Genomic DNA, 55,150 nt, shown 5'->3' with positions numbered 1-55,150 from the left:
GACACCCCATGCTGGTCGCGCGGAATTCGCTGGGCCGCGCGGGGCAAGCTGCTACAATCGCCGCTCTGTCATTGGGGAGTAGCCATCCTTTGTCCCCACAAAGGAGCTAGCGTCAACAGACTTGGTGGTTCAGCGCTGCGTAGCAGCCGCTAGAACGCCATGGCGCTAGTAGCGGTATCCATGCACGTCGGCAAGCCCGCCGCATGGACCAGCCAGGCGAGACCTTTGGCCGCGTTGCGTTCACCCCAGCCGGGCGAGCCGCGACGTCGCGCCAATTGGTTTCTGCTCGTCCGGCTCGCCTATATGTTTCTCACCCTGTTCCTGTTTTTCCTGTCAGCGGCAGTGATCTATTTCGCCTGCGAGTTCTTCGTGAACGGCGTCGAATGGGTCGGCCATCGCTTTCAGCTGGGGGCCACCGCCACCGGCACCGTGCTCGCCGCGTTCGGCACCGCCTTGCCGGAAAGCGCCGTCACTTTCATGGCCGTGGTCTTCGGCGAAACTCCCGAGCAAAAAGACATAGGCGTCGGCGCTGCCATGGGCGGGCCGCTGGTGCTGGCGACGCTGGCCTATGCGGTGGTCGGCCTGGCCCTGTGGCGCGCCCGCCGCGGGCGCGCCACGCAGGCGGACTGTATCAACGCGGACCAGCGCCGGCTGGCCCGCGACCAGGCCTGGTTCATGGGCATCTTCGTTTTCAAGGTGGGCCTGGGCCTGCTGGCCTTTGCCTGGAAGCCCTGGCTGGGCATCCTGTTCCTGGCCACCTACGGCCTCTACGTCAAGCGTGAGCTCAGTCGCGATGAAGCGAGCCTGGATGCCGAAGAACTGGAACCGCTGAAGCTGCGCCCGCGCGATGCAGATCCCGCCATGTCCTGGGCAGTCGCCCAGACGATCCTGGCTCTGGTGGTCATCGCCGGGGCATCGCACGTGTTCGTGAACCAGATCGAACTGCTGGGCGTGGCCATGGGCGCATCGCCCCACGTCGCCGCCCTGTTGCTGGCGCCGGTGGCGACCGAGTTGCCGGAAATCATGAATGCGCTGATCTGGGTGCGCCAGGGCAAGGAACGGCTGGCTCTGGCCAATATCTCGGGCGCCATGATGATCCAGGCGACCATACCCAGCGCGCTGGGCATCTTCATGACGCCGTGGCTGCTGGACGCGCCCTTGCTGGCGGCCGGCCTGTTCACCATGCTGTCCATCGGTCTCCTGTGGCTGCGTTTCCGCCGCTCAGCCATGAGCGTGCCCGCTCTGTCCGCGGTGGGGGGGCTGTATGCCGTGTTCGCCGCTTATCTGGGCTGGCATTTCTACGTCTGACAGCGCTTTGCGCGTGGGGGCTTCGGCCCCTCGCCGGCTTTTGCCACATTCAGCCCAGTTCCGCGGCAAAAACCTTGTCCATAAGTGGAAACCCGCGTAAACTTTCGCCTGTTATCCATCCCAGGAGCAGTCTTCGTGAATACCGATTCCGGCGAAAGTAGTCGATCTTGCATCGACGTCGCTGTTTAACAGGTCCACGCAGAACTCCGTCTGCCGCAGCCTGTTGAACAGGTTGCGGTTGTATCCCAAGCTCCAGGCGCAAGCCCGGGCAATCGCGCAAGCCAGCGGCTTGCCGGGAACCTCCCCAACATAAACCGCCAGAACCGCCGCTAGCCGCAGCGTCAGCGTTCGCGCACGTTTTTCGTGCCTGTCCGCCGAGCGCCGCGCGGGTGCGCGCGTATTCGCGATCACGCTCCCCATTCTTGCAATGGAGGTCGTTATGCGTTTCTTCGACTTGTTCCTACGCCGCGCCGGCGTGGACCGCGCCACCGCCCTGGGCCGCCGCCGCGGCACTTCGCGCCTGACGGTCATTTGTCCGCGCGACGAGCTGGGCGCCTTGCGCAAGCAGATCTGCCTGGACTTCAACGCCGCCGGCCTGGACGTCTCGCAAGTGCAGATCGACCAGGGCCAGGACCCTGGCATGGCATCCGCCTGCATCACCGTCAATTGCCCGCCGGAGCTGCGTGGCGAACTGATGTCGCAGGCGCGCCGCCTGAGCGCCAATCCTGCCGTGCGCCACGTCCATTTCGGCGCCCAAGCCACGCAAGCCGCGCTGGCCTGAAGCCGCCTCATTTGTTCCACAGGAGAGATCATGCCTAGTGCCTTAGACCCCGAGCCTCGATTGCGCCCAGTGCGCGGCGCCGGCATGCCTGTCTGACCTGTCTACTCGCTGCGAGCCGACAGGCAGGATAGTCATCCTGGCCCGTACGGAGTCCGCAGCCAAGAATCCCCGGCCTGGCCCACGTCTTGTGCGCCCTTGCTGCCGGTATCGATTCCTCCGCTAGCTTCCCCTTCCGTTTTCCGCACCCGGCGCACTTCGATGCGATCCGGACACCGGCAACATTGCTCCGGTGCCTGCGCACGCCTGTACGCGGTGGATTGACGGCTTTCCGCGCGAAAGCCGCGGCCCGCTGCTGCCCGTGCGCAGACGCCGCAGGCAGGGTCGTCCGTGTCTCCAACAACTACACCTATAACCGGAGCACCCCGATGTTCAAATTCCTCAAATCCTTTTTTTCGTCCGCGGCTGGCCTGCGGCATAGCGCCAGGCACTTCCGCCGCTCGCCCATGCCCGAACGGGGCGCCGCGGCCGCCGCCGCGTCCTCGGACGCCGCCCGCCACGCCAACCGCCAGATGCTGGACCTGGCGCGCATGGACTTCGGCGCCTTGTTCGCCCTGTTCGGCAGCAGCCGCGGCGGGCTGTCCGAAGCCCAGGCCGGAACTGCGCGCGAACGCTACGGCGCCAACGAGGTCGACCACGAAAAACCGCTGCCCTGGTACTCCCATCTTTGGCTGTCCTACCGCAATCCATTCAATCTGCTCTTGACCGCGCTGGCGGCGCTTTCCTGGCTTACCGATGTGCGCATGGCCGAGCCGGACGACCAGTCATGGACGGCGGTTTTCATCATTGGCGCCATGGTGCTTATCTCCACCGTGTTGCGGTTCGCGCAGGAACAGCGCTCCAACCGCGCCGCCGAGGCGCTCAAGGCCATGGTGCAGAACACCGCCACCGTGCTGCGCAACGATCCCGCGGCGCAGGCCGAAGGCGAAGCCCGGCGCTTCTTTGGGGTGACCTTGCATGTCAGCGGCTCGCGCCAGGTCGAGGCGCCGCTGGCGGAGCTGGTGCCGGGCGACGTGGTGCTGCTGTCCGCGGGCGACATGATTCCCGCCGACTGCCGCATCCTGAGCGCCAAGGACCTGTTCGTCGCCCAGGCCGCGCTGACGGGCGAATCCCTGCCCGTCGAAAAATATGCCACGCAGCGCGCCGAGACCGCCAATGCGCTGGAACTGGAGAACATGGCGTTCATGGGCACCAACGTGGTCAGCGGCTCCGGCAGCGCCCTGGTGGTGGCGACCGGCTCGCGCAGCTACTTCGGCCAACTGGCCGGGCGCGTCACGCAGACCAGCCGTGCGCCGACCCAGTTCCAGCAAGGCATCAACCGGGTGAGCTGGGTGCTGATCCGCTTCATGCTGGTCATGGCGCCCATCGTCATGCTGATCAACGGCTTGACGAAGGGCGACTGGATGGAGGCGCTGTTGTTCGCGCTGGCCATTGCCGTGGGGCTGACGCCCGAAATGCTGCCCATGATCGTCACGGCCACGCTGGCCAAGGGCGCCATGCGCATGTCGCGTCGCAAGGTCGTGGTCAAGCGGCTGGATGCCATCCAGAACCTGGGCGCGATGAACGTGCTGTGCACCGACAAGACCGGCACCCTGACCCAGGACCGCATCGTGCTGGAACGCCACACCGACGTGTACGGCGCCAGCAGCGACGACGTGCTGGCCTACGCCTATCTCAACAGCTACTACCAGACCGGTTTGAAGAACCTGCTGGACGTGGCGGTGCTGCAGCATGCCGAGGTCGAGCGCAAGCTCGACCTGGCGGCGAAGTACCGCAAGGTCGACGAGATTCCCTTCGACTTTTCCCGGCGCCGCATGTCGGTGGTGGTGAACGAGACCGAGAATGGCCGTGAACACCACGAATTGATCTGCAAGGGCGCGCTGGAAGAAATGCTGGCGGCCTGCACCCGCCTGCGCGTGGGCCACGAAGAGCATCTGCTGACCGATGCCCGCCGGGCCGACATCCGCCGCGTGACAGCGGACTTGAACCGCGATGGCCTGCGCGTCATTGCGGTAGGCGTCAAGGAAATGCCGCCCACCCAGCAAACCTATGGCGTGGCCGACGAGTCCGACTTGGTGCTGGTCGGGTACATGGCCTTCCTGGATCCGCCGAAGGAATCCACGGCTCCCGCGCTCAAGGCGCTCAGGGACTCCGGTATCGAAGTCAAGGTCCTGACGGGCGACGTCGAGCTGGTGACCCAGAAGGTCTGCCGCGAGGTGGATTTCGAGGTGCGCAAGGTCTACCTGGGCGCCGAGATCGAGGCGATGGACGAGGCGCAACTGGCCGTGGCCGTGCGCGAGGCCAATGTGTTCGCGCGCCTGACGCCGGCCCACAAGGAGCGCATCGTGCACAGCCTGCGGGCCCAGGGCAACACCGTGGGCTTCATGGGCGACGGCATCAACGATGCGCCGGCCCTGCGCGCGGCGGACGTGGGCATTTCGGTGGATTCGGCGGTCGATATCTCGAAGGAGGCGGCCGACATCATCCTGCTGGAAAAGAGCCTGATGGTGCTGGAGGATGGCGTCATCGAAGGCCGCAAGACCTTCTGCAACATGCTCAAGTACCTGAAGATGACGGCCAGCTCGAACTTCGGCAACGTCTTCTCGGTCCTGGTGGCCAGCGCTTTTCTGCCGTTCCTGCCGATGCTGCCCATCCATCTGTTGGTGCAGAACTTGATGTACGACATTTCCCAGACGGCGATTCCGTTCGACAATGTCGACGAAGAGTTGCTGAAGCAGCCCCAGCAGTGGGATCCTGACGGCCTGGGCCGCTTCATGGTGTTTTTCGGTCCGATAAGCTCCATATTCGACATCGCCACCTATGCGCTCATGTGGTACGTTTTCCAGGCCAATACCCCGGAACACCAGACCCTGTTCCAATCGGGTTGGTTCGTCGAGGGCCTGTTGTCGCAGACGCTCATCGTCCATATGATCCGCACGCGCAAGATCCCGTTCCTGCAAAGCCGCGCCGCCTGGCCACTGATGGGCATGACCCTGATGGTGGTGGCGATGGGGCTGCTGCTGCCGTTCTCGCCGCTGGCCGAATACCTCCAACTGCAGGCGCTGCCTTGGAGCTACTTCCCCTGGCTGGTGGGCATCCTGTTGGCCTACTGCACGCTGACGCAGTTGTTGAAGGGTATCTGGGTCCGCCGTTACGGCTGGCAATGAGTAGATGAGACCCGCGGCGGGCGCATGTTCGCCGCGCACTCAGGAGAAACGCATGAGAATCGCTACTTTTGCCGCGCTGATGGCGGCCGGCCTGGTTCTTCCCCTGGCGGCGCGCGGCGCCGATACCGCGCAGGGGCTGACCTTGTACGGCGTGGTGGACGCGGGCGTGGCCGTCACGAACGTGTCGGGACAGGGCAGCCATAGCGGGCTGCTCAACGGCGGCTTGACCGACTCGCTGTGGGGCATACGGGGGGCGGAAGACATGGGCGGAGGCTGGAACGCCCGCTTCCAGCTGGAAAGCGGCTTCGATCCCTCGTCGGGCAAGCAGGCCGACGACGATCGCCTCTTCAACTACGCCGCCTGGGTAGGCCTGGCCCATGACAGCTATGGCGAATTGCGGCTGGGCCGCCAGCACACCATAGGCCAGGTCTACGGCAATTCCCTGGAAATCGCGTCCTGGAAGGAAATGGGCATGGGCGCCACCTTCAAGGCGTCCGACAACTATCAGTTCAGCAACCTGGTCAATTACTACACGCCGGTCTGGCAGGGTTTTCAAGCCGGCGTCGGCTATTCCTTCGACGCCGACGACCGCAACCGCTTCCGCACCGCCAACAACAACCGCGCGCTCAGCCTGGGGCTGAAATATGAGGACGGACCCTTGCTGGCGGTCGCCACCTGGGACCAGCTGCGCTTGGCCGATGCCCCGCCGGGCAGCAACGGACGGCCGCAGGCGGTGCAGCTAGGCGCTTCCTACGACTTCGAGGTGCTCAAGCTGTCCCTGGCCTGGTCGCGCCAGCGCAACGGCGATGTCGGGCTGGATGGCGGCGACCCGGACGGGCTGGGCATGGGCCTGGGACCGGCCGCCTTCGTGCGCGGCGGCACGGTCAACGCCTGGCTGGTCGGCGCCAGCGTGCCGGTGGGGCCAGGCACCGTGCTGCTGCAATGGTCGCTGGCGCGGCCGGATTGGCATTGGGACAACGGCATGACGGCGCGCAATGCGCAGGTGATGACTCTGGGGTACACATACGGCCTGTCGCCGCGCACGACGCTCTACGCCTTTGCCGGCTATGCGTCGAACTACACGCTGGATGACCAGTTCGACCCCGCCCATTCCCACACCACGCGCGTGGGCACGGGCATTTCACACCGTTTCTGAGCGCCGGGGCAGGGCGGGCCAGGGTCAACTACAATCGGCGGGTGCGGCGCATGGCGCCCGTCCTCGTACAGCCCCGACGTTTTCCGGATGGTTTGCATGGATAGTCTCGAATGGCTCATACCCTGGGAGTTCTCTCCCACGCTGGTGGCCTCCTTCCTGGTGGCCATCGTGCTGTTTGTGCGCGGCCAAAAAGTCCATCACGTGACCGCCGCCCGCCGCATCCTGTTCTGGACGGGCATGGTGCTGCTGTACCTGTCCATGCATACCCGGCTGGATTACTACGCCGAGCGCATGTTCTTCATCCACCGCATCCAGCATCTGGTGCTGCACCATCTGGGGCCGCTGCTGGTCATGGCGGCGTTCCCGGGGCAGGTGATGCGGGCGGGGCTGCCCATGAGCTGGCGCATCCGCCTGCGTGACTTCCTGCGCACCGGCGCCGGGCGCGCCACCGTGACGGTGCTGACCCACAAGATCTTCGTGCCGGCGCTCTTCGTCTTCCTGGTGATTGTCTGGCTGATCCCGTCGGTGCAGTTCTATTCCATGCTGGATTGGCGCCTGTATCGCCTGATGAACTGGTCGGTTGTGATCAGCGGCTTCATGTACTGGAACCTCATCCTGGACCGCAGGCCCGCGCCGCCGGCGGCCATGACGCCAGGCGGACGGGTCATTTCGCCCGTGCTGACGATGCTGCCGCAGATGGTGGCGGGGGCCATCATCGCCTTCACCGAAAGCGATATCTATCCGTTGTTCGAGCTGTGCGGCCGGGCCATCGCCATGTCGGCCCAGACCGACCAGACCATAGGCGGCCTGACCATGTGGATTCCGGCTGCGCTGGTCGAGGTGATCGGCCTGATGGTGGCCCTGGGAACCTTGATGCGCCTGTCGGCGAAGGGACGCCTGCGCAAGGCGGACCGCGATGCCCAGGCGCGGGCCAGGGCCAAGGCCCGCGCGGTGTCCGCCTAGGGGCGGGCCACCGCAGCCTTGCGGCTATTCCGGCAGCAGGCCGTGGTACTTCTTGCCCAGCGCCACGGTGGCCTGGAACATGCCGGCCTTGCTGCCGCAGTCGTAGCGCACGCCTTCATAGCGGTGCGCATACACGGCGCGCTCGCGCATCAGCGAGGCAATGCCGTCGGTCAGCTGGATCTCATTGCCGGCGCCCATCTTGGTCGAGCGCAGGTGGTCGAAAATCGCCGCTTCCAGCACGTAGCGGCCCACCACGGCGAGGGTCGACGGCGCGGCTTCGGGATCCGGCTTTTCCACGATATGGGTGACGCGTTCGGTGCGGCCGTTGGCGCTGGCGTCTCCCTGGCGGGTGGCCACGATGCCGTACTTGCGGGTGTCGGCGCGCGGCACGTCCTGCACGCCCAGCACGCTGGCGTTCTGAGCCACGGCCACCTCGATCAGTTGCTTCAGCGCCGGCTGGTCGGAGTCGATCAGGTCGTCGGCGAGCAGCACGGCAAAGGGTTCGTCGCCCACGGCGGGGGCGGCGGACAGCACCGCGTGTCCCAGCCCCAGCGGAGCCGATTGGCGGATATAGAGGCAATTCACATGCGCGGGTAGAATGCCCCGCACCATCGCCAGAAGCTCATGCTTGCCCTTGCTTTCCAGGTCCGATTCGAGTTCCGGCGCGGAGTCGAAGTGGTCTTCGATGGCGCGCTTATTGCGCCCCGTCACGAAAATGAGATCCGTGATTCCGGCGGCCACGGCTTCTTCCACGGCATATTGGATCAGCGGCTTGTCGACTACGGGCAGCATTTCCTTGGGCATCGCCTTGGTGGCGGGCAGGAAGCGCGTGCCCATGCCGGCGACAGGGAAAACGGCTTTACGGACAGGACGCATTGAGACCTCGTTGGGCTATCGATGAAACATTTTAAGCGCATCGTTATCATAGGCTTATGAACCGCAGGAAAATGCCATCCATTTGCTCGATTGCGAAACGGGGTGCAATCGTCGGGCTGTCCGTGGCCCTGACCGTGCCCGCCCTCCCCATTGCCGCCTGGGCGCAGCCCGTGGGCCTGCCCTCGATGGGGGTGGCGTCCGCGGCCGAACTGTCGCCCATGCTGGAGCGCAGCCTGGGCGAGGCCATCATGGCCCAGGGGCGGCGCGACCCGACCTACGTCGACGATTCCGAGCTCAGCCAGTACCTCACCACCATGGGACGCAAGCTGGCGGCGTTTGCGCCTGGCGCGGTCCCCGAAGTCGAGATGTTCGGCGTGCGCGACCCCGAGATCAACGCCTTCGCCATGCCGGGCGGCTTCATCGGCGTCAATACCGGCCTGATCGTGGCTTCCGCCAGCGAGTCCGAGCTGGCCGCGGTGCTGGCGCACGAAATCGGCCACGTCGTGCAGCGCCACATCGCCCGGGGCATGACCCAGCAAAATCAGAACAGCATGGTGATGCTGGCCAGTCTCGCCGGCGCGTTGCTGGCGGCCCTGGCCGGGGGCGGCGGCAATCTGGCGGTGGGCGTGGCGGCTTTCGGCCAGGCCGCGGCCATCAACCGTCAACTGGGCTTTTCCCGCGACGCTGAACGCGAGGCCGACCGTGCCGGGCTGCAGATGCTGACCAAGGCGGGTTACGACGCCGAAGGCATGGCGCAGATGTTCGGGCGCCTGATGAACGCTTCGCGCCTGAACGAAGGCGCCGGCGGCGGCTCATGGGCCAGTACCCACCCGCTCTCCATAGAACGCATGTCCGATGTGCAGAACCGGGTGCGCAACCAGTCTTCCGTGACGCGCCACGTGGATAGCGACGATTTCTGGTACATCCGCGCCAAGATGCGCGTGGTGCAGGGCCGCGACGCGGTCAGCCTGCGCACCGCTGGCCAGCAATTGCAGGACGAGGCCCAGGCGCTGTCCGGCGTGCGCCAGTCCGCCGCCTACTACGGCCTGGCGCTGCAGGCGTTCCAGCGCAACAATCTGGCGGAAGCCGAGCGCAACTGGAACCTGGCGTCGGCGGATGGCCGTAGTTCGGCCCAACTGGCCAAGCTCAGTGTGGACATCGCCCTGGCGCGCAAGGAGTACCCCCGGGCGCTGGAGCTGGCCCAGGCCGCCACCAAGCGCTGGCCCGGCCATCGGGCTCTGGGCATTGCCTATGCCCAGGCGCTGCAAAGCGTCGGCCGCCACGCGGAAGCGCAGGAGTACCTGCGGGCCAAGATCAAGCAGTGGGGCAGCGACGAGCCCAGTCTTTACCAGATGCTGGCGCAGAGCGAAGACCGCAATGGCAAGCCGGTGGCGGCGCGCCGCGACCAGGCGCGCTACTACGTCATGACCGGCGCATACGCAGCGGCGGAATCGCAGCTGCAGCAGGCGCGCAACATGTCCACCGACTTCTACGAGCAGTCGCAGATCGACGTGCAGATCAAGGAAGTCAAGGACAAGCTGGCCGAAGAACGCCAGTTGCTGGAACGCTTCAAGTCGGGCTGAGCGCCGGGCCGGGCGCCGGCGCGCCCTACTGGCCGGTTTCGAAGAAGCGTCCCAGCCGCTGCGGCAGCCAGTTCAGGTGAGCCGGGAAGCTGCCCGTCGGAAAACCGGCATGGCCGCCGTCCGTGGGCTGGTGCAGCAGGATGGCGGGCGAGCAGTCCGCTGGCGTGGGCAGCGAAGCCGCCGGCACGAACGGGTCGTTGCGGGCATTGAGCACCAGCGTCGGCACGGATATCTTCGGCAGCCAGGGCTTGCTGGACGCGCGCGTCCAGTAATCCAGCGCATTGCGGAATCCATGCATGGGCGCGGTGTAGGTGTCGTCGAACTCGCGCAGGTCGTGCGCATGGGCGATGCGCATGACGTCCACCGCGCCGGGATAGCGATGCGCCTTCTCCAGCACCTTGTGTTTGAGCGTCTTCAGGAAATGGGCGGTGTAGACCCGGCGGTTGAACACGCCGGTGGACAGCGTCTTGCCGCAAGCCACCAGGTCCAGAGGCACGGAGACGCCCGCGCAGGCCGTCAGCCAACTGGTGTCTTCCTGGTGTTCGCCCAGGTACTTGAGCAGCGCGTTGCCGCCCAGCGATACGCCGACCGCATGCCAGCGCGCATGCGGGATACGCTGGCGCACGGTTTCCAGCATGAAGCCGACCTCGGCCGAATCGCCGGAGTAGTAGGCGCGGGCCAGGCGGTTGGGTACGCCCGAGCAGCCGCGGAAATGCGCGATCGCCACGATCCAGCCGCGGGCGCGGAAATGGTGCGCGATGGATTGCGCATAGCGGCTGTTGCTGCCGCCTTCCAGGCCGTGGAACAGAATCAGGGCGGGGGTGTCGGGCGTATGCGGCAGGGACTTCCAGTCCGCCTCCGTCATCCACCTGGCTGCGGCGGTCTTGCCATTGGCGACCGGACGCTGGCCGCTGACGGGGGCGCCGTCGGCGGACTTGTGCGGGAACAGGCCCGGGCCGGTCCAGTCGAATTCGACGAAATCGGTATCGGGCGTGTCCACCCGTTCGCGCACGAACGCAATGCGGTGATACTGCGCGAACAGGGCGGCATAAACCGTCTGGCTGTCGCCTCCGGGCAACCAGGAGGGAACGGGGCAGGGCGTTGTATCAAGACGAGCAGCGGCCAACTAAAAATCCACCCGATTCAATGCAGCATGTCGGGTACGTCGTGCAAGTCGAGCACCCCGGCTTCCGTGGGCGCCGGCGAGGCATGGTGCATGACCATGCGCCAGCCGGTGGGCCCCTTGTGGTAGATATTGGTGGCATAGCAATTGGCGAATTGCGTGCCTTCCCGCGTCTGTACCGCCACCTGTTCCACCAGCACGTGCACCGCGCACATCATGCTCAGCATGACCAGCGGACGCAAAGGTCGCACGTGCAAGGGGCCGTTGGTCAGCACCTGCTGCCAGGAGTCGTGTACCGCCGAGTGGCCGACGATGCGCAGGCCTCCAGGGTGGATGCAGACGACTTCTTCGTCGTCCGCCCACACTTGCATCAGGCGAACGACGTCCGCCTGCTCGAGGGCTTCGTAGAACGCGTGCTCTGCTTCTTCGGGCGTGGCGAACATGGCTGCGGAAACGGGTGACGTTGTGGAGCGGGTAGCTCAGTGTCCGTGGCCGTGCAGGACGGTGCCGGGCTTAAGGCGGTATTCGGCGCCGCAATAGGCGCAGCTGGCCGAGCCGGTGTGGGCCACGTCCAGGAACACGCGCGGGTGCATGCTCCAGAGCGGCGCCTTGGGGCCCGGACAGAACACGGGCAGGTCGTCGGCGCCGACCTCGATGACTTCGTGGGGGTGGGGGACGGCGGCCGGAGCAGCTGCGGTCATGGATATTCCTGAAAAAAAACCGGTAAACGGCAGGTTGGGCAATGATGCGGCCTGGTCATGGACCGGGCCGCGCGAATCAGACTTTACTTAGCCAGTGATGGTACTTCGGGTTGCGGCCATTCACCACGTCAAAAAATGCTTTCTGCAGCTTCTCCGTGATCGGGCCGCGCCGGCCGGAGCCGATCTGGCGGTTGTCCACTTCGCGGATGGGCGTTACTTCAGCGGCCGTGCCCGTGAAGAACGCCTCGTCGGCGATATAGACGTCGTCGCGCGTCAGGCGCCTGGTCGCCACGCGCAGGCCCAGGTCGGCGGCCAGCGCATGGATGGTGGAGCGGGTAATGCCGGTCAGGGCGGAGGCGATCTCGGGTTCGCAGAGCACGCCGTCCTTGACGATGAAGAGGTTCTCGCCCGAGCCCTCGGCCACGAAGCCTTCGGTGTCCAGCAGCAGGGCTTCGTCGTAGCCGTCCTGCAGGGCCTCGGTATTGGCCAGGATCGAGTTGGCGTAGGTGGTGGCGACCTTGGCGCGCGGCATGGTGACGTTCACGTGCTGGCGCGCGAACGACGACACCTTGACGCGGATGCCCGCGGACAGCGCTTCTTCGCCCAGGTAGGCGCCCCAGGGCCAGGCGGCGATGGCCACGTGCACCCGGGCGCCCTTGGGCGACACGCCCATTTTTTCGGGGCCGTAGAACACCAGGGGGCGCAGGTAGCCGGCTTCCAGCTGGTTTTCGCGGACGACCGCCCGCTGCGCCTGGTTGATCGTGTCGCGATCGAAGGGCATGGGGATCTGGTAGATGTGCGCCGAATTGAACAGGCGGTTGGTATGGTCTTCGAGGCGGAAGATAGCCGTGCCGATCTCGGAGCGGTAGGCGCGCACGCCTTCGAATACCGACAGGCCGTAGTGCAGGGAGTGCGTCAGGACGTGCGTGGTCGCGTCTCGCCACGGTACGAGCTTGCCGTCATACCAGATGAAGCCGTCGCGGTCTGCCATCGACATGGTCTACTCCCAAGAGCCCAAGAATCTCGAGGCCCATATTGTATCAAGCAGCGAGGTTACAATACGCGCCTATTCGCGCCGCGGCGCGGCGCCCCCAGGCCCGCGCATCGTGATCCCGGCGGGCGAACGGGTTGTCGTGCGTTCCTTTTCCTTAGAGTTTCCATGTCGTCCTGTCCGAATCGCCAGGGGCCTGCCGTTGTCCTCTGAATCTGCGCTTCCTGAAACCGAAGACCCCGTCGCGGTCCGCCAGGAACGCGTCGCCGCCTTCCGCGCTGGCGTCCACGCCATCGTGCCCGCCCTGATCGCCACTGCCACCTGGGGACTGGTCACCGGGGTGGCCATGGTCAAGTCCGGCCTGACGGAGACCATGGCGCTGGCCATGACCCTGCTGCTGTACGCCGGGTCCGCCCAGCTGACTTCCCTGCCGCTTATCGCCACCGGCGCGCCGCTCTGGCTGATTTTCGCCGCCGGCTGCGTGGTGAACCTGCGCTTCCTCATTTTCGGCGCGGCGCTGCATCCCTATTTCCGACACCTGTCCTGGCCGAAGCGGCTGGGGCTGGGCTATTTCACGACCGACATGGGCTTCGTGCTGTTCATGCCGCGCTATGGTGATGCGGCCGTGCGCGGCACGCGCGAACAGCTCTGGTTCTTCCTGGGCGCGATCGCGCCGGGCTGGTTCGTCTGGCAGACGTCTTCCATCGTCGGCATCTACCTGGGCACCATGGTGCCCACGGGCTGGTCGCTGGACTTTGCCGCCGTGCTGGCGCTGCTGGCCATTACGGTCCCGCTGGCCAGCTCCAAACCCATGCTGATATCCATGCTGGCCGCCGGCGTGGTCGCCTGGACCGGACAGGTCCTGCCGCTGCGCCTCGGCCTGGCGGCCGCCGTCGTGGCGGGCGTGGCCGCAGGCATCTGGGCGGAACGCTACTTCAAGGCCCGCGCATGATTCTCTGGCCCGCCGAAATCTACGTCTATTCCGCCATCCTGCTGTTGGCGCTGTGCAGCGTGCTGACGCGCGCCGGCTTCATGCTGTTCGGGGACTACATCCCCTTGCCGGAAGGCGTGCGCCGCGCCTTGCGCTACGCGCCCGCCGCCGCCCTGACTGCCATCATCGTGCCTGACCTGCTGCCCTGGAAGGCTGGACTGGGACCGGTGTTCGACTACAAGCTGGTCGCGGGGGTGGTCGCCATCCTGGTCTTCCTGCGCACGCGCAGCGCGGTGCTGGTCATCATCGTGGGCATGCTGGCCCTGTGGGGCCTGCGCTGGCTGGCCGGCTGACGGTTCTTGTCGAAACCGTCCACCTGGTGGACGCTGCTGGTATGCCCGGCGGGCGCTTCCTGGCAGCCGCCGGAAGGCGTTTGCAATGCCTTTCGAACGCGGACCGAACCGTGTGGTAATGCGGCTGCGCTAAAATCATGTTATCCACAGCAATCCGGGCCTGGTACTGCCCTCATAAGTATCGAATCCAGAATGCGCCGCCTGGCCTGCAAGGCAGGATGCTGATTGCGCGTGTTCAGCTTGTTCCGATGCATATGTAGTGCAGTGCGCGTAGCACTCTCGTTTTGTTCTTTTTCACTGGTCCCGGTATCTGCCTAACCCTGATGACTGAATCCACTCAATCCGTAGCACCCGCCGCTGACGCACCCGCGCCGACGTTCACCGATTTCGGGCTGCATCCTCTGCTGCTGCAGTCCATCGCCGAAACCGGCTATACCATCCCCACGCCCATCCAGGCCCAGGCCATCCCCGTCGTGGTGGAAGGGCGCGACGTGATGGGCGCGGCCCAGACCGGCACCGGCAAGACTGCCGCCTTCACGCTGCCCATCCTGCACCGCCTCATGCCGCTGGCCAACACCAGCGCATCGCCCGCGCGCCATCCGGTGCGCGCGCTGATCCTGACGCCCACCCGCGAATTGGCCGACCAGGTCTACGAAAGCGTCAAGCGCTACAGCAAGCAGACGCCGCTGCGTTCGGCGGTGGTGTTCGGCGGCGTGGATATCGGTCCGCAGAAGGAAGCCCTGCGCCGCGGTTGCGAAGTGCTGGTGGCCACGCCCGGCCGCCTGCTCGACCACGTCGAGCAAAAGAACGTGAACCTGAGCCAGGTCGGCATCCTGGTGCTGGATGAAGCCGACCGCATGCTGGACATGGGCTTCCTGCCTGACCTGGAACGCATCATCCGCCTGCTGCCCGCGCAGCGTCAGGGCCTGCTGTTTTCCGCGACGTTCAGCAATGAAATCCGCAAGCTCGGCCGCTCGTACCTGAATCATCCGGTCGAAATCGAAGTCGCGGCGCGCAACGCCACGGCCAACACGATCACCCAGATCGCCTACAAAATGCCCAGCGACGCCAAGCGCGCGGCGGTCGTGCATCTGGTGAAGTCGCGCGGCCTGAACCAGGTCATCGTGTTCTCCAACACCAAGATCGGCACGGCGCGGCTGGCCCGCGACCTGGAACGCGATGGCGTCAAGGCCGAGTCGATTCACGGCGACAAGACGCAGGCGGACCGCATGAAGGCGCTGGAAGCCTTCAAGGCCGGCGAACTGGAAGTGCTGGTGGCCACCGACGTGGCCGCGCGCGGCCTGGACGTGGCCGGAGTTCCCTGCGTCATCAACTACGACCTGCCGTACAACGCCGAAGACTACGTGCACCGTATCGGCCGTACCGGCCGTGCCGGCGCCTCGGGCGAGGCCATCGCCTTGTTCACGCCCGACGAAGAGCGTTTCCTGCTCGACATCGAAAAACTCATCAAGCGCGAAGTGCCGCGCGGCACCCTCGACGTGCCGGCCGAACTGGTCGCGCGCAGCCACCGCCGCAGCGACGAGCACCGCGGTTCGTCCTCGCGCGAAGGCCGTGAAAGCCGTGAAGGCCGCGACAGCCGCGGTGATCGCGGCCGTTCGTCCGATCGCCGTTCTGGCTACTCGTCCGGCGCGTCGCGCCAGCCCGTGGACGATTTCTTCCTGAAGCCCTACGAGCCCTCGGCCGCGTCCGCCCAGGCCGAAGAGCCGGCGCCCAGGAGCAACGGTGCTGCCTCGGGGCCGAAGCGCCAGATCGCCGTCCTGCTGGGCGGCAGCCGCAAGCCCTGAACAGCGCTTGCATGAAAAAACCCGCAAGCCCTTGGGCCTTGCGGGTTTTTTTATGGCTGGCGCGCGCAGCGTGCCGGCAAGCCGGGGCTCAGGCGGCCAGCAGGCGCGGCAGGTCCGGCAATGCCGACGCGACGGCGGGACTGGTTTCATTCAGGCTTTCGAGCAGGCGTTCCAGGTGGCCGATGTGCGGCAGCATCGGGCCGTAGAACACCACCCGCTGGCCGATCTGCACCAGCAGCGTGGGGAAATTCTCCACGTCTTCGTCGCCCAGCAGTTCGGCGTGGTCTTCGATGTCGATCCAGGCGAAGACGTGCCGCGGCATGGCGTCGGCCAGCGCTTGCAGTTTTGGCTTGTATTGCTCGCAGGTATCGCACCAGGCCGCGCAGAAGCAGGCTACCAGCCAGGCGTCGGGCGATGAGCCGAGCCGCGCGCGCAGCGCGGCCAGGTCGGTATCGGGTACAAGTAGAGACATGTGGGCAGATCGAGGCGTGTTTGACTATCATACCCGGGATGTCTACCCCCTCATTCCTCGTCCATGACCGCTTTGCGCACTGATTCCGTCACGCCAGAAAACGGCCGATTTTCCGCAGCCGGCGCCGGCGCCGTCAGCGTGGGCCAGGCGTTCAAGCGCGCGCTGGTGTCCCAATGCCACCCCACCATGCTGTTCGCGGTGCTGCTGCCGTTCCTGATTGCGCTGGTGGGCTGCCTGCTGTTGCTGTACCTGTTCTGGACGCCGCTCAATGAATGGCTCGCGGCCGAAGCGGCACGCTGGGACTTCGTCAACCGGGCGGAGGACTGGATGCTGGCGATGGGGCTGTTCTCGCTCAAGGTCTACATGATTCCCGTGATCGCGGTGGCCATCCTGCTGCCGGTGTCGGGCATCCTGGGCCTGGCGATAGCCGCCGTCTTCGTGATGCCGCTGGTGCTGCGCCACGTCAGCCAGCGTGAATACGTGGGCGTCGCGCGACAGGGCAAGCACGCGACCGCGGTCAGCGTATGGAACGCGGTCTGGGTGTCCCTGGCCTTTGCCGCCGGCTGGCTGCTGACGCTGCCGCTGTGGCTGGTGCCGCCCATGGCCATCGTCTTGTCGATCTTCTGGTGGGCCTTCGCGTTTTCGCGCATGATGCGCGTGGACGCCATCGTCGAACATGCCAGCCCCGCCGAGCGCAAGCTCCTCCTGGAGCGCAACAACGGCGGCTTCTGGACCATAGGCCTGATTTGTTCGCTGCTGAACCTGTTGCCGCCAGCGTGGGTCATCCTGCCGGTGTTTTCGGCCCTGGTTTATGCCCATTACGGTCTGGAAGCGCTGAAGCGCTTGCGCGAGGACCGTGTCATCGACGTCTGACCGGCGTCACCCCTCTCAATTTCTGGAATCGGACATGGCCGCAGAATCCGCCGCCCGCCGCATCGGCCTCATCATCGTGGGGGACGAGATCCTCTCGGGCCGCCGTCAGGACAAGCATTTTTCCAAGGTCGTCGAGCTTCTGGGCGCGCGCGGCATGCAGCTGGGCTGGGCCGAAATCGTGCCTGACGACCGCGACACGCTCATCGCCACGTACAAGCGCAGCTTCGCCACCGGGGATGTGGTGTTTTCCTGTGGCGGCATCGGCGGCACGCCCGACGACCACACCCGCCAGGCCGCCGCGGCCGCGCTGGGCCTGCCGCTGGCGCTGCATCCCGAGGCCGAGCAGGCCATCGCCTTGCGCACGGCCGAGATGGCTGCCAAGGGGCAGGGCACCGCCGACATGAGCGCGCCGGAAAACCAGCAGCGCCTGCAGATGGGCGTGTTTCCGCAAGGCTGCGAAGTCGTGCCGAACCCCTATAACCGCATTCCTGGCTTCTTCATCAAGGACCACACCTTCGTGCCGGGCTTCCCCGTCATGGCCTGGCCGATGCTGGAATGGACGCTGGACACGCGCTATCGTGCGCTGCAGCATGTGCGCGCGCATGCGGAGCATTCCTTCCTGGTGTTCAGCATGCCGGAATCGCGCATTACGCCGGCCATGCATACCGTGGAAACCCGCTGGCCGGGCGTGCGGGCGTTCAGCCTACCGAGCGTGGGCGAGGCCGGCGGCACACCGCATATCGACCTGGGCGTGAAGGGCGAACCGGCCGCGGCGGCCGAGGCGCTGGAGTATTTGCGGGCCGAGGTGCTGCGCCTCGGAGGCAAGCTGGCGCCCCCGCCGGCAGCGTGAAGCCAGGGCCGCACTAGATGTGCGGCCCTTTTTTTGATACAAAAACCGGTTGCCAAACGCGCCAGTAAATTTCACAATACGGGAAAGAACTGTTTGCTGCGATGCCGCAAGTCCGGTTCCCTAAGGTGGGGCCCTACAGGCGGCGCGGCTGTCCTCGCTCCCCTTTCCATGTCCCGTCTCCCCACTACCCGCAATGCCCTGGACGCCGAGACCGAAGGCGCCTCCGCCCATCCCATCGCCATCCAGGTGATCGAACGCGCCATGCGCCTGCTCGACGCCCTGGCCGCGCAGCCGGATCCGGTAACGCTGAAAGAACTGTCCGCGACCACAGGGCTGCATGCGTCCACCGCGCACCGCATCCTGAACGACCTGGTCGTGGGGCGCTACGTTGAACGCGTCGACAACGGCCTGTATCAACTGGGCATGCGCCTGCTGGAGCTGGGGTCGCTGGTCAAGGGACGCCTGAACGTGCGCGAGGCGGCCATTTCCGCCATGCGCTCGCTGCATAAGCTGACCGGACAGACCATCAACCTGTCGGTGCAGCAGGGCGACGAGATTGTCTACATCGACCGCGCCTGGAGTGAGCGCTCGGGCATGCAGGTGGTCCGCGCCATCGGCGGCCGGGCGCCGTTGCACCTGACCTCCACCGGCAAGCTGTTCCTGTCCACCGCCGATGCGCGCCAGGTCCGCGCCTATGCACTGCGCACCGGGCTGGCCGGCCATACGCGCAACAGCCTGACCGACCTGGACCGCCTGGAGCGCGAACTGGCGCTGGTGCGGCGCCACGGCTATGCGCGCGACAACGAGGAACTCGAACTTGGCGTGCGCTGCATCGCCGCCGGCATTTTCGACGACACCGGCAAGCTGGTAGCGGGCCTGTCGATCTCGGCGCCCGCCGAGCGCCTGCAGGACGACTGGATCAAGGCTTTGGTCGATACCGCCGCCAGCATCTCGGAAGCGCTGGGCTACGAGCCCTCGGTATCCTCGGGCTTCAACGGGCTGGGCCTGGCCGCCGAGGCCCTGCGCTCCTGATCCCCAGGCAGCCGCTTAAATGAGAAAAGCCCCGTCAGGGGCTTTTCTCTTGCCTGCGCTGGAGGCGCTGGTTACTGCTGTTCGACGCCAGCCTTCTTGAACAGCTCGCCCCACTGCGGGACTTGCTGCTTGACCTTGGCATCCAGGGATTGCGGATTGGCTTCGGACGTCAGCACCGTGGCGCCCAGCTGCTTCATGCGGTCCTGGAACTTGGGGTCGGCCAGGCCGGCCTGCAGGCTCTTGATCAGCTTGTCCACGACCGGCTTGGGCGTGCCCTTCGGCACCCACATGCCATGCCAGATGCCCACTTCAAAGCCCTTGTAGCCGGATTCGTCCATGGTCGGCAGGTTCGGCAGCGTGGGGACGCGCTTCAGGCTGGTGACGGCGTAGGCCTTCACCTTGCTGCTATCGATCTGCTGGGTGGTGTTGGTGGTCTGGTCGCACAGCAGGTCCACCTGCTTGCCCAGCAGGTCGTTCATGGCCGGAGCGGTGCCCTTGTAGGGGATGGTCAGCAGTTGCACGCCCAGCGCTTCGACCAGCATGGTGCCGCACAGATGGCTGGCGGCGCCGATGCCGGCGTTGGCCAGGGACACCTTGTCCTTGTTCTGTTTGACGTATTCGGCCAGTTCCTTGATGTTGTTGGGCGGGAAGTCGGAACGCGCGATGATGGTCATCGGCACGTCGACCACCAGGCCGATAGGCTCGAAGCTCTTGTAAGGGTCGTACCCCGGATTCTTGTACAGCGAGGGCGCCGTCGAGAAGCCGGCGTGCATCAGCAGGACGGAATAGCCGTCAGGCTGCGCGCGCGCCACCTGGGTGGTGCCGATGGTGCCGCCGGCGCCGCCTTTGTTCTCGACCACAACCGTCTGGCCCAGGCTCGGCCGCATGGCTTCCGCGAGCGAACGCGCGACGTTGTCCGTCGGGCCGCCAGCGGCGAACGGCACCACCATGTTGATGGGGCGATCCGGATATTCGGCCTGGGCGGCGCCGGCTGCGAGCATGGCGCTGGCCGCGAGCAAGGCCGAAAGCGTGCGGGGGATGAGGGTCATGGAGTCTCCAATTGCAGGGTTTTGCTGCTGCGATTTCATTGTTGCGCGCTGACTTGTGGGTTTATTTGTCTGTCATCAGCGTGAAAGCAGTTTAGAAAACAATTGATACGTCGTCACTTCGGGTATTTCCTGAATCCTGGGAAATCTTTGTGCTGGATCAAACCCGGGTAAGGCGTGCACCGTCAAAGTGCAATTCTTTGTTGCGTTGCACAAAAACTAGTTGACAAGTTTTTTTCCCAGTCTAGAATGTCAATTGTGCAGTGCATCAAACGGGCCGGCGGTAGCTTGTAGTACCAGTTTCCGCGCACGTTTCTATAGTTCGTCGCAGACAACCATCCTTACTTGCCGGACAGCCTCCGGCTACCCCCTAAAGGAGCATTCTATGAGCGCCATTCCGCAACAAGTCCTGGACCGTCAAAAAGCCGGCATCAACACCTTCGTGGCCGCCCAGACCGCTGTTTTCGCCGGCTTCGAAAAGCTGGTCGAACTGAACCTGAAGGTCGTTCGGGCCACCCTGGACGAAGTCGCCCAGAAATCGCAGCAAGCCGCTGAAGTCAAGGATCCGCAGGAAGCCGCCGCTTTCGCCTCGGGCCTGCTGCAGCCGGGCGCCGAAAAGGCCATGGCCTACACCAAGCACGTGTACGACATCGTCGCCGGCGTGCAGACCAGCCTGGTCAAGCTGACCGAGGAACAGATCGCCGAAGGCCAGCAGCAGCTGAGCGAAGCCGTCGACCAGTTCTCCAAGAACGCCCCGACCGGCTCCGAAAGCGCCGTTGCCCTGATCAAGTCCTCGCTGGCCACCGCGACCAGCGCCTACGATTCGATGACCAAGGCCGCCAAGCAGGCCGCTGAAGTCGCCGAGTCGAACCTGAATGCCGCCGCCAACGCGACCTTCAAGGCTGCTTCGGATGCTGCCGACGCCGCCACCAAGGTTGCCAGCCGTAGCCGCCGCAGCGCCTAAGTTTTTGCCGCGCAGTGCTGCGCAAACCGCAGTTATGTAGTACTGTTGAGTGACAGAGCAGAGCTGGAATTAGGGCCACCCACCGGGTGGCCCCTTTTTTTGCCTGTCTTTTATCCGTCTTGCCGGTGGATGCCGGCGGCGTTTCGGGTCAGCGCGCCACGGCGCGCACGCATTCGCCCACCAGGGCCGGGCCGCGGTAGATCAGGCCGGTATAGAGCTGCACGGCGTCGGCGCCCGCGTCCATTTTCTCGCGGGCCTGCCGGCCCGACATCACTCCGCCCACGCCGATGATGGCCAGGCTGCCGCCCAGCTTTTCCTTCAGGCGGCGGATTACCGCCAGCGACAATTCATGCACGGGCGCGCCCGACAGGCCGCCGGCTTCCTCGGCATGCGGCTGGCCGGCGACGGCGTCCCGCGAGAGGGTGGTGTTGGTGGCGATGACGCCGTCGATGCCATGGCGCGGCAGGGTTTCCGCGATGGAATCGATCTGCTCCTGCGTCAGGTCGGGAGCGATCTTCACCGCCATGGGCACGCGGCGCTGGTGCTTGTCTTCCAGCGAGCGGCGCTTGTCCGCCAGTTGCGCCAGCAGGGCCGACAGTTCGTCGCCGCCTTGCAGCGCGCGCAGGTTCTTGGTGTTGGGCGAGGAAATGTTCACCGTCACGTAGTCGGCATGGGGATACACCCCTTCCAGCCCGATCAGGTAGTCGTCGGCGGCGCGCTCGATGGGCGTGTCCGCGTTCTTGCCGATGTTCAACCCCAGGATGCCACCCTGCTTGCGCCAGGCGCTGCGCTGCACATTGGCCAGGAAGGCATCGAGCCCCTGGTTGTTGAAGCCCAGCCGGTTGATCAGCGCGTCAGCGCGCGGCAGCCGGAACATGCGCGGCTTCGGGTTGCCGGGCTGGGCGCGCGGAGTCACCGTGCCTACCTCGATGAAGCCGAATCCCAGGTTGCCCAGCGCATCGATATAGGCGCCGTTCTTGTCCAGGCCCGCGGCCAGCCCGATCGGGTTGGCCAGTTGCAGGCCCATCAGCGTGCTAGGCGCCTTCGGCTGCGCATGCATGAGCTTGCGCGTGGCCCCGCATTCATAGGCGCGCTGCAGGCCCGACAGGGTGACTTCGTGGGCGGTTTCCGCGTCCATGGCGAACAGCGCCGGGCGGGCCAGGGGATAGGCGTGGAAGAGGATAGACATGGGGCGGAATTGTAGAGCGAATTTTGCCGGCCCTGCGCCGCGCCTGGCGCCCTTTGGGGGCTGGAATCAGGCGGACGGCAGCGCGGGCTGCGCGCCCCACACGCCGTCGACCAGGAACTGGGCCGGGTGGAAGCTGGATTTGTAGGACATCTTGCGGCTGTCGGCGATCCAGTAGCCCAGGTACAGCCAGGGCAGGTTCAGCGTGCGGCATTGCTCGATCTGCCACAGGATGCTGTACGTGCCCAGGCTGCCGGCAAGGTCGGGATCGTAGAAGGTGTAGACGGAGGACAGGCCGTCGTCCAGCACGTCGATGATGGACACCATGACCAGCGCGCCGGTCTCGTCGCGGAATTCGACTAGGCGGGTGTTGACGCGGCTGGTGAGCAGGAATTGCGCATACTGCGTGCGGCTGTCCTCGTCCATGCCGCCGCCCGGATGGCGGCCCTGCTGGTAACGCGTGTAGAGCCGGTAGTGTTCGGGCGACCAGGCCAGCTCCGCCACGAACGATTGCAGGCCTTGGTGGTCGCGCCAGGCGCGGCGCTGGCTGCGGTTGGGCGCGAAGCCTGCCGTATCCACGCGCACCGGGATACAGGCATGGCAGTTATCGCAATGCGGCCGGTAGGTGAATAGCCCGCTGCGCCGGAAGCCTTGCTCCACCAGCTGTGAATACGTGCCCGCGTTGATCAGGTGGCCGGGCGCGGCGACCTGCGACCGCGCCTGGCGACCCGGCAGATAGCTGCAAGGGTAGGGAGCGGTGGCGTAGAACTGCAGGGTGGAGAAAGGGAGTTCTTTGAGCTGGCTCATCGGAGGTCCCGCGATGCGGCGGCAGGTCCGCAAAGGGCTGGCTACATATTAACGCCGAACCCCGCGCCCGATGCTGTGTCGGGATGCAAGCGGCCGGCGCCGTCCAGTGTGCCGCGGGCCCAGGCGACGGCGGGCAGCGCCGTGGCTGCCCGCACGTGCTGGAGGAACACGGCGCGCGGAATGGGCCGCGCGCCCAGGCTGGCCAGATGGCGCGTCTGCTGCTGGCAGTCGATGCGCTCCACGCCTTGCGCGGCCAGATAGCGCACCAAATAGGACAGGGCGATCTTGGAAGCATTGGGCGCGCGGGTGAACATGGATTCGCCGAAGAACATGCGGCCCAGGCTGATGCCGTAGAGGCCGCCCGCCAGTTCGCCGTCGATCCAGGTTTCGATGCTGTGCACGTAGCCGGCCTCATGCCAGGCGCGATAGGCCTGCTGCATGGCGGCGGTGATCCAGGTGCCCGGCTGGCCGTCGCGCGGGGCGGCGCATTGCGCCATCACTTCGGCAAAGGCGGTGTCCACCCGCACCTGCACGCGCGGCGCGGCGGCATGCTCCTGGCCCTCGATCTGCCGCAGCAGCTTGCGCAGCGAATGCGAAGGCGCGAAGTCCTTGATGCCGAGCACCATGCGCGGATCGGGGCTCCACCACAGAACGGGCTCGCCCTCGGAATACCAGGGGAAGATGCCGTTGGAATAGGCCTCGATCAGCCTGGCTGTCGACAGGTCCGCGCCCGCGGCGAGCAGGCCGTCGGGATCCGCTAGCGCAAACTCCGCAGGCGGAAAGGGCGTGTCAACGGCTAGCCAGGGCAGTTTCAACGGTGCGATTCTAGGGTGTAGTGATGGGGGGGGAACACGCCCTGCTTGCGGTCGTCGAAGTAGTGGCGCAGCGTCGTGGCCACGGTGCGGAACGCCAGATCGTCCCAAGGGATCTCGGACTCGTCGTAATAGCGGGCCTCCAGGCTTTCAGGACCTGGGTCGAGCTCGGCCGACAGCGCCTCGGCCAGGTAGAACACATGCACCTGATCGATCTGGGGCAGGTCGATGACGGTATAGAGCTCGCCCAGCTTGATGCGGGCGCCGGATTCTTCCAGCGTTTCGCGGGCGGCGCCCTGTGCCGTGCTTTCGCCCAACTCCATGAAGCCGGCTGGCAGGGTCCAGGTGTTGTAGCGTGGCTCGATGGCGCGCCGGCAGAGCAGGACGCGGTTTTCCCAGACCGGCAGGGTACCGACCACCAGCCTCGGATTCTGGTAATGGATCGCGCCGCAGTGATCGCAGATGTCGCGTTCGCGGTTGTCGCCTTCGGGAACCCGGCGGCTGATGGGCGAGCCGCATTGGCTGCAGAAATGCGAACGGCGCGGCGCGGGGAAGTATTCGAGGGGCGATTTTGCGGTCATGGGTACGATTCTAACGGCTGCGGCGGGGGCTGGCGCGCCGGCCCGGGACGGCCGGGGAGGGGGCGCCGAAGCGGCCCTCCAGATGCTCTACGAAGGATCGTACCTTGGGCGACAGAAAGCGCCGGTGCGGATAGACGGCGTACATGGAGATCGGGGTGTGGGCGTAGCTGGTCAGCAGCGGAATCAGGCGGCCGGCGCGGATGTCGTCGCCCACCAGGAAATCGGGCTGCAGGATGATGCCGTGGCCGGCCAGCGCCGCGGTCCGCAGCACGTCGCCGTTATTGGCCCGCAGGGCCGCATTCACGCGCACCAGATGGGTCACGCCGTCTTTCTCGAAATGCCATTCGTTGCCGGTACTGGCGTAGGCGTAATGCAGGCAGCGGTGCTGCTTGAGCTCTTCCGGCGTCTGCGGCGCGCCATGGCGCCGCAGGTATTCGGGGGCGGCGCAGACCAGCAGCTGCTGCGGCGCCAGCGGCCGCGCGACCAGCGACGAATCCTGCAGTGGCCCGATGCGCACGGCGACGTCGTAGCCGTCTTCCACCAGGTCCACCACGCGGTCGTTCAGGTCCAGGTCGATGATCACGTCGGGATAGCGCTGCAGGTACTCGGCAATGGCGGGTCCCAGATGCAGGATCCCGAACGACACCGGCGCGCTCACCCGCAGGCGGCCGCTGGGCCGCTGGCCCTCGGCCTGCAACGACAGTTCCAGGTCCGCCACCTCGGCCAGGATGGGCCGCACGCGTTCATAGAAGGCGCGTCCGGCGTCGGTCATGCTCAGCTTGCGCGTGGTGCGGTTCAGGAGGCGTACGCCGTACTTCTGTTCCAGATAGGCGATCTGGCGCGTGACTACGGAGCGGGCCTGGCCCATCTTGTCGGCCGCGGCCGCGAACGAGCCCAATTCCACGACCTTGGCATAGGTCTGCATGGCGGTGTGCGTGTCCAAGATTGTTTCCTATCGGGGAACAATAATTTGCAATTCTGCATGTTTATCTTTGTTTTTGGAATCGCAAGAATAGCGTTCATCAAGAATCTTCCCATCCTGGGCGATTCCCTACCGCTCTAGGAGAGTGCAATGGTTGATACCCGTACCGCGCCCTATGCCGCGCTGCTGCTGCGCGTGGCGCTCGGCGTCATGTTCCTGGCCCACGGCCTGACCAAGCTGCTGGTATTCACGCTGCCCGGCACCGCGCAGTTCTTCGCCAAGATCGGCTTTGCCGGCTGGCTGGCGTATCCGGTGACGTTCTTCGAGGTCGGCGCCGGCGTGCTGCTGATCCTGGGCATTGTGCCGCGCTGGGTTGCCGCCATTGCCGTGGTGCAGCTGTTCGTGGCGTCGACGGTGCATTTTCCCAATGGCTGGGGCTTCGGCAACGCCGGCGGCGGCTGGGAATATCCCATCTTCCTGGCCGTGGCGGCAGCCGTGCTGGCGCTGCTGGGCGACGGCAAGTTCGCGCTGGTCAGGAGCGGCCGCGGCTGACCGCTGCGCGCACCAGACTGTCTACTGCCACGGACGTGGCCGATAAGAGGGCCGGGCCATAGAATGGCCTGGCCTTTTTCCACTTCGGAGTTTCCATGTTCCTGCTCAAGCCATATTTCAAGCGCGCCGCCGCCGCGGCCATGCTGGCCCTGGCCTTGTCGCCCGCCGCCCATGCGTCCGCCGAACAGGAAGCCGCCAACAAGGCAGCCGTGCTGGCTTTCTACGAGAAGGGCCTGAACCAGAAGGACGCGGATGCGGCGCTGAAGTACGTGGGCGACCGTTATGTGCAGCACAACCCCAACGCGGCCGATGGGCCCGAGGGCTTCCGCAAGTTCATCGCCTTCCTGCGCGACAAGTTCCCGCAGTCGCGCAGCGAGATCAAGCGCGTCTTCACTGACGGCGACTATGTGATCCTGCACGTGCATGCGGTGCGCCAGCCAGGCGACCGTGGCAGCGCCATCATCGACATCTTCCGGTTGGAGCAGGGCAAGATCGTGGAGCACTGGGACGCGGTGCAGCCCATCCCCGAGCAGTCCGCCAATCCCAACGGCATGTTCTGAGCGTGTTGTTCAGGCGCGGGGGGCCGGCATGAAGCCGAACTCCTGCGCCACATCCTTCTGCGCGATCAGCGCCAGCGGCGCGGCCGCATAGGTTCCAGGCAGAGCGGCCTGGATCGTACCGCCGGGCGAGAGTTGCTCCAGCGCATCCAGCAGCGGTTCCCCTTCCGCCGTGGCCATCTTCTCCAGCAGCGGCGGCAGATCGCGGTCCAGCACGATGCCCGCTCCCAATGGCGTCATCGCATACAGCTGGCCCGCGTCGTCCAGCCTCCACGCGCTGACCGAATCGACCGCCTGGTTCGTGTGCGTGAGCAGGCCGCTGTTGTCATCGCTCAAGCGCAACACATACGGCGCCGCGTCCAGGCGCAGGAATACGCGCTGGGGACCGTTCTGGAAAAACCAGCGGCCCGCGTCATCGTGTTCATAGTTGCGGTTGATGAATTCCAGGATCTGGGTGTTGGTGATGGACTCGCCCGGCCCGCCCGCGGCCGATTGGCCTTGCGGGTGCAGGCGCCAGCGGCCGCGCGCGTCCAGGGACAGCCAGCCGTACACCGCCGGCACGTCGGGCCAGCGCGCGAGCGCGTCCTTCACCGATTGATCCATGTTCAGGGCCGGATGATGATGGGAGGAGGGTTGATGATGATGGCGGGCGCCGGCATCGCGGGCACCATCACCGGCTGCGGCATTTGCACGTAGCCATGGCGATAGTCGTCCCGGCACTTGCGCTTTTCCTGGTAGTCGCCGTTGCGCTTCCATTTGCGCTCGACCTTACAGGCGCCGTCCCAATACTGCTCTTTATACTCGCGTCCGTGCCGGTGGCGGTGCTTGTCCGAATCCGCCTGCGCCGCAAGCGGGGCCAGCGTGAGCAATGCCGCCGTGGACAGCGTCAGCAGCGCGGAGGAAGAGCGGGTTCGAGAGTTCGGAAGGGTGCGCATGGGATCGTCGTCAGTTGCAAACGGCGTCACCATAGCAATCATTTGATTGACGGCGCGTAGTGATGCGTAACGAGATGCTGGAGGGCGGGCCGCAATCGTACATGAGATCCTCATCTTCGATCTCGGCCGCCGGTCCTTCTGCGATTCTGATTTACGGGGAGTCGCAGGCGGCGTAAAAACTGAGTATCAACTTCTACTCGGCGGGTTCCGACATATGAAGATCGCTATTCTCGACGACTGGTTCGACACGCTTCGCCGCCTGCCCTGTTACTCGCTGCTGCGCGATCACGAGGTCACCGTCTGGACGGATCACATGGAAGATATCGATGTGCTCGCGCAGCGTCTCGCCGATACGGAAGCGCTGGTGCTGATCCGCGAGCGCACCACGATACGGCGCGAATTGATTCAGCGTCTGCCGAAGCTGCGCCTGATCAGCCAGCGCAGCGTCTATCCGCATATCGACGTCACCGCCTGCAGCGATCATGGCGTCCTGGTTTGTTCGGACCTGCACGCGGATACGCCTTCGTATGCTGCCGCGGAACTGACGTGGACACTGGTGCTGGCCGCCATGCGCCAACTGCCGCAACAGGTGGAGTCCATGCGTCAGGGCCGTTGGCAATATGGGGTTGGGCACACTGTCCGAGGCAAGACCATGGGCATTTTCGGCTATGGACGCATCGGCCGGGTGGTGGCGGGTTACGCGCAGGCATTCGGCATGCGGGTGCTGGTCTGGGCCCGTCCCGAGTCGCTGCAGCGCGCGCGTGAAGATGGCCACGAAATCGCGGCGTCCAAGGCGGAGTTTTTCTCGTCCTGTGACGTGCTGTCGCTGCATATGCGCCTGGTGCCCGCGACCAAGGGCATCGTCACCGCAGCGGATCTTGCCGTCATGAAAGAGGGTTCGCTGCTCGTGAACACCAGCCGCGCCGGGCTTATCGAACCCGGCGCCCTGGCGCCGGCGCTGCTGGCCAAGCGCCCGGGCATGGCGGCGCTGGATGTTTTCGAGCAGGAGCCCTTGACCGATACTTCGAATCCGCTTTTGCAGATGCCCAACGTCCTGTGCACGCCCCACATCGGATACGTGACTTACGAGGAATGGGATCTGCAGTTCAAGGACGTGTTCAACCAGATTCTCGCGTTTGCGGCGGGGGCGCCGGTAAACATGGTGAATCCGCAAGTGGCGGCGCCATGAACGCATCCCTGGAACGCCTCGCGAAACAGCACGATCTGGATGCCGATCGCAATGAACGCCTGCGTCTGGCATTCGGTCATGCCTGCGCGCTTAGGGTCGAACACTTGCTTGAGGAGCAGGATGTCGTGGATTGCCTGGCGATGCTCGGCCAGTATCTGGACGGCACGATCGACCACGAACGGCTACAGCAGGTTTGCGCTCAGGCCGCGCGCCTGGCGAACCAGCATCAGGGGTCGAAATCCATGGATGGCTGCGGCCATGCCGCCGTGTCGGCGACCTACGCCGTCGCCAGCGCTCTGGCCGGCAAGGCGCTCCGCGCGGCCGAATATGCGGCTTACGCCGCAGTCTACGGCCAGGGCGGCTATGGCGCGGTTTCAGATCCCGAATCGTTCGAGCCGGAGTTTGCCTGGCAAGCGGAATGTCTGGCTTCGTTGGCTACCCGCGAGGCTGACTGGCAGCCGGCGCGGTAATTGGCGGGTCCGGAAAAACAAAAAACCCGCAGAGCGTTATCTGCGGGTTTTTTGAAATTGCTGGAGGCGCAAGCCGGAATCGAACCGACGTACACGGATTTGCAATCCGCTGCATAACCACTCTGCCATTGCGCCAGAACTTGCAAGAAAAAAGGAAGCGCGGTGTAGGCCGTTGCTTCCTTTTTGTATTTGGAGCGGGAGACGAGTCTCGAACTCGCGACCTCAACCTTGGCAAGGTTGCGCTCTACCAACTGAGCTACTCCCGCGGGGGCACTGCGTTTTGGTGTGATTTCTGACTTGGTTTTCAGAAGGCCGTGTCCACCAAAGACAGCGATTATACACAGAATTTAAGGCTTGTGTAGCCCGGTTGCGCGGGGAAGTGAAAATCTCCGTACAGCCGGGCTGTGCGGCGCCGTCAGGGCGTGTCGCTGGACACCGGCGCGGTGGCCGTGGACTCGGGTGCGGATTCTGGCGCGGGCGCGTCGACGGGCGCGTCAGCAGCAGGAGCGTCAGCAGGCGAGGACGCCGGCGTGGCAGCCTTCTTCGCGGGACGGGCCTTGCCGGCCGGCCGGCGCGAGGCCTGGCGGCGGGCATAGGAAGCCTGTTCCGCCGTCACCGTGCCCGCTGGCTCGCCCTGCAGGTCGACGCGCGTGGCGTCCGCGACCATGCTGCTCCAGTAGCGGCTGCCCTTGCACCAGGTTGCGATGGCCTGCTTCAGCTGTTCTTCCGTCATGCCCAGCTTTTCCAGATGCTGGGCCGCGTCGGCCAGGATGCCCTGCTTGAGCGGCAGCTTCGGCGCGGGATTCTTGGGGAAAGCCTGGGGGAAGTGCTTCTGCAGGCGCCAGATGGCCTCGACCACCGGGTCGACGGGCTCGCGCTTTTGCTGGGGCCGGGTGGCGGCCTTGGCTTGATCAGGCTCCCGCTTTTTCGTCCGGCCTGCCGCCTTCGGTTGGACCGGCACTGCCTTTTGAGCCTGTGCCCGCAGCTGCTCGCGCAGGTCGGCAAGTTTTTCAAAACCCATTGTTATTTCCAACACCTCAGATTTGTTCAGGCTGAAGGTTACCGCAAGTGCGCGAATGCAGCACTGTCGACGCGTCGCGGGTGTGGCGGCGGCGCCATGGCCGCTGCCGGCGCCGTGTGCGGATTTGCCGGAAATCAAGGTCCGGCGGACGGGCAGGATGGCTGGCCGGGAACCTGTACCGCGCGGCCTTTCAACAGGATGGGCGAGCCCGGATATACGTGAAAGGGATCCACCGGCCGGCCATCGACCGTGGCGTCCTTCACCTGATAGCGCACATTGCCCGACGCGGCCAGCCAGGCGCCTTCCGCATCGCAGCGCTGCGACAGTTCCGAGGTCTCGCTTTGTGGCAGTAACCGTACCAGAGTGCTGAATGCAAGGGTGACGACTACGTTGCCGGAGGTACCTTGCCCTCCGCGATCCAGCAGGTTGACGACCGGCTTGATGTCCAGCCGATAGACCTGTTCCTGCTCCACGTCTGCCAGCGGCTTGAGCGTGATGGTCTTGCTCTGCCCGGGCGCGAGCGAGAGCTTGAACGGTGAGACGTAGAGCGCGGGCTGCTCCGTCTGTGCGACAGGCTCCAGGCGTTCCTGTTCGATCTCGACGCCAGGATTGAGCAGGCGCGACAGGGCGATGGACACGTACTCCGCGCGATCGCCCTGATTGACTACATAGACTGAGGCGGGCTTGCCTTGCACGACGGCGAGTTTGGGCGTGACGTCGACATGCGCGAGCGCAGGCGCAGCAAGCCAGGGCGCCAGGAGTAGCAACAGACAGCGAGAGGGTTTCATCTGCTTCTCTTTGAAATTCGATAGCGCGCTGCGCTTCAGGGGTCCCGGGCTACCGGTTCAAAGACCAGCGACAACTCGCCGACATAGTTGCCCGCGGTCTCCTTGAAATTGCCTTGGGGCGGCAGGGCTGAAATCGCCAGGCCGTAGTAGCCAATGGAGTCTTCGCCCGCCGCCGGGGGTAGCGGATTCTGGAATCTGGTGTCCTGCCCGACGGCAAGGATTTTCTGCTCACCGCCTTCCGCCGCTAGGGAAACCTTGGGTTGGCGGAACATCTGGGCCGGGTTGGCCGTGTTGCGGATTTCCAGCGGCCGGTCCATGCGTACCTGAAACGCCCCGGTCGTAGACACGATGCGCAAGCGCGCCTGCGTCTCATAGGGTGATTCCCAGCCACGCTGCTGTTGCAAGGCCAAGCCCTGATCGAACCAGCCGCCCTTGTCGTCCGTGACCAGTAGCCTGTTGGCTGCCTTGACCGTGGCGGTGATCTTGCTGGTGGTATCGCCGCCTACGATGATGTTTACGGCGGAGGCCGCCGCGGAGAGTATGCCAAGAGTCAGCAGCAGGCAGGCTTGGGCTGCGATTCTGTTCATGTGTAGGTCCTCTTGGGATTCAAGGCTGAGGGTGCGCGGCGATTTGATAGATCAGCACGCCATACGCCATGTTGAGGATCAGGGGAGCGCTCCCATCGACCTCGCCGGGATTCACGATCACACGCTCCCTGGGCCGGAAGGTAATGCGCCAGACTTGCGTGCGGGCGGGCGTACTCAAGACGCGCATGTTCATCCGGTACTCTTGTCCTGGCGCCAGGATCAGGCGGTTGGGGGTCACGAGCAGGCCGGGCTGCTCTGTCTCGCCAACCGGCACCAGGATCTCCGGCGTCGATCCGGGATTGAGCAGCAGCTGCTGCTCCACATCGAGGTAGAGGGGGCTGTCGCCGCGGTTTTCCGCCAGCAGCTCGCCCGCAGCTTTGCCAGGTTCCAGCCGCAGCTCGGCGCGTGGCAGGTGCAGGCTGCCCGCTGCCAGGCCGTGCTGCGGCCAGGGCAGGGTGAGCGCGGCGACGACAAACGCGGTGCGGCGGGCGATCCGCCGGGGAAGGGCATGAAGGCTCATGGCTTGGGCTAAGGCCGCGCGACGACCGTGAAGGTGAGCACGTCGGCATAGTCGCCCTCCTTTGCTGCCTTGGGCGTGTTGGTCTTGAATGTGGGCCTGAAGCATTCGCGCCCTGTGTTGGCCAAGGTAGAGACCACATTACTGGTGTTGGGCAACTCGACTTCGCTATTGGTATCTGCGTTCAGCAGCACGACCCGATATGGCACCTTGTCGGAGGGCGAGGTCAGGTGCGTGAGCTGGTACCAGCCATTGCCCGACAAGCCGTTCTGGTTGGTGGCGTTGATGGCGTAGCGCAAGCCTGCCAATTTCGGGCCGTCATAGGTGAAGCACAGTTGTTCAGCTGTGTTGCTGAATGGCCTGTCCTTCGGAGCCCCTGGCTGCAGTTCACCCAGGTTCCAGTCCGGCGCATTCATGTTGATCCGCGCTTCCATGGGCGGCGGGTTGTTGGGATCCGTGATGATGTGGCAAACGCCGGGCACCTCGGTATGCACGATGTAGGCCATTTTGTTGTCGGCGACAATCTCGCCGTACGCATCTGACCAGAGGAGGAGCGGGCGCTTGTAGTTCGTCGAGATATTGGCAGCGCGTATGGCGACCGCCACATAATTAGCTGGAGTTGAAATCATCGAATCAAAAGATATGATGCGCACACTGGCCGTGTGTGCATCCTGCTGCTGCCAGGCTCTTTCAACACGGAAACCGATGGAATTTTCCCAGTAATACAGGGCAAATGGATCTACGCCCCCTGAAGGAATGAAATTGTTGGAAAGAACATCGTCGAGGGCGACACCGAAATGAATGGGTCGGTTGCCGCGCTTAGCATCCCCGACATAAAGGCGTCCGTCTTTGTCATAGTGGTACAGCATGAATCCCCGGCCATAGAGATCTGGAGATTTCGATCCTAGATATCCCCGGGCCTTCTTGAACTTGACAGTCAGCCGGTAGAACCTGCCATTCATGCCACTTTCGAAGGCGCAATTGCTGTAGCCGTCGGTCACGTCGCCAACTAGCATCGGTACCGTTGGCTGCGCAAAAACGCCAGCGCTCGCGATGATTGCGCCTACCGCCAGGAGTGCGTAGGCAAACCAGATGCGCACCCGTTGCCGGACAAGCCCTTGCGTCACGCTCGATTTTCGGATCATGGTGATTGTGTTCATTGGTGGCAATCAATGTTCTGCTGAGTGTCGTCGAGCCGCATCGTCAGGCCGTCGCCCGCGAAGTGTTGAGGCGTGCCGGGAAACAATGCCACTCTGTCCAGTTGCTGCTTGCGGCCTGACGTGGCAACGTCCGAGAGGATCAGGTGAACATTGCCGGTGTTTTCGAGCGTTATGCCCGCGTTTTCGCAGCGGTACGACCAGCCCGAACGCTGCTGCGCGGGTGGCGGCATGTGCTGGATCAGGACGCCATAACCCACGGCAACGGACACGGGAGCCGTGATCTTGTCCTGAGGCGCGTCTTCCACCTGCATGGCCTTCATCGGGACGACATACAGGCGGTACATTTCTTCCTCCGTGGGTACGGACAATGACTTCAGGCTGACCGAGCGGCTTTGACCGGGCCCCAGCGTCAGCTTGTCCGCGCTGGCGAGCAGGCTGGGGCGCTCGAGCTCATTCACGGGCACCTTGTTTTCGGGCGTGAGGCCTGGGTTCGTCACTTTCGACAGAGATATCGACAAATAGAGCGGCGCGTCGCCCACGTTCCTGAGGTCCACGCCGTACTCGTGACCATTGAAGACCTTCAAACGGGCCGGCATGACCATCAGTTCGCCTTCGGCTTGTGCATGGGGCGCCGTCAACAGCGTCAAGCTGAACAGCATGGACCATATGGTGCGTAGCATTATTGTTTTCTCCTGTTCTGGCATCCGCTCACCGGCAGCGGTAGTAGCTGCCGTTGAAAGTGTTCGTCAGGTCGCAGTCGTAGCGCCGGCCGGGCTGTTCCACTGTGATCTTGCGCAGCACGGATTTGCTGGCTACCGAGAACAGCCCGTTGGGATACGCGGTGTCGCCGGTTTCGCGGATTTTTCCGCCAACGGGCCTGCCAGATGCATCAATCAGGATGCCGCTGTAGATCATGTTGATTGCCACCTTGGCCTGCGCCGCGTAGACCTGCCCGGGATGGGCGCGGACCACATTGACCGGGACTTCGATATTCATGTCCATGTCTTCGCTGTTGCTCAAGACTCGGGCAAACGGCAAGTCGCGATAGTTGTTCAATGGAACAGCGTAGGAGCTGCCGCCTGCGACCGGGTGGCCTTCCACGCTGAAACCGTATGCCGTGCCCCCAATGTCGGGGGTTTCCAGCAGTATGGCGCTGCCGCTGCCGCTGTGGCGGCCAAGCGCGACGCCGTCAGCGCTGGCCGCCAGCATGCCGCGGTAGTTGAAGTCCGCGTTGCTGCCGAAGCCGCTATGGCCCAGGCTGAGGGAGGTGTCGCCGCGCGTACTGGAACGGCTGCCGTAGAGGTTGACGCTGTTGCTTGAGTTGCTCCGGTTGACCGTTACGCCGGCGGTCGAGGCGCCGTAGCTATCCTGGAATTCCTTGCGGTAGTCGCTGCCGAGCTGGGTCTCGCCCCCTTGGCGGGCCGCGCGGAAGCTGGCCTGCGCCTTGTCCAGGGTCCAGGCCATGTTGAAGTAGACGGCGTAGCCGCCGTCGCCTCGGATGTAGCCGCCTTTTTGCACGCCCAGCGAGAAGCTCGACCACAGGCCGTTGGGACGGTAGCTCCAGCGCGCTTCTGCCTGCTGTGTTTCACCGCGACTATGCTTGTTGTAGTTGTAGCCCAGCACGACCTCGCCCACGCTCCTGCTGTATGACAAGCTGGTACTGGGCGCGCCCCAATAAAAGCGCGATACGCTTGTGCTCTGGTAACGGCTGGTCGAGAGGCTGCCCAGCACGGGATCGTTCATCCACAGGTTGAAATAGCCGCCCGTGCCGAGTTCACCGCTTAGCAGGCCCACAGTGGGGGTGAGGTCCACCGTGCCGATGCGGGAGGGGCGCGTGGCGTTTATTTCGCCTGCCCAGCGGGATCGGTCGCCGGTGATGAACGAGGCGTTCAGGTAGAACTGGCTCAGGTTGCGGCTGACGGCGGCCTGGAACAGCTGCCCGCCTGCGCCCATCTCCTTGCCCGCGGTCATATGCCAGGAGTTGCTGCCGCCGCCATTGAAGTTCAGGTTGTTGATATCGCGCGTTTCGCGGTTGACCAGATTGCCGTTGCGGTCCACCAGCCGGATTTCCACCGGATAGTAGCCGCCGGGCAGGTCGATGAAACTGATTTCATTGCGACCCAGTATGGCGGGCCGCTTCAGGATGAGACGCCCGTTGCGGTAGAACTCGTAGTTCCCTTCAGCGGTGGAATACAGCACAAGTGAGCCTGCGTCGCGGTCGGCGCGCAAATGGTCCTGGCTGCCGATCGTGACGAACTGGTCGAAGCTGGGCGACAGCATGGTGCTGACCGAACCCGAGGCGTAATCGAGACTGTTCTGCTTACCTGCCCGAAAATAGGTGCTTTGAAAGTTCTTCTGGAGGAAGTAGGACGATATGCCCTGATTGCGGTTGCTCTGGCCGCGCATGCGGTTGCGGCTGCCGTACCAGCTCATGTAGCCGAAGCTGCGCAGCGGCAGTCCCAGCCACGTCGTGCCGCTGACGTTCATGGCGCGATAGCTGTCGGAGGATCCGCGCAGGTCCAGCGACTGATTGTTGATCAGCCCCCAGGTGGTCGCGGGAGACAGGTAGTCGTCTCGCGAGCTCCTGATCTGAAGCGTGCGGCGGATCTTGTCCATGGTGACGTAGTGCTCCGCGACGCGCAGGTCGCAGCCGTTGACGCATTGCTTGTAGTCGATCTTGGAAACGACTTGGCGGATGGCTTCTATTTCTTCCAGCGTGACGCCGTTTTCGGCGTATTTCACCGGGTCGAACATGAGTTGGTTCTGCTGCGGGGAATAGGCGATCAGTCCGGGCAGCGTCTTGCCGTTGAAGGTGGATACGTAGCTCGCGCTGTTGTCCATTTCAACCGCGCTGAAACCAAGGGGAATGCCATAGGAGATCTTCGCCTGCGCAAAGGCTTGGGCGGAAGCCGCAGCAAGAATGCAGGCCAGGATTTTTTTTAGGCAATGGGGGATCCGATGAGCGTACATGCCCGGCAATCCAAAGGGGGAGGAGAGAGCCCCGGCCGGGGCCCTTGAGAGAGAGGGGCGGATTACGGAGCGGGTTCGAACAACAGGACCAGCTCGCCGCTGTAGCTGCCGTTAGTGCTCAGAGTGCTGTTGGCGGGTTTGCTAGGCGCCTTGACGGAGATTTTCAGGTCGTGCTGCTCGTCATAGCCGTGGCTTTTTTGCGCGACCTGCACAATCTTTTCCATTTTTCCGAACTTCACTTCCGTATCGCCGGCGGAATGGGTGATGAAAACCTTGGAGTCGTCCATTTGCAAAGGTCCGTTAGACAGTTGCAGGGGCTTCGACAGCGAAACATTGAAGCCTGGGCCCGTCGTCCAAACGCGGATCGGCAGGGTCTTGGTGAACTCTTCTTGCTTGTAGTCCTTGGCGGTGAGTTCTTCGGTTCCGTACCACGTGGAGCCGTCGGGCTTGGACACGAAAATCGCGTCGTGGATCTGGGCCGTCAGATTGATGGTTTTGGAAATGGGAGCCGCATGTGCCATGCCAACAGACGCGCCGGCCAATCCCATCGCGATCAGGATCTTGCTCAGTTTCATATGAAAACCTGGAGTTGATGTTGAATGAATGCCTTCGAGGATGGTGAAGGCGGGGTTGTAGCGAACGCTTCGTGTGCGTCCGACCCCATGCATCATCCTTGTTCAACACTGTTCCAGGGCTGAGAAATTTCTTGTTCTGGTCTCAGCGACTACCAGCTCCTGCGCGCCTATCGCGGATGCCCCCCCACCTTGAAGTCCCGCCATCTGTCGCCACCCATCGTCAGCAGCAGGTCCAGGCTGTCCGCGCCTATGCGCGTGGACAGCAGGTCCCCTTGGAACGTCAGGTTCGGAAATGACCGCATCCAATGAAAGTCGATCGCGTCATTGATGTCCATGACCAGCACGGGCAGCTTGAACGCTTGTGCGCGCTGCAGCAGGGAAAAGAACTTTCCATGCAGCATGGGATGCTCCGAGAGTCGCTCGGGGATTTTCAGGTGCAGGCCCACGACGCGCAGCACGCCATGGGGAGCCGGCCGGCCTTCCACCAGCGTCGGGCCGATCCTCACTCTCAGGCCGACATCGAAATCCTGCCGGTTCCTGTAGAGTTCGGCATCCGGTAGCAGATCCCATGTCATGGGGATGTTGAGAGTGACCAGCGACGCCGGATAGCTCGGCCCCGTCGAGCCGTCGTCGGCTTGGAGGGGCTGCAAGCGCAGGCGGTTTTGATCCAGCGACAGGTTCAGCTCCGCGCATAGGCTGTGCGCCGACCACGGGAAGCTCGCGGCATCGCGCGCGTAACTGACTGACAGTGGTATGCCTTGATTTCCCTGACGGAAGAGATGAAGCGCGTGGCGCAATCCGTGCGTGGGGGGAGGGCCGCCGATAGGCTGGAATGCGTGGTCTGGGGGCAGATCGGGCAATGCATATTCGCATACCCGGCCATCCGCGGAAAATACTGGTTGATAGCCGGCTTCTGCCGATGACTGAAATGCGGAGCGAGAACCTGCGCCGCCGCGGGGGATAGATTCCATTGTTTTTGGCGCATGCCTGCGCGTTGCCGGCCAGGATGGCGACGATGCTTGCGCGCATGGCATGCATTCTTTTTTTGCAAGATGTGATTCTAGAAATCACTGGATGCATGGGCCATGGGAATATTCTTAATTGCGCGCGACGGCGTCGCATCTGATGCCGAAACGGCAGCAGAAATCCGGCGGCTCGGCTTCAAGCGCCCTTTTCTTCCGCGATATCGAGCATTCTGCCGCGCAGCTGCGCGATGAACGCGGCGAGTTGCTGGGGCATCGCGCCGCCCGGGCCTTCCTTGCGCAGCAGGGCTGCGAGGTCATCGGCCTGGTTCAGCAAAGGGACCATGTGCACGGCGGCCAGTCCCCCGCGTATCCGGTGCAGCAAGGCGCGCACATCCGCGCCGTCGCCGTTCTTCATCGAGGTTTCCAGCCGGACCAGATCCTTGTCCATGGTTTCCAGAAAGATGGCTTTGTATTTGGCGGGGACCGCTGCCTGGCCCGTCCGCGGCGAATCCGCGGCAATCCGCGGGGCGGCGGCGGGCGCCTCTTGCTGACGGGAGGACGCGGCGGCGTATTCCTGGAGCCGCTGCCTGAGCGCACGCAAGCCTATCGGCTTGGCGAGCCAACCGTTCATGCCGGCCGCTGCGCACCGCTGCTCCTCCGCCCGGGTCGCGCTCATGACCAGGGCGATGATGGGCGTTGTGGCGCCCTGGGCGCGCAGGGCCCTGGCGAGCGCATAACCGTTCATGCCAGGCATGTCGGCATCCGTCATGACCAGGTCGAAGGACTGTATGTTCCACAATGCCAGTCCTTCGGCCCCGTCGGATGCGAGCGTGGCGTGGCAACCCAGGCGCATGAGCTGATCGTGCAGCGTGGCCTGGTTGATGAGGTTGCCCTCCACGATCAGGATCCGGAGGCCGAGGAGACCGTGAACAGGCAGGGATGTGTCAGATTGCACGCTGGCTTCGCCCCGCATCAAGTGCTGCACGGCGTAACCTATCTGGCGCGCGGAGTGCCGGTCCACCAGGACTGCGCTGCCGCCACTGCGCGCGGTTCCCGCGATGATGCGGGGGCCTTTCCATGGGGCATGTTCGGCATTCCTGCTCAATGCGAGGTCCACCAGCATGCCATCGCCGTCGCCGTTTGCGACGATGCCGGCAGGGACCGTTCTGCACTGGGCGCCCCATTGCCGCAGCCACTGCGCCACGCTCTCACCAGCTTCCTTGCGGGCGCTGCGCACCAGCACGCGCAGGCCCTGCAACTGCGGGGCCGGGCCGGAGGACGCGTCCTCCTGGTCCAGTACGAAGGAAACGGAAAAGCTGCTGCCCAGCCCCGGTTCGCTGATGACCTGTATGCGGGTCCCCATGAGCGCCGCCAGGCGGGCGCACAGGAACAAGCCCAGGCCAAGGCCGGCGCTGCGCGCAGCCTGCAGGCCGGCGCCGGCTTGATGGAAGGGCTTGAACAGCATGGCCTGTTCGGCCGGAGCGATGCCGATGCCGCTATCGGCAACCTGCAGGTCGAGACGAACTCTGCCGTCGGGCATCGCCTGGGCGCGCAGCCTGACGACGACGTGACCGGAATCCGTGAACTTGATGGCGTTGCTCAGCAGGCTGCTCAGGATCTGCCGGATGCGGCCGGCGTCGCCGGTGACGCAATCCGGCACCGAGGTTTCCAGACAGCCATAGATGATCAGTCCCTTCTGTTCGGCTTGCGGGGCGTGGGCCGCCAGCGTGCTTTCGACCAGCTCGCGCGGGTCGAACGCGCCGGCCTCCTGGGCCAGCTGACCGGACTCCATCCTGGCGATGTCGAGCAGATCTCCGATGAGCTGCTGGAGTACGAGGGAGGCATTCTGGATGCGGTCGACATGCTGCCGTTGTTCTTCGTCCAGCGCGGTCATGCCCAGCACTTCGAGAGTACCCAGCATCCCATACAGCGGCGTGCGGATCTCGCGGGTGATGTTGGCGAGTATGCTGGCCCCGGATTCGTAGACCTTATCGGCCTGGGCCTTGGCGAGGCCAAGCAGATGCTCCATCTCGGCGCGCGCGCTGGTGTCCGCGAAGGCACACAGCACCACGTCCTGCCGGCGGTAGCGCGTGGGAGCGTAGGCAACCGTCAGCGGGCGGCCGTCGCGGGCGTTGAACGCATCGATGCTGCCTGGTTCCGCTGCACCCAATGCTTGCTGCAGCAGTCGCCTGGCATCGGGCGTGTCCGGCAGAGCCTGGCCGGCGCCGGCTCCCAGCCATTGCAGTGCCAAGGCGTTGCCGAAGACCAGCCGGCCATTCTCGCGGGAGAGCGCGCATAGCGCGCAAGGCACCGTGGCGAGCATCGTCCGGCTGAGCGCTTCGCATTCGGCGAGCATTCGCCGCGCGGCTTGCGCCGGCTCGACGATGTTGCGGCGGCACCAGTACCAGCAGACGGCGCAGGCGTAGAGTCCGGCGGCCAGCAGCAGCAAGGCGCAGGCGAATAGCCAGACATTGGTGTGCAGCAGGGTCGGGAAGTCGAGCCGCTGCAGGTCCGCATGCCGCCGCTGGACTTGTTGTTGTCCGCAGTAGAGCGCGGCGGCGCAGAGCAGGGCGAGAGGAAGGGCGTAGAGGAACGCGATACTCAGGCGGCGCGGGCCGCCGTTTTTTTTCTTCAGCGGCATATCCAATATCGGAGTAATGACGGCAAGCCCAGCCTCAGTGGGGCGGGGAAAGGGGGGTGAAATAGGAATTGGGCTCATAGGCCAGCAACTCGCAGAAGGTCGCGACATTGACCGCGGCGGAAATCAGGAACCCTTGAGCGACATCACAGCCGATCCGCCGCAGCAGTTGCAGGTCCTCCAGCGTTTCCACGCCCTCGGCCGTTACTTGCAGGCCCAGTTGCCGCCCCAATTGGATAGAGGCCACCAGGGCGGCTGTCAGTACCTCGTCCGCCGCGGCGCCGTTAACGAATGCCCGATCGATCTTTACCTCGGTGAAGGGCGTGGAGATGAGGCTGTACATCGAGCTGTAGCCCTTGCCGAAGTCATCCTGCGATAGGCCGAACCCCTTCAGGCGCAGACGGCTTGCCCCCATGTGGAACTGGCCCGCGAGTGTCGGCATCGCGTCTTCCAGCAGTTCGAAGGTCACGTCCGAGGCGGGAACGCCCAGCCTGGCGACCATGGCATGGAGTTCGTCGGGGAGTTGCGGAAGGTCCAGGAGGCTGGCGGAAAGGTTGATCGAAATGGGGATGCGGTGTCCTTGGTCGCGCCAGATGGAATAGGCCTTCAGGCCGTCGTCCAGCATGCGCAGGAGCAGCTCGTGGTCCAGGTCATAGGCGCGCAGCGACGCCAGGAACGAGGACGGCAGCATCAGGCCCAAATCCTTGTGCTGCCAGCGGACCAGCGCCTCGGCGCCGACGATGTTGCCGGAGACGAGTGATTTCTTGGGCTGGAACCAGGCGTGGATGCTGCCGTCGCGCAGCGCGCTTTCAAGCATGCGCCGGTCGAGCAGCGGCCGGCCAGGGTTGGCGCAGGCGTTGGGCTGCGCGGGCGGCTGCGAGAGCGGCTTTCTCAACAGCCCCACCGCCAGGCTGCCGATCTGCTCCGGGGTAACGGGCTTGATGAATGTTCCCAGCACGGCGAAGCCGCGCTCTTTTGCCATGAGGCCGATGCTGTTGCTCATCCGGCGGGAACATCCCGTGATGATCGCCAGTATCGGATTCAGATCGCGACAGGCGAGTTCATGGATGAACTGGGCGCCGTCCATGCCGGGCATGTCGACGTCCATCAGCACCAGCTGATGGCCATCCTGCTGTATCCGCTCCAGCGCATCGTGCGCGTCCAGCGTCGTCTCGATGTGCATGAAGCCCGCTTCCTCGAGCATGTCTTTCAGCAGGACGCACTGGTAGGCGTGATCGTCCAGTACCAGTACCTTGAGTTTGGACAGCATTTTATTTTCAGCCTTCTGCGTATGCGTGCAGGGTTGCGGTCAGGGCCAGGATGGGCAGGGGTTTCAGCAACACCTGATTCATGCCGGCTTCCAGCCCCTTGGTGATGGTTTCGGGCGCCGCGCTGGCAGTTACGCCCAGTATGGTTCCCTGGTAGCCGAGGTCACGCAGGGCGCGCGCCAGTTCGTAGCCATCCAGGATCGGCATGTTGATGTCGGTAATGACCGCGTCGAATTTGTCAGGGTCCCAGTGCTGCAACGCCTCGCGGCCATTGAAGACGATGGTGGCCGAGCACCCCAGATGTTCGAGCTGCTCCCGCAGGATGACCTGGTTGATGGCGTTGTCTTCGACGACCAGGATCCGCTGTCCCAGCGACAGGCGTTGCGCGCGGGGAGCGGGCAGCAAAGTCTGTTCGCGGCCATGCTGGGCCATCCCTACCGCGATGCCGATGCTGAATGGATTGCCCTGGCTCGTGATGCCGAGGCGGCTGCCGCGCGCCGCGATCGAAACTTGGTCCGCGCCGGGGGCGAGTACGCGTACCTTGCTTCCGGTCCAGGATGCTTCAGGTTGTCCGGGCGGCCAGGTCTGCAGCAGAACCGCGTTGTCGGCATCTGCCACATGGCCCTGTCCGCGATACGGTATGGCGATGGCCCCCCAGCTGTTCAGCCATGCGCATGTGTTCGCCACGACCTCCGGAATGGCGCCGTTGACATAGACGGCGCCGCGCCGCAGTTGTATGGGCGATGCCGGTTCCATTCCGGTCACATCCAGCGTGATGGCGAATGTGATGCTGGTGCCCAGGCCGACCTCGCTGACCAGGGACAGGCTGCCTCCCATCAGGTCGACGAGGCGCCGGCTGATGGCCAGGCCCAGGCCGGTGCCGGCCGCGTCCTGGACCAGGCCGGAATGCGCCCGGAAATAGGGTTCAAACAACTGGGTTTGCGATTCCGCGCGTATGCCCACGCCGGTGTCCGTGACCTGGAAGCGCAGCGTCACCTTGTCCGATGCGACGGCGCTCGCGGTTGCGCGCAGCACGATCCGGCCTGCCTCGGTGAACTTGACCGAGTTGCTCACCAGGTTGTTGAGGATCTGCTGCAGCCGAGTCGAATCTCCCTGCACCGTCGCCGGCATGCCGGTGCCAGCGATGGAAAATATCGTCAGCCCCTTGCCCTGGGCTCGGGCAGCATAATTGGCCACGACCCCATCCAGCATTTCCGCGGGGGAAAACTCCGACAGGATCAGGTCCTCGTGGCCAGCCTCCATGCGGGACAGGTCCAGCGTGTCATTGATGGTGCGCAACAGGGTCGAGGACGACTGCTGCATGGTGTGCAGGTATTGCTGCTGCTGGCTCGTCATGGGCGTGAGCGCGAGCAGCTCGAGCGTGCCGAGGATGCCGTACAGCGGCGTGCGGATTTCATGGCTGATCGTGGCGAAGAACAAGGTCTTCGCGTCGTTCGCCTGATCGGCGGCCTGCTTGGCATTGCGCAGGGTGCGCTCCACTTCCTTCTGGGCGGAAATGTCGCTGATGGCGCATATCACCACATTCTCGGACTGATAGCTGGTCGCGGCGTACGTCAGGCTGACAGTGCGCCCGTCGCCGAGCTGATACTCATGCCGGCCGGTCTGATCGCTTGCGGCGCGCGTGTCTTCGCGCCAGCTGTCGTGCGCCTCCAGCAGATGGCGCGCGGCCTCGTTCGAGATGACCTGGGTGCCGTCGGCGGGGCGGATCAGGCTGAGTCCGATCGGCGCGACTTCGATGATCTTCCGGTTCAGGGCCAGGCTGTCGATGAGCGCCGTCTGATGCTGCATTGCCGGGGATACCAGTTTTTCCCGGATGTGGCGTACGCCCAGCAGGACCACCGCGCTCAGGCAGGCCGCGACGGCGCCAACGGCCCAGAAGGCGGATGCGCCGTGCCGCAGCACGTCCTGCGTCGGCACGTAGTAGATCAGCCGCCAGCCGGCCTCGCCGACGGCCTTGCTCAGCGCCAGGCTATGGGGAAGCCAGCTTGTGCCCTGAAAGCCAAAGGAATCGCGCGCCAGGCGTGCCGATACCGAGTCCTTGACGGACGGGGAGGGGCCGCCGTGCAAGGCCACGCGGCTGTCGTTGTCGTAAAGCGCGTAGCTCGCGCCATCGCTGGCCTGCTCCGCGGTGATGACGGATGCGATGTCGTCAACCTCGAGTCCCACCCAGGTCTGCTCGCGCCCCGTCGTGTCCAGCGGCGTATAGAGAAACAGATGATCGTGGGAGTCCGTCAGGGGCCGGATCCAGACGACGGGCGCGCGACCGTCCTCAGGATCCGATGCGGCGTGGTGCGTAGCCAGGGTTTCGTAGAGCCATTTCTCTGTGTCCCTCGAAATGGCGTGGCTGCTGCGCCGCGTGTCGTCCAACGCCAGACGCGTCGAGCCGGGTTCGCCCAGGGTTGTATAGACGATGCGCGCATTGGCGGCCGCCACGTCCGCCCGATTGCGTCGGGTGAGGATCAGCGCCCACTCGTAGGCGTCCGCCTCGTTTGTCAGCGGGATCACGTTGATCTGCCCGGTCTGGCCGAAAGTTCTGGGCGTGTGTAGTGCCGGTAGGCGGTCGGTGTTGCGTACCGAGGAGGCGGCCACGGCCCGGAGTAGCGCTTCGCGCTGGTCGAAGAATATCTGCGCCCGGTCGGCGGCGGCATTCATGCGGCGGCGATAGCTGGAGACCTCGTCGCTGAACGACCAGTACATCGAAAGCATCGTGCCGACGAGTATGCATGCCAGCAGCGCCATGGCGAGCAGGTGCAGCAGGATCATCGGCAATCTGGTTGCCGGCATGTATCCGTCGGGGAGGCTGGGGGCGGCCATCATGCAAACGATGGTATGGGCCGGGCCGACCTGCACGGATAAGAAAATTCTGGAAGCGGGCCGGGCCGCGCGCCGCGTTTACGCGCCCGTCCATGTCAATTTGTTTCCCGTGCGCATTGAAAATCGGCAGGAACAATCCCGGATCGGTCGATATGGATGGTATCCATTAACTAAAAATTAATAATATGGGTGCCGTACTTTTTGACTATTTCCCAAAAACGGATGGTATCCATTTTTAATTATTCGGCGATTGGATGGTATCCAAGCTCATGATTTAAATAATAAAGATGGTATCTATTCATTAATTTTTGGTATTGAAAGAAAAGGGGTATAAATTGCCTCCTTTTTTCGCGAAAACTTGTTTCGCCCATTGGGATGGCCTGGTTACTTAATAATACTTTTATAGCGATCCGGTAATGCCTTGGGTATCAGATTAATTAATCGACATAGGGAGGATTTACGTTGATACACGACACGAAGAAATGGCTGACGGCGACGCTCGCTCTGAGCGCGTCCTATTGCGGTGGCGTCACGGCTGCGGACCTGACGGTTACGTCGGGCAATACCCAGGTGTTCGACGGCTCGGCCAATTTCCCCGGCGGGGTGGATGTCAACGGCGGCACGCTGGTGATCGGCGGCAACGGCGGCGGCGCGGGCGTCACGCTGGGCGGTAACGTCAATGCGAACTCGAACGGCACGGTGGCGGGCTTTGGCTCGATCAATGGCAATCTCAACGTGTCGGGCGCGCGTGTGGCGCCCGGGTATGAAGTCGGCACGCCGACGGGGGTCTCCAACGGCAACCTGGTCGTCAACGGCAACCTGTCGATGAACAACGCCGTGTTCAATTTCGAGACGGGCTATGCGGGATTGCCCATAACGCAGCCAGGCACCGGCGACAACATCACCGTGCGCGGCGACGCCGCCATCAACAACACCACGCTGAACGTCACGGTCAATACCCTGGGCGTCAATGCTGGCTACTACCGGATCCTGTCGTACGGCGGCAACCTGAGCGGCAACGGCCTGACGCTGGGTTCGGTCTCGGGCGATTCCGCGCCTGCCGCCACTATCCAGAACCTGACCGGCGACAAGCAGATCAATCTCATCCTGGGCCCAAGCACGACCAACCTGTGGAACGGCAACGGCGCGGCATCCGCGACCCGCTCGGGCGGCGGCAACGGCACCTGGAGCGCGGCCAGCGGGAACTGGAACAGTCCGAGCAATGCCACGGGCGCCTTGCCCGATGGCGGCTACGCCATTTTCACGGGCGCGGCTGGCACGGTGACCGTGGACGGCAGCGCCGGTCCGGTGCGCGTGTCTGGCATCCAGTTCGCCACCGACCGCTATCGCCTGCAAGGCGCGCCCATCACCCTGGTCGGCAGCGGCGGCAACCCGCCCGCGATCGTGGTCGGTGACGGCACCTACGCTTCGGGCCAATTCGTCGACACCATCGACAACCCTCTGCAAGGCACGCAGGGCTTCGTCAAGACCGGTCCGGGATCGGTGATCCTGACTGCCGACAGCAGCGGCCTCACCGGTCCCATCCTGATCGCCGACGGCGCGCTGGAGATCGACGGCAAGCTGAACGGCCCGATGGATATCGGCCGCGAAGTCGTGCTGGCGGGCGTGGGCCAGGTGGGCACCACCAACCTCTATCCCACCGCGGTCATTTCTCCCGGCAACGATGGTACGCCCATGGGCACGCTCACGGTCAACGGCAACCTGACCTTCGGCCAGAACACCATCTACCGCGTGCATGCCGATCCGGCCAGCAGCCTCAGCGACCGCATCCACGTCACCGGAGTCGCCTACCTCGACGGTACCGTGGCGCACGTGGGTCCCGACGGCAACTACGCGCCGCGCACGACCTACAACATCCTGACGGCGGATGGCGGCATCCAGGGCCAGTTCACCGGCGCTTCGAGCGCATACGCCTTTCTGACCCCCACGCTCAGCTACGACCCGAAAAACGCGTACATGACGCTCACGCGCAATGACGTGCCTATCGGCAGCATCGGCGGCTCGGGCAACGAGAGCAGCGTGGGCGGAGCGCTGGACAAAGAGGAGCCGCCCGCTACCGGCAATGGCTCGTCTTCGACTGGCAATGGTTCCTCGTCGACGGGCAATGGTTCTTCGTCGACGGGCAACGGTTCGTCTTCGACCGGCAATGGCTCTTCTTCGACGGGCAACGGCTCATCTTCCACCGGCGGTGACTCCTCCTCCGCCGGCAACGGATCGACATCGACGGGCAACGGCTCGTCGGCCGGCAACGGATCGACGTCGACGGGCAACGGCTCGTCGGCCGGCAACGGATCGACTTCGACGGGCAACGGCTCCTCTACGGCCGGCAATGAATCGCCGTCGACCGGTAGCGGATCTTCCCTCGTTGATAGCGGCATCGCCGCCGGCAAGAACACCGGCGCCAGCCAGGTGGCGGCGGCCGTGCTCGCCATGACTCCGAACGAAGCGCGTTCGGCCTTGAGGATGCTATCGGGCGAAGCGTACGCCAGCACCGCCAGCGTGCTGTTGAGCCAGGGCGACACCGTGCGTACGCTGCCGTTGTCCCATCTGCGCGGCAACCTCGACGCGCCGGTGCTGGCAGGCCGGCCCACCGCCCAGTTGGGGGGGGCGTCGTCCGACGCCCTGCCGCAAAGCGGCGCCTCGCCCGTTTGGGCGCAAGCGTTCGGCAACTGGAGCAAGTTCGATGGCGACAGCAACGCGTCCAGCTTGAGCCAATCGTCAGGCGGTCTCTTCGTCGGCGGCGATGGCGCGGTGGGTGGCGGCTGGCGCCTGGGCGGCGCGGTTGGCTACATCGGCAGCCACAACTCGATCGACGACTCGTCCTCGCGCACCAATGTCGACAGCTACACGGCGACCCTGTTCGGCGGACGGAACTTCCAGGCCGGCCCCGGCCACATCCGCTTCATGGCTGGCGCTGCCTACACCTGGCACGACATTGACGCGAAACGCGACGTGGCTGCAGGCAGCCTGAACCAGCGGCTCGAGTCGTCGTATCACGCCTCGTCGACGCAGGTGTTCACCGAGCTCGGCTACAACCTGCCGCTGGGCGATGCCTACACCATCGAACCGTTTGCGGGCCTGGCGTGGAACCAGCTGCGCACGCGCGGCTTCGAGGAGTCGGGCGGCTCGGCAGCCCTGCGCGGGTCCAGCAATTCCGATGACGTGACCAGCACCACGCTGGGACTGCGAGGCGCCTGGGAGTTCGGTTCCGACCGCGCGCCTGGCCGTCTGACCGCGTCGCTGGGCTGGCGCCATGCCATGGGCGATGTGAAGCCCAAGCAGCAGCTGGCTTTCGAAGGCGGCAGCACGTTCTCGGTGACCGGCGTGCCGATCGCGCGCAACGCCGCGGTGTTGGGCCTGGGCGCCGAGATGGCCATCACGCGCAACACGACGGCGGGCATCGCCTACGACGCGCAGTTCGGCGGCGGCAACCGGCAGCAGTCGGGCGTGCTCAAGCTGGCCGTGCGTTTTTAAGACGACGCCATAGATCGTGCGGACGTCGTGATCGCGGCGTCTGCGCGGCGCACTGCAGCTTGGAAGTCTGAATAAAAGAGGGCGAATCGAAAGATTCGCCCTTTTTTTCAGGATTTCAGCACCAAGCTTTGCCAGATTCAGGTCCGTATGGATTCATCAGAGAGCTTGCGGCCGTTGACGCCAGGCCATCCTCGCCAAGGTGTGGTCCCGTGCGACGAAGTGGTGCCACAGCGCGGCGCCGATATGCAGCGCCAGCAGGCCGTACAGCATCCATCCGAAGATGTCGTGTACCCGCACGGTGGGGGCGACCAGCGCCGGGTCGGCAGAGACCAGCAAGGGGAATTCCAGGCCCGTGTAGGGCATCGGCACAGCGAACCCCTTGGCGTTGACGATGATCCAGCCTAGCAGGCACTCGCCCAGGATGAGGACGTAGATCGCGAGGTGCACGGCGTGCGCGCAAGCGTCTTGCAGGCTGAATGCCGCGCTGCGGGCGCGGCGGCTGCTGATGCGAACCAGCGCCCTGACTAGCGTGACGGCCAGCAACGCCATGCCGCCGCCGATATGGACAACCATCACTGAACGCATCGGGATGGCGGTCAGGTTGGTCAAAAGGTGCCGGGCTTCTCCGGCCAACACCAGGCTGAGCATCAAGCTGACGCTAAGCCAGTGCAGGAAAATCCGGATTCTGGAGTAGGCCGGAGCGATGAGAGCGGGATTCATATTGTTCCTTCGATCTTGAACTGAGCCGCATGGGCCGACATCGGCGCCTGGGCAACGAGGCAGGATTGAAACGCTGTTCCTTCATGCCGCTCCACCATCCTCAAGGCTTCTTCAAACCACTAAATCCCTGCAGCCCCCCCAGGGAGGGCGTGCGCCCGCTCGTCGCTCGATTGAGGAACTCTTTAGAAATGTTGAGGCTGGATCCGCCGCGTGGAAACATGCCGGCCTGCGTAGAGATATCCCGACTAAGTCGCGTCACGGCCACGTCCGTGCCTGGATTGCCCATCCCTTTGCAGGATGCCGGCCTCTACTCGCGTTTCACAACGGATCGCCGCGTCGCCGCGATCCCCCAATCAGAAAAGCGGATTCATGAAAACTCTTACCCTCAAGCGCCCGCTAGGCCGGCAGCGGGGCTTTACCCTGCTGGAATTGCTGGTCGTACTGCTGATCATTGCGTTGCTGGCCGGTTATGTCGGCCCCAAGCTGTTTTCTCAAGTTGACCGCGCCAAGGTCAAGACGACGCAGGCGCAGATGAAGACGCTGGGCGATGCGCTCACCGCATATCGCCTCGATGTGGGCAGCTATCCTTCCACCGAGCAAGGCATGCAGGCCCTGGTCAGGCAGCCGCAAGGCGTGTCGAATTGGCATGGCCCTTATCTGGCCAAAGACGTGCCTGCGGATGCCTGGGGCCGGCCCTATGTATTGAATGTCCCGGGGCGAGACTCCGAAGCCGAGGTGGTGTCTCTTGGCGCAGAGGGCCGAGCGGGAGGCAGCGGTGAGTTGGTCTACGGGCTTTAAGGCGGCGGGGCTGACCGCCGTGGCCACGTTGGCCCTGAGCTCGGGCGCGGCCGCCAGTTGCTGGCACGAATCTGGCGCCCGTCATGGCGTAGACCCGTTGCTGCTGTATTCGATCGCCAAGGTCGAGTCGTCCCTGGACCCCCGCGTCGTGAATGAGAACCGCGACGGTTCCCAGGACATCGGCCTGATGCAGATCAACAGCATGCATTTTCCGGCGTTGGCCAAGCGCGGCATCAGCCGTCAACAACTGCTGGACGAACCCTGCCTTTCCATCGAAGTAGGCGCCGGAATTCTGGCGGATTTCATCAAGCGCTTTGGCTACACCTGGCGCGCGGTGGGCGCATACAACGCGGGCGGCGCACAAGGCCGTGAGGCTGCGCGCAAGCGCTACGTCGACCGCGTGTGGCGGCACTATCGGAACCTGATGCGGTCACGATTCCGAACGTCTTCAATAGAAACTGGCTAGGCAAGGACATGGATGAATTTCGGATCAGCCTGCTGAGGCAGGGCGTATTGCGCGAGCAGATCGTGCGCGCCGCCAGCGAAAGCGACGCGCGGGCCCAGCTTGGCGAATTCGACGGCATGGTACTGAAGGTCAAACGCGTAGCGACAGTGCGCGGCGGAACGGGGCGCGGCAAGCAGGGCTTTTCGCTGGGTCTGCTGCTGCAGGAGCTATCGACCCTGCTGGAGGCGGGCTTGGCGCTGATAGAAGCCCTGGAAGCCTTGAGCGATAAGGCGGGCCAAGGCAATAAGGCTTTGCAGGCCACTCTGACCGGCTTGCTGCGTGCGCTGTATCAGGGCTTGCCCTTGTCCAAGGCCATGGAAGCGGAACCCGCGGTATTTCCAGCGTTGCTGGTGGCCACCGTGGCGTCGGCGGAAGGAAGGGGTCAATTGCCTATGGTGCTCAAGCGCTATCAGTACTACGAATTGCGGATCGAAAACATCCGTAAAAAAGTCGTGGGCGCGCTCGTGTATCCGATGGTGGTGATTGGAGTCGGCTTCGGCATTCTGCTGTTCATGCTGTTCTTCGTCGTGCCGCGCTTTTCCGTGGTGTTCGAAAGCATGCGCAACTTGCCCGCGACCACCGAGGCCATGCTGTGGTGGGCACGGTTGGTGAAGTCCGATGGCGAGCTGCTGGGCGCGGGCATCGGCGGCGTGCTGCTGGCCGCCGTGCTGGCGCTTCGCACGCGGCGCATGAAGACTGCATTGATGAATTTGTTCTGGCGCCTGCCCAAGCTGCGTGATGTCGGTAATCTGTTTGTGCTGGCGCGCTTCTACCGAACGGTCGGTCTGTTGATCGAAGGCGGCACGCCGGCCTTGCACGCCTTTGAACTATCGGAGCCCATCCTGCCCGCCGCCTATGCGCGGCGGCTGGATCTGGCGTTGCAGGAATTGCGGGCAGGCCGAACGGTGGCCGAGACGCTGGCCCGCCACGGCCTGACCACCGCCGTGGCCGAACGCCTGTTGCGCGTGGGCGAAAAAAGCGGAGACCTGGGCGGCATGTGCGAACGCATCGCCCAGTTCCATGACGGCACGTTAGACCACGCAATCGAAGTGTTTGGCAAGGTGTTCGAACCCTTGCTGATGTTGGTGGTCGGCGGTCTGGTGGGGGCCATCGTCATTCTGCTTTACATGCCTATTTTCGAAATGGCCGGGAGCATGGGGTAAGGACGATGGCGCACCACGAGTTCAATCATGAGGATAGAGCGTTGGCGCCAACCAGGGCGGCCAGCGATGCGTGGTGGCCATGGCGCGAACAGGCGGCCGAGCGCAGCCTGCCGTTGGCCGAGTACCTGACCGAAGAACTGGTCCGCCGGCCGCAGTTGTTGCTCGCGCTGGCGCACGCGATGGGCATGCAGGCCTTGGATGCCGACCAGTGCCGCCAGGCCTCGCCGCGCTTCGATGCGCTGCCCCTGGCCGATGCCCTGGGCTGCCGTACTGCGCCGCTGGAGGTCGACGGCGACCTGTTGCTGGCGATGGCGGACCCATTTTCCCGGGATGCGCGCCTGCGGCTGCAAGCGCGGCTGTCGGGACGTGAATTGCGCTTTGCATTGTGCCCCGCAGGGATCGTGGACGCCTGGTTGAAGCAGGCGGAAGCCAGCGAACGCGTGCTGGACGACGTGGCCGTCGACATGTCGGACGATACGCTGGCCAAGGCAGTGGAGTCGATATCGCTGGCGTCGCTGGCCAAGGACGAAAGTCCGGTGATCCGCCTGGTGAACATGACTTTGTATGACGGTCTGCAAAGCCGCGCCAGCGACATCCATCTGGAGTCGGACGAAGAAGGGCTGCAGATCCGCTACCGGATAGACGGCGTGATGCTGAGCATCCGCCAGGTGCCGGGCCAGTTGACCGCCAATCAGGTGATGTCGCGCCTGAAGGTGCTTTCGAGCTTGGATATCGCCGAGAAGCGCGTGCCGCAGGACGGGCGGTTCAAGGTGGAGCTGCAGGGCCGGGAAGTGGATTTCCGCGTTTCCATTATGCCGGGAAACCATGGCGAGAACGCCGTGCTGCGTCTGTTGGACCGCTCGCAACGTGGCGACAAGCTTAGCCTGGACACGCTGGGTTTCCCGGCGGAGACCGCGCGCCGGATCCGTGCGCTGGTGAATTTGCCATATGGACTGACCTTGATCACGGGACCCACCGGCAGCGGCAAGTCGACGACCCTGTATGGCGCGTTGTCCGAACTGAACCGCGGCGACGAAAAACTGATCACCATCGAGGATCCGGTGGAATACGAAATGGCCGGCATTCTGCAGATCCCGGTCAACGAGAAAAAGGGGCTGACCTTCGCCCGCGGTCTGCGGTCGATTCTGCGCCACGATCCGGACACCATCCTGGTCGGAGAAATCCGCGATGCCGAAACGGCGTCGATCGCGGTGCAGTCCGCGCTGACCGGTCACCGGGTGCTGTCATCCGTGCATGCCAACGAGGCGTTCAGCGTTATCGACCGATTTTTGTACATGGATGTGGAAGCGGCGACCTTCCTGGAATCGCTGAACGGCGTGGTGTCGCAGCGGCTGGTGCGCCGCTTGTGCCCGCATTGTTCGCCACCGGAAGCGGCGCAGGCCGGACCCGGGTGCGACGCCTGCCGGCATACCGGCTTCCTGGGCCGTATCGCGCTGGCCGAAGTGCTGCGCATGGACAGCCGCATGAAGACCGCGTTGCTGGACCGGTCGTCCGAGAGGCGCCAAGAGGCGCTGGCGCAGTGCGCCGACTACCAATCGATGCGTGACGCGGCCCACGAGGCGGTGGCGCGCGGATTGACGACTTATCAGGAGGTCTGCCGTGCGGTCGCCATGGAATGAACAAGCAGTGTTGATCGACGCCGAGTACGCAAGCCTGTTTGCGCCCGCGTTGCCGCCGGAAACGCGGCTGCGTTGCCGCCATGAAGGCGACCCGGCGAGCGCGGTGGCCGCCTTGCTGGCGATGGTGCGGCAGCGCCGTCCACGCTGGAGGAACCGGCTGCATGTTTGGCTGGGGTATCCCTGGGCGCAAGGGCAATTGCTGCCGTGGCAGCCGGGAATGCCTGGCGGCGATAGCCATTGGCGCGGCTACGCCCAGGCGCTGCTGCGTGAACGCGGCATGGTCGGCGAATGGCGCGTGCGCCTGGGCGCAGCGCGGCATGGGCGGGCCCGCCTTGCTGTTGCCGCCGATGCAAACCTGCTGGACCGTCTACAGCGCGCGGTCAGCGAGTCGGGCTGGGCCATGGCTGGATGCCGGGACCTGCTGTCTGCCAGCCTGGAGCGCTATCGGCGGCCTTTGCGGCAGCTCGGGAAATGCCTGGTGCTGGCTGAAGCCGGTGCGATGACCTGCGTGTGGCAATCGCCAGAGGGGTGGGACGACATGATCACCTTGCAGCTTGCGCCGGGGCAGCCGCCGACCTCTGGCGTTGCGGCCGCCGAAGCGCTGTGCGGCCGGCCGATAGCGGCCGGCTACGGTTGGGCGTCCACGTTGAGTCCACAGCAATCGCCGGCGCCTCCGCAGGCGCGGTGGCTGGGCTTTCCGCATCCGATGTTGGGCGGGCAGTCATGTTCAGGCTGAAATCGCGGCATATGGATTTCTGCAAAAAGGAAACGGCCAACCCGGTGGCGGTGTTGGCGGTATTGCTGTTGTTGTCCCTGGGCCTGTTGAGCGCTTGGCGGCAATGGGATGTACAAGCGTTGCGAACCGAAGTGGCCCAAATGGAAGACCGTTTGGCTCAGCAGCTCGAGCAGCAGGAGCGCGCAAGGCGCAGAACAGAGGCGCAATCGCCAGAGGAAAAGAAGGTCGAGGCATTGTTGGCGGCGCAGGATGCCGAAGATCGCCTGCAGCCGTTGCTGTTGCGCCACATCGAGCAGGCCTGGTCACCCCGGCTGGCCGTGATGAGCCTGAAGGTCGTGGCGGCCGGCCGCAGCGCGCAACTGGAATTGATGGCGCTCGACGTGAGCGAGGTGTTTGCCTTCGTGGCACGCCTGGATGCGTCCGGCGGGAACTTTCGCTCCATGGTCATGCGTCATGGCATCAAGCCCGGTGACCGGAATCTGGCTACGGTGGCGACGGTGCGGGTGGAAATGCGATGACGTTAATTCAATACATCCGCTGCGGCGTGGCCGCGCTGCGGCAACGGCCATCCCGGACATGGATGCGGTGGCACGGGCAACGGTGCATCGAACGCCTGGGCCGCGGAGGCCTGCTGGCGTTGGCCGCCACGCTGGTGTTGAGCGTGCATCTGGCCGTGGTGCAGTGGCCCGAAAAAGAAGAGCTGCAGGTCCAGGCGGTGGAACTGATTGCGAGATTGCTTGCCTGCCATCCCGGCGACGCATCGCCGGGCAGCCCGGACCTGGATCAGATGCGCACGCAGATGCGCGTGGATCCGGACCAGCGCAAACAGGCGGTCATGGACCAGCTGGTGCAGGCGGGCCTGTTGCTGGTGGATATCCGATACCAGGGCGACGACATCATTCAGGACCGGTTGCGGCGCACGTCGGTTGACATTACGGCGGTGGGTTCATACCAGGATCTATCCGCGGGATTGCGCCTGTTGGCCGCTCAGCCGCTGCTGCGTCTGGAGTCGCTGGAGCTGGACAGACAAAAGCCCGAGGACATGTTGGTGAACGTAAAGATGCGATTGAGCATGCTGGGGGAGACGTGATGAAGCATCGCACGATCTCGCTGCTGGCGTCATTGATGCTGTCCACGGCGGCGCATGCATCCCTGGCGTCGGGCGTGGACATATTTCCGTCGCAAAGCTGGGAATCCTTGAAGGGCGACGTCAGCGCGCCGGCCGAGCCAATATCGCCAGCCTCCACTGCGGCGCAAGCGCCCGGCCTGGACGACCCCATCCCCGGCCCGTCGGCGGCGGATCGCATGGCGGCCCAGGCCACGATCCCGTTTCACGCCGTAGGCGAGTGGGTGGAGGGAGGTCAGCGCATCATCGTCGTGGAAAACGGGGGGCAGACGTATCTGCTATGCCAGCGTTGCGCACTTAGCGAGGCCATCCGGCCCGGCGGCACCGTGGCGAAGAATTATCGGCTACGAGCACTGGAGACGGAGCGCGCCGTGCTGCTGGATCCGCAAGGGCAGACGTTGAACGTGAGCCTGACGCCGCTGGCGCAATGATCGCGGTTGGTGTGGCGTCAAGTAATTCATTTCAGGAATGGTAAGGACATCATGAATCTAAAACCCGTCGTACTGGCCCTTGCCGCGAGCATGGCGATGGGCGGATGCACAGCGCCCGCCGCGCTGAAAAAAGCGTTTGGCGACGATCCGCCGCCCACGGCCGCCGAAC

55 protein-coding genes, 2 tRNA genes and 1 riboswitch (1 of these 58 running past the window's edge) are annotated in these 55,150 nt (G+C 64.5%); of the genes, 27 read left to right on the top strand and 30 right to left on the bottom strand.

The features are described from left to right. The first annotated feature begins 60 nt into the window (after positions 1-60). Positions 61-251, top strand: a riboswitch (yybP-ykoY riboswitch). A gap of 52 nt (positions 252-303) precedes the next feature. Beyond that, on the top strand, positions 304-1,308 hold the full coding sequence (locus WBB14_RS18825) for a sodium:calcium antiporter (RefSeq protein WP_424241172.1): 1,005 nt from the start codon (positions 304-306) through the stop codon (positions 1,306-1,308). Between the two features lie 111 nt (positions 1,309-1,419). On the opposite strand, the gene WBB14_RS18820 is transcribed toward WBB14_RS18825, so the two are convergent. Then, positions 1,420-1,719, bottom strand: a complete 300-nt coding sequence (locus WBB14_RS18820; RefSeq protein ID WP_424241171.1) for a hypothetical protein — start codon at positions 1,717-1,719, stop codon at positions 1,420-1,422. Between the two features lie 28 nt (positions 1,720-1,747). Here WBB14_RS18820 and WBB14_RS18815 point away from each other — a divergent pair, with 28 nt between their 5' ends. The 4 genes from WBB14_RS18815 to WBB14_RS18800 all read left to right on the top strand — a co-directional run bounded on the left by WBB14_RS18815 (position 1,748) and on the right by WBB14_RS18800 (position 7,432). Further along, positions 1,748-2,089 (top strand): hypothetical protein, encoded by a 342-nt coding sequence (locus WBB14_RS18815; protein ID WP_424241170.1) that lies wholly within the window; start codon positions 1,748-1,750, stop codon positions 2,087-2,089. Positions 2,090-2,514: 425 nt separating this feature from the next. After that, positions 2,515-5,313 carry a magnesium-translocating P-type ATPase gene (gene mgtA, locus WBB14_RS18810; protein ID WP_424241169.1) on the top strand — a complete coding sequence of 933 codons (2,799 nt, stop codon included), beginning with the start codon at positions 2,515-2,517 and terminating at the stop codon, positions 5,311-5,313. A gap of 52 nt (positions 5,314-5,365) precedes the next feature. Further along, entirely contained in the window at positions 5,366-6,469 is a 1,104-nt protein-coding gene (locus tag WBB14_RS18805; RefSeq protein ID WP_424241168.1) for a porin, read from the top strand. 87 nt (positions 6,470-6,556) lie between these two features. Continuing rightward, positions 6,557-7,432, top strand: coding sequence for a cytochrome c oxidase assembly protein (locus WBB14_RS18800; RefSeq protein ID WP_424241167.1), 876 nt, complete (start codon positions 6,557-6,559; stop codon positions 7,430-7,432). A 24-nt stretch (positions 7,433-7,456) separates the two neighbouring features. Here WBB14_RS18800 and galU read toward each other — a convergent pair whose 3' ends face one another. Further along, a complete protein-coding gene (gene galU / locus WBB14_RS18795) occupies positions 7,457-8,308 on the bottom strand; it encodes a UTP--glucose-1-phosphate uridylyltransferase GalU (protein ID WP_424241166.1) in 852 nt (283 codons plus the stop codon). Positions 8,309-8,364: 56 nt separating this feature from the next. Here galU and WBB14_RS18790 point away from each other — a divergent pair, with 56 nt between their 5' ends. After that, positions 8,365-9,891 (top strand): M48 family metalloprotease, encoded by a 1,527-nt coding sequence (locus WBB14_RS18790; protein ID WP_424241165.1) that lies wholly within the window; start codon positions 8,365-8,367, stop codon positions 9,889-9,891. Between the two features lie 25 nt (positions 9,892-9,916). On the opposite strand, the gene WBB14_RS18785 is transcribed toward WBB14_RS18790, so the two are convergent. The 4 genes from WBB14_RS18785 to WBB14_RS18770 all read right to left on the bottom strand — a co-directional run bounded on the left by WBB14_RS18785 (position 9,917) and on the right by WBB14_RS18770 (position 12,712). Beyond that, positions 9,917-11,017, bottom strand: coding sequence for a YheT family hydrolase (locus tag WBB14_RS18785; RefSeq protein WP_424241164.1), 1,101 nt, complete (start codon positions 11,015-11,017; stop codon positions 9,917-9,919). 17 nt (positions 11,018-11,034) lie between these two features. Next, a complete protein-coding gene (locus WBB14_RS18780) occupies positions 11,035-11,457 on the bottom strand; it encodes a YybH family protein (protein ID WP_013391743.1) in 423 nt (140 codons plus the stop codon). A 36-nt stretch (positions 11,458-11,493) separates the two neighbouring features. Then, complete coding sequence (locus tag WBB14_RS18775; RefSeq protein ID WP_424241163.1) at positions 11,494-11,715, bottom strand: zinc-finger domain-containing protein; 222 nt, start codon at positions 11,713-11,715, stop codon at positions 11,494-11,496. 76 nt (positions 11,716-11,791) lie between these two features. Next, positions 11,792-12,712 (bottom strand): branched-chain amino acid transaminase, encoded by a 921-nt coding sequence (locus tag WBB14_RS18770; RefSeq protein WP_424241162.1) that lies wholly within the window; start codon positions 12,710-12,712, stop codon positions 11,792-11,794. 196 nt (positions 12,713-12,908) lie between these two features. Between WBB14_RS18770 and WBB14_RS18765 the strand changes: the two genes are divergently transcribed. From WBB14_RS18765 to WBB14_RS18755, 3 genes are all read left to right on the top strand, one after another. After that, the gene (locus tag WBB14_RS18765; protein WP_424241161.1) at positions 12,909-13,658 is read left to right on the top strand and encodes an AzlC family ABC transporter permease; all 750 of its coding nucleotides are present in this window, start codon (positions 12,909-12,911) and stop codon (positions 13,656-13,658) included. Continuing rightward, positions 13,655-13,990, top strand: a complete 336-nt coding sequence (locus WBB14_RS18760; RefSeq protein ID WP_424241160.1) for an AzlD domain-containing protein — start codon at positions 13,655-13,657, stop codon at positions 13,988-13,990. The genes WBB14_RS18765 and WBB14_RS18760 overlap by 4 nt, the downstream gene beginning before the upstream one ends. Positions 13,991-14,313: 323 nt before the next feature. After that, a complete protein-coding gene (locus WBB14_RS18755; RefSeq protein ID WP_424241159.1) occupies positions 14,314-15,795 on the top strand; it encodes a DEAD/DEAH box helicase in 1,482 nt (493 codons plus the stop codon). A gap of 88 nt (positions 15,796-15,883) precedes the next feature. Here WBB14_RS18755 and WBB14_RS18750 read toward each other — a convergent pair whose 3' ends face one another. After that, positions 15,884-16,267, bottom strand: coding sequence for a thioredoxin family protein (locus WBB14_RS18750; RefSeq protein WP_424241158.1), 384 nt, complete (start codon positions 16,265-16,267; stop codon positions 15,884-15,886). Between the two features lie 63 nt (positions 16,268-16,330). On the opposite strand from WBB14_RS18750, the gene WBB14_RS18745 reads away from it, so the two are divergent. From WBB14_RS18745 to WBB14_RS18735, 3 genes are all read left to right on the top strand, one after another. Further along, the gene (locus WBB14_RS18745) at positions 16,331-17,140 is read left to right on the top strand and encodes an EI24 domain-containing protein (RefSeq protein WP_424241157.1); all 810 of its coding nucleotides are present in this window, start codon (positions 16,331-16,333) and stop codon (positions 17,138-17,140) included. A 34-nt stretch (positions 17,141-17,174) separates the two neighbouring features. Continuing rightward, entirely contained in the window at positions 17,175-17,990 is an 816-nt protein-coding gene (locus tag WBB14_RS18740) for a competence/damage-inducible protein A (RefSeq protein ID WP_424241156.1), read from the top strand. A gap of 168 nt (positions 17,991-18,158) precedes the next feature. Continuing rightward, on the top strand, positions 18,159-19,022 hold the full coding sequence (locus tag WBB14_RS18735) for an IclR family transcriptional regulator (RefSeq protein WP_424241155.1): 864 nt from the start codon (positions 18,159-18,161) through the stop codon (positions 19,020-19,022). A gap of 71 nt (positions 19,023-19,093) precedes the next feature. Here WBB14_RS18735 and WBB14_RS18730 read toward each other — a convergent pair whose 3' ends face one another. Then, a complete protein-coding gene (locus tag WBB14_RS18730) occupies positions 19,094-20,071 on the bottom strand; it encodes a tripartite tricarboxylate transporter substrate binding protein BugD (RefSeq protein WP_424241154.1) in 978 nt (325 codons plus the stop codon). Positions 20,072-20,453: 382 nt separating this feature from the next. Between WBB14_RS18730 and phaP the strand changes: the two genes are divergently transcribed. Continuing rightward, the gene (gene phaP, locus WBB14_RS18725; protein WP_424241153.1) at positions 20,454-21,032 is read left to right on the top strand and encodes a TIGR01841 family phasin; all 579 of its coding nucleotides are present in this window, start codon (positions 20,454-20,456) and stop codon (positions 21,030-21,032) included. 148 nt (positions 21,033-21,180) lie between these two features. On the opposite strand, the gene WBB14_RS18720 is transcribed toward phaP, so the two are convergent. The 5 genes from WBB14_RS18720 to WBB14_RS18700 form a co-directional block, all read right to left on the bottom strand. Next, complete coding sequence (locus WBB14_RS18720) at positions 21,181-22,221, bottom strand: quinone-dependent dihydroorotate dehydrogenase (protein WP_424241152.1); 1,041 nt, start codon at positions 22,219-22,221, stop codon at positions 21,181-21,183. A gap of 66 nt (positions 22,222-22,287) precedes the next feature. Beyond that, a complete protein-coding gene (locus WBB14_RS18715) occupies positions 22,288-23,025 on the bottom strand; it encodes an arginyltransferase (RefSeq protein WP_424241151.1) in 738 nt (245 codons plus the stop codon). A gap of 41 nt (positions 23,026-23,066) precedes the next feature. Further along, a complete protein-coding gene (gene aat, locus WBB14_RS18710; protein ID WP_424241150.1) occupies positions 23,067-23,840 on the bottom strand; it encodes a leucyl/phenylalanyl-tRNA--protein transferase in 774 nt (257 codons plus the stop codon). Further along, on the bottom strand, positions 23,837-24,418 hold the full coding sequence (locus WBB14_RS18705; RefSeq protein WP_013391758.1) for an NUDIX hydrolase: 582 nt from the start codon (positions 24,416-24,418) through the stop codon (positions 23,837-23,839). The genes aat and WBB14_RS18705 overlap by 4 nt, the downstream gene beginning before the upstream one ends. A gap of 10 nt (positions 24,419-24,428) precedes the next feature. Next, positions 24,429-25,361, bottom strand: coding sequence for a LysR family transcriptional regulator (locus tag WBB14_RS18700; RefSeq protein WP_424241149.1), 933 nt, complete (start codon positions 25,359-25,361; stop codon positions 24,429-24,431). Between the two features lie 129 nt (positions 25,362-25,490). Between WBB14_RS18700 and WBB14_RS18695 the strand changes: the two genes are divergently transcribed. Beyond that, positions 25,491-25,892, top strand: a complete 402-nt coding sequence (locus tag WBB14_RS18695; RefSeq protein WP_424241148.1) for a DoxX family protein — start codon at positions 25,491-25,493, stop codon at positions 25,890-25,892. Positions 25,893-25,987: 95 nt separating this feature from the next. Then, entirely contained in the window at positions 25,988-26,452 is a 465-nt protein-coding gene (locus WBB14_RS18690) for a nuclear transport factor 2 family protein (protein ID WP_424241147.1), read from the top strand. 9 nt (positions 26,453-26,461) lie between these two features. On the opposite strand, the gene WBB14_RS18685 is transcribed toward WBB14_RS18690, so the two are convergent. Then, positions 26,462-27,052, bottom strand: coding sequence for a DUF2946 family protein (locus tag WBB14_RS18685; protein WP_424241146.1), 591 nt, complete (start codon positions 27,050-27,052; stop codon positions 26,462-26,464). A gap of 2 nt (positions 27,053-27,054) precedes the next feature. Next, the gene (locus WBB14_RS18680; protein WP_424241175.1) at positions 27,055-27,417 is read right to left on the bottom strand and encodes a hypothetical protein; all 363 of its coding nucleotides are present in this window, start codon (positions 27,415-27,417) and stop codon (positions 27,055-27,057) included. A 181-nt stretch (positions 27,418-27,598) separates the two neighbouring features. On the opposite strand from WBB14_RS18680, the gene WBB14_RS18675 reads away from it, so the two are divergent. Next, entirely contained in the window at positions 27,599-28,573 is a 975-nt protein-coding gene (locus WBB14_RS18675) for a D-2-hydroxyacid dehydrogenase family protein (RefSeq protein WP_424241145.1), read from the top strand. Continuing rightward, positions 28,570-29,043, top strand: coding sequence for a hypothetical protein (locus WBB14_RS18670; protein WP_424241144.1), 474 nt, complete (start codon positions 28,570-28,572; stop codon positions 29,041-29,043). The genes WBB14_RS18675 and WBB14_RS18670 overlap by 4 nt, the downstream gene beginning before the upstream one ends. 61 nt (positions 29,044-29,104) lie before the next feature. On the opposite strand, the gene WBB14_RS18665 is transcribed toward WBB14_RS18670, so the two are convergent. From WBB14_RS18665 to WBB14_RS18600, 14 genes are all read right to left on the bottom strand, one after another. Then, positions 29,105-29,178, bottom strand: a tRNA-Cys gene (locus WBB14_RS18665). A gap of 55 nt (positions 29,179-29,233) precedes the next feature. Then, a tRNA-Gly gene (locus tag WBB14_RS18660) sits at positions 29,234-29,309 on the bottom strand. Positions 29,310-29,458: 149 nt separating this feature from the next. Further along, the gene (locus tag WBB14_RS18655) at positions 29,459-30,064 is read right to left on the bottom strand and encodes a ProQ/FinO family protein (protein ID WP_424241143.1); all 606 of its coding nucleotides are present in this window, start codon (positions 30,062-30,064) and stop codon (positions 29,459-29,461) included. Between the two features lie 134 nt (positions 30,065-30,198). Next, positions 30,199-30,852: a hypothetical protein gene (locus WBB14_RS18650; protein ID WP_424241142.1), complete on the bottom strand. Its 654-nt coding sequence runs from the start codon at positions 30,850-30,852 to the stop codon at positions 30,199-30,201. A gap of 35 nt (positions 30,853-30,887) precedes the next feature. Further along, positions 30,888-31,439: a hypothetical protein gene (locus WBB14_RS18645; protein WP_424241141.1), complete on the bottom strand. Its 552-nt coding sequence runs from the start codon at positions 31,437-31,439 to the stop codon at positions 30,888-30,890. Between the two features lie 19 nt (positions 31,440-31,458). Continuing rightward, a complete protein-coding gene (locus WBB14_RS18640) occupies positions 31,459-31,959 on the bottom strand; it encodes a hypothetical protein (protein ID WP_424241140.1) in 501 nt (166 codons plus the stop codon). A gap of 8 nt (positions 31,960-31,967) precedes the next feature. After that, entirely contained in the window at positions 31,968-33,116 is a 1,149-nt protein-coding gene (locus WBB14_RS18635; RefSeq protein WP_424241139.1) for a hypothetical protein, read from the bottom strand. After that, complete coding sequence (locus tag WBB14_RS18630; protein ID WP_424241138.1) at positions 33,113-33,796, bottom strand: pilus assembly protein; 684 nt, start codon at positions 33,794-33,796, stop codon at positions 33,113-33,115. Before WBB14_RS18630 ends, WBB14_RS18635 begins: the two co-directional genes overlap by 4 nt. A gap of 28 nt (positions 33,797-33,824) precedes the next feature. Next, positions 33,825-35,957, bottom strand: coding sequence for a TcfC E-set like domain-containing protein (locus tag WBB14_RS18625; protein WP_424241137.1), 2,133 nt, complete (start codon positions 35,955-35,957; stop codon positions 33,825-33,827). 191 nt (positions 35,958-36,148) lie between these two features. After that, positions 36,149-36,661 carry a fimbrial assembly protein gene (locus tag WBB14_RS18620; RefSeq protein ID WP_424241136.1) on the bottom strand — a complete coding sequence of 171 codons (513 nt, stop codon included), beginning with the start codon at positions 36,659-36,661 and terminating at the stop codon, positions 36,149-36,151. Positions 36,662-36,828: 167 nt separating this feature from the next. Next, positions 36,829-37,632 (bottom strand): hypothetical protein, encoded by an 804-nt coding sequence (locus WBB14_RS18615; RefSeq protein WP_424241135.1) that lies wholly within the window; start codon positions 37,630-37,632, stop codon positions 36,829-36,831. A 190-nt stretch (positions 37,633-37,822) separates the two neighbouring features. After that, positions 37,823-40,267, bottom strand: coding sequence for an ATP-binding protein (locus tag WBB14_RS18610; protein ID WP_424241134.1), 2,445 nt, complete (start codon positions 40,265-40,267; stop codon positions 37,823-37,825). Between the two features lie 34 nt (positions 40,268-40,301). Then, positions 40,302-41,534, bottom strand: a complete 1,233-nt coding sequence (locus WBB14_RS18605; RefSeq protein WP_424241133.1) for an EAL domain-containing response regulator — start codon at positions 41,532-41,534, stop codon at positions 40,302-40,304. 7 nt (positions 41,535-41,541) lie between these two features. Continuing rightward, complete coding sequence (locus WBB14_RS18600; RefSeq protein WP_424241132.1) at positions 41,542-44,337, bottom strand: ATP-binding protein; 2,796 nt, start codon at positions 44,335-44,337, stop codon at positions 41,542-41,544. Between the two features lie 492 nt (positions 44,338-44,829). On the opposite strand from WBB14_RS18600, the gene WBB14_RS18595 reads away from it, so the two are divergent. Beyond that, entirely contained in the window at positions 44,830-47,862 is a 3,033-nt protein-coding gene (locus tag WBB14_RS18595; RefSeq protein WP_424241131.1) for an autotransporter domain-containing protein, read from the top strand. A 156-nt stretch (positions 47,863-48,018) separates the two neighbouring features. Here the strand turns inward: WBB14_RS18595 and WBB14_RS18590 are convergent, their stop codons facing one another. Then, a complete protein-coding gene (locus WBB14_RS18590) occupies positions 48,019-48,582 on the bottom strand; it encodes a cytochrome b (protein WP_424241130.1) in 564 nt (187 codons plus the stop codon). 369 nt (positions 48,583-48,951) lie between these two features. Between WBB14_RS18590 and gspG the strand changes: the two genes are divergently transcribed. The 9 genes in view from gspG to WBB14_RS18545 are tightly spaced (at most 51 nt apart) and all read left to right on the top strand, a layout consistent with a single transcriptional unit that may run on beyond the window. Continuing rightward, positions 48,952-49,380: a type II secretion system major pseudopilin GspG gene (gspG, locus tag WBB14_RS18585; protein ID WP_424241129.1), complete on the top strand. Its 429-nt coding sequence runs from the start codon at positions 48,952-48,954 to the stop codon at positions 49,378-49,380. Further along, positions 49,358-49,846: a lytic transglycosylase domain-containing protein gene (locus WBB14_RS18580; protein WP_424241128.1), complete on the top strand. Its 489-nt coding sequence runs from the start codon at positions 49,358-49,360 to the stop codon at positions 49,844-49,846. The genes gspG and WBB14_RS18580 overlap by 23 nt, the downstream gene beginning before the upstream one ends. An 8-nt stretch (positions 49,847-49,854) precedes the next feature. After that, entirely contained in the window at positions 49,855-51,048 is a 1,194-nt protein-coding gene (locus WBB14_RS18575; protein ID WP_424241127.1) for a type II secretion system F family protein, read from the top strand. Between the two features lie 41 nt (positions 51,049-51,089). Beyond that, complete coding sequence (locus tag WBB14_RS18570) at positions 51,090-52,688, top strand: GspE/PulE family protein (RefSeq protein ID WP_424241126.1); 1,599 nt, start codon at positions 51,090-51,092, stop codon at positions 52,686-52,688. Then, positions 52,669-53,424 (top strand): hypothetical protein, encoded by a 756-nt coding sequence (locus WBB14_RS18565; RefSeq protein WP_424241125.1) that lies wholly within the window; start codon positions 52,669-52,671, stop codon positions 53,422-53,424. The genes WBB14_RS18570 and WBB14_RS18565 overlap by 20 nt, the downstream gene beginning before the upstream one ends. Further along, the gene (locus WBB14_RS18560) at positions 53,412-53,942 is read left to right on the top strand and encodes a hypothetical protein (RefSeq protein WP_424241124.1); all 531 of its coding nucleotides are present in this window, start codon (positions 53,412-53,414) and stop codon (positions 53,940-53,942) included. The genes WBB14_RS18565 and WBB14_RS18560 overlap by 13 nt, the downstream gene beginning before the upstream one ends. Next, positions 53,939-54,514 (top strand): hypothetical protein, encoded by a 576-nt coding sequence (locus WBB14_RS18555; protein ID WP_424241123.1) that lies wholly within the window; start codon positions 53,939-53,941, stop codon positions 54,512-54,514. Before WBB14_RS18560 ends, WBB14_RS18555 begins: the two co-directional genes overlap by 4 nt. After that, positions 54,514-54,981 (top strand): hypothetical protein, encoded by a 468-nt coding sequence (locus WBB14_RS18550; RefSeq protein ID WP_424241122.1) that lies wholly within the window; start codon positions 54,514-54,516, stop codon positions 54,979-54,981. Before WBB14_RS18555 ends, WBB14_RS18550 begins: the two co-directional genes overlap by 1 nt. A gap of 51 nt (positions 54,982-55,032) precedes the next feature. Next, a protein-coding gene (locus tag WBB14_RS18545; RefSeq protein WP_424241121.1) for a type II secretion system protein GspD crosses the window boundary here: on the top strand, positions 55,033-55,150 show its 5' portion. It continues 1,703 nt past the right edge of the window; the window shows 118 of its 1,821 coding nt (coding positions 1-118); it begins with the start codon at positions 55,033-55,035; its stop codon lies off the right edge, out of view.

The organism is Achromobacter sp., assembly GCF_049647645.1.
GTDB lineage: Bacteria > Pseudomonadota > Gammaproteobacteria > Burkholderiales > Burkholderiaceae_B > Achromobacter.
This window is presented reverse-complemented; position numbering and strand designations above follow the sequence as displayed.

Bases quoted from the DNA above. Each gene is read 5' to 3' on its own strand.
- WBB14_RS18825 (WP_424241172.1), top strand. From the start codon at position 304: ATGTTTCTCACCCTGTTCCTGTTTTTCCTGTCAGCGGCAGTGATCTAT.
- WBB14_RS18815 (WP_424241170.1), top strand. From the start codon at position 1,748: ATGCGTTTCTTCGACTTGTTCCTACGCCGCGCCGGCGTGGACCGCGCC.
- mgtA (WP_424241169.1), top strand. From the start codon at position 2,515: ATGTTCAAATTCCTCAAATCCTTTTTTTCGTCCGCGGCTGGCCTGCGG.
- WBB14_RS18805 (WP_424241168.1), top strand. From the start codon at position 5,366: ATGAGAATCGCTACTTTTGCCGCGCTGATGGCGGCCGGCCTGGTTCTT.
- WBB14_RS18800 (WP_424241167.1), top strand. From the start codon at position 6,557: ATGGTTTGCATGGATAGTCTCGAATGGCTCATACCCTGGGAGTTCTCT.
- galU (WP_424241166.1), bottom strand. From the start codon at position 8,308: ATGCGTCCTGTCCGTAAAGCCGTTTTCCCTGTCGCCGGCATGGGCACG.
- WBB14_RS18790 (WP_424241165.1), top strand. From the start codon at position 8,365: ATGAACCGCAGGAAAATGCCATCCATTTGCTCGATTGCGAAACGGGGT.
- WBB14_RS18780 (WP_013391743.1), bottom strand. From the start codon at position 11,457: ATGTTCGCCACGCCCGAAGAAGCAGAGCACGCGTTCTACGAAGCCCTC.
- WBB14_RS18775 (WP_424241163.1), bottom strand. From the start codon at position 11,715: ATGACCGCAGCTGCTCCGGCCGCCGTCCCCCACCCCCACGAAGTCATC.
- WBB14_RS18770 (WP_424241162.1), bottom strand. From the start codon at position 12,712: ATGTCGATGGCAGACCGCGACGGCTTCATCTGGTATGACGGCAAGCTC.
- WBB14_RS18760 (WP_424241160.1), top strand. From the start codon at position 13,655: ATGATTCTCTGGCCCGCCGAAATCTACGTCTATTCCGCCATCCTGCTG.
- WBB14_RS18755 (WP_424241159.1), top strand. From the start codon at position 14,314: ATGACTGAATCCACTCAATCCGTAGCACCCGCCGCTGACGCACCCGCG.
- WBB14_RS18750 (WP_424241158.1), bottom strand. From the start codon at position 16,267: ATGTCTCTACTTGTACCCGATACCGACCTGGCCGCGCTGCGCGCGCGG.
- WBB14_RS18745 (WP_424241157.1), top strand. From the start codon at position 16,331: ATGACCGCTTTGCGCACTGATTCCGTCACGCCAGAAAACGGCCGATTT.
- WBB14_RS18740 (WP_424241156.1), top strand. From the start codon at position 17,175: ATGGCCGCAGAATCCGCCGCCCGCCGCATCGGCCTCATCATCGTGGGG.
- WBB14_RS18735 (WP_424241155.1), top strand. From the start codon at position 18,159: ATGTCCCGTCTCCCCACTACCCGCAATGCCCTGGACGCCGAGACCGAA.
- WBB14_RS18730 (WP_424241154.1), bottom strand. From the start codon at position 20,071: ATGACCCTCATCCCCCGCACGCTTTCGGCCTTGCTCGCGGCCAGCGCC.
- phaP (WP_424241153.1), top strand. From the start codon at position 20,454: ATGAGCGCCATTCCGCAACAAGTCCTGGACCGTCAAAAAGCCGGCATC.
- WBB14_RS18720 (WP_424241152.1), bottom strand. From the start codon at position 22,221: ATGTCTATCCTCTTCCACGCCTATCCCCTGGCCCGCCCGGCGCTGTTC.
- WBB14_RS18715 (WP_424241151.1), bottom strand. From the start codon at position 23,025: ATGAGCCAGCTCAAAGAACTCCCTTTCTCCACCCTGCAGTTCTACGCC.
- WBB14_RS18705 (WP_013391758.1), bottom strand. From the start codon at position 24,418: ATGACCGCAAAATCGCCCCTCGAATACTTCCCCGCGCCGCGCCGTTCG.
- WBB14_RS18695 (WP_424241148.1), top strand. From the start codon at position 25,491: ATGGTTGATACCCGTACCGCGCCCTATGCCGCGCTGCTGCTGCGCGTG.
- WBB14_RS18690 (WP_424241147.1), top strand. From the start codon at position 25,988: ATGTTCCTGCTCAAGCCATATTTCAAGCGCGCCGCCGCCGCGGCCATG.
- WBB14_RS18685 (WP_424241146.1), bottom strand. From the start codon at position 27,052: ATGGATCAATCGGTGAAGGACGCGCTCGCGCGCTGGCCCGACGTGCCG.
- WBB14_RS18680 (WP_424241175.1), bottom strand. From the start codon at position 27,417: ATGGTGACGCCGTTTGCAACTGACGACGATCCCATGCGCACCCTTCCG.
- WBB14_RS18675 (WP_424241145.1), top strand. From the start codon at position 27,599: ATGAAGATCGCTATTCTCGACGACTGGTTCGACACGCTTCGCCGCCTG.
- WBB14_RS18670 (WP_424241144.1), top strand. From the start codon at position 28,570: ATGAACGCATCCCTGGAACGCCTCGCGAAACAGCACGATCTGGATGCC.
- WBB14_RS18655 (WP_424241143.1), bottom strand. From the start codon at position 30,064: ATGGGTTTTGAAAAACTTGCCGACCTGCGCGAGCAGCTGCGGGCACAG.
- WBB14_RS18650 (WP_424241142.1), bottom strand. From the start codon at position 30,852: ATGAAACCCTCTCGCTGTCTGTTGCTACTCCTGGCGCCCTGGCTTGCT.
- WBB14_RS18645 (WP_424241141.1), bottom strand. From the start codon at position 31,439: ATGAACAGAATCGCAGCCCAAGCCTGCCTGCTGCTGACTCTTGGCATA.
- WBB14_RS18640 (WP_424241140.1), bottom strand. From the start codon at position 31,959: ATGAGCCTTCATGCCCTTCCCCGGCGGATCGCCCGCCGCACCGCGTTT.
- WBB14_RS18635 (WP_424241139.1), bottom strand. From the start codon at position 33,116: ATGAACACAATCACCATGATCCGAAAATCGAGCGTGACGCAAGGGCTT.
- WBB14_RS18630 (WP_424241138.1), bottom strand. From the start codon at position 33,796: ATGCTACGCACCATATGGTCCATGCTGTTCAGCTTGACGCTGTTGACG.
- WBB14_RS18625 (WP_424241137.1), bottom strand. From the start codon at position 35,957: ATGGACAACAGCGCGAGCTACGTATCCACCTTCAACGGCAAGACGCTG.
- WBB14_RS18620 (WP_424241136.1), bottom strand. From the start codon at position 36,661: ATGAAACTGAGCAAGATCCTGATCGCGATGGGATTGGCCGGCGCGTCT.
- WBB14_RS18615 (WP_424241135.1), bottom strand. From the start codon at position 37,632: ATGGAATCTATCCCCCGCGGCGGCGCAGGTTCTCGCTCCGCATTTCAG.
- WBB14_RS18610 (WP_424241134.1), bottom strand. From the start codon at position 40,267: ATGCCGCTGAAGAAAAAAAACGGCGGCCCGCGCCGCCTGAGTATCGCG.
- WBB14_RS18605 (WP_424241133.1), bottom strand. From the start codon at position 41,534: ATGCTGTCCAAACTCAAGGTACTGGTACTGGACGATCACGCCTACCAG.
- WBB14_RS18600 (WP_424241132.1), bottom strand. From the start codon at position 44,337: ATGCCGGCAACCAGATTGCCGATGATCCTGCTGCACCTGCTCGCCATG.
- WBB14_RS18590 (WP_424241130.1), bottom strand. From the start codon at position 48,582: ATGAATCCCGCTCTCATCGCTCCGGCCTACTCCAGAATCCGGATTTTC.
- gspG (WP_424241129.1), top strand. From the start codon at position 48,952: ATGAAAACTCTTACCCTCAAGCGCCCGCTAGGCCGGCAGCGGGGCTTT.
- WBB14_RS18575 (WP_424241127.1), top strand. From the start codon at position 49,855: ATGGATGAATTTCGGATCAGCCTGCTGAGGCAGGGCGTATTGCGCGAG.
- WBB14_RS18560 (WP_424241124.1), top strand. From the start codon at position 53,412: ATGTTCAGGCTGAAATCGCGGCATATGGATTTCTGCAAAAAGGAAACG.
- WBB14_RS18555 (WP_424241123.1), top strand. From the start codon at position 53,939: ATGACGTTAATTCAATACATCCGCTGCGGCGTGGCCGCGCTGCGGCAA.
- WBB14_RS18550 (WP_424241122.1), top strand. From the start codon at position 54,514: ATGAAGCATCGCACGATCTCGCTGCTGGCGTCATTGATGCTGTCCACG.